This is a genomic window from Polymorphobacter megasporae, from assembly GCF_018982885.2.
Lineage (GTDB): Bacteria > Pseudomonadota > Alphaproteobacteria > Sphingomonadales > Sphingomonadaceae > Polymorphobacter_B > Polymorphobacter_B megasporae.
Window position 1 is genome coordinate 230,686 of record NZ_CP081849.1, and the last position, 56,966, is coordinate 287,651.

Below are 56,966 nucleotides of genomic sequence, written 5' to 3' on the forward strand. Positions count from 1 at the left end.
AGCACGCAGCGAGCCACCTCCACTTCGACCTTCGCCTCGAGTTCGAAGGCACTTTTCGGTCATGGGCTGTGCCGAAGGCACCGTCGCTCGACCCGTCCGACAAGCGCATGGCGATGGAGGTCGAAGATCATCCGCTCGACTATGGCGACTTCGAGGGCACCATCCCGAAGGGCCAGTATGGTGGCGGCACGGTGATGCTGTGGGATCGCGGCTATTGGGCCCCCGAGAAGGGGTTCGAGAACATCGCCGCGGCGCTGGCCAAGGGCGAGCTCAAGTTCGTCATGGAGGGCGAGCGGATGCACGGCTCGTGGGTCATCGTCCGGCTCAAGGGCGACGGCCGCGGCAGGCCGAAGAATGCGTGGCTGCTGATCAAGCACCGTGACGAGGGGGCGGTCGAGGGCAACGTCACCGGTCCGAGCGACGACGACCGCTCGGTGGCGTCGAAGCGCACAATGGCCGACATCGCCGCCGGTAAGGGCCGTTCGGCGAAGCCGTTCATGACCGCCGGCGGTGCCGACGCCGGTGCGGTGTGGCAGAGCAACCGCTCGACCGCGACGGCGGGACCGAAGGCGGCCGCCGAAACGAAGACCAAGTCCCCCGCGGAGCCCGGCAAGTCGGCCAACGCCGTCGTGGCTGAAGTCGTGCCGGCGTTCATCGAGCCGCAGCTGACGACGATGGTCGAGAAGCCCCCGGCCGGCTCGGGTTGGGCGCACGAGATCAAGTTCGACGGCTACCGCATGCAACTGCGGACCGTCGGCGGCAAGGCGACGCTGCTTAGCCGCAAGGGGCTCGACTGGTCGGCGAAATTCCCCGAGATCGTCGCTGCCGGTGCCAAGCTCGGCGACGGGATCGTCGACGGCGAGGTCGTCGCGCTCGACCACACCGGCGCGCCCAGCTTCGCCGGGCTGCAGGCGGCGATTTCCGACGGGAAGACGGAAAATCTCGTATTCTTCGCATTCGACCGGATGTTCGATGGCCACGAGGACCTCCGCCCGCTGCCGCTGCTCGCGCGGAAGGAGCGACTTGCCGCCAGCCTCGACGGACACGCGGCGAACCTGCGCTACGTCGATCACTTCGTCACCGCGGGCGACGCCGTGCTGCTGTCGGCGTGTCGCATGGATCTCGAGGGGATCGTCTCGAAGAAGGTCGACGCGCCCTACGTCTCCGGTCGCAGCGAGAGCTGGGCGAAATCGAAGTGCCGCCAAGGCCACGAGGTTGTGCTCGGGGGCTGGACGACCAACGGCGACGCGTTCCGCTCGCTGATCGCGGGTGTCCATCGCGACGGCGAACTGGTCCACGTCGGCCGCATCGGCACCGGGTTCGGCCGCGACGTCGTCGCCGCGATCATGCCGAAGCTCAAGGCATTGGCCAGCGACATCAGTCCGTTCAAGGGCAAGGGCGCACCTCGCAAGACCGCCGACATCCATTGGCTGCGGCCCGAACTCGTGGCTGAGATCCAATACGCCGGGTTCACCGGCGATGGGTCGCTGCGCCAGGCGTCGTTCAAAGGGCTGCGCGACGATAAGCCGGCGGCCGAGGTCGAAGCCGAGGCACCGGCCCCGCCGACGACCGAACTCCACACTCCGGCACCGACGGCAGTGGTGACGACGACCGTCCGGTCGGCGACGGTGATGCCGCGTGGATCCGCCGTCGTCATGGGCCAGACGATCTCGCATGCCGACAAGGCGCTCTGGCCCGACGCGAACGACGGCCAACCCGTGAGCAAGGTCGAGCTCGCCCGCTACTACGAGGCGGTCGGCGAATGGATGCTGCCCCACCTCAAGGGCCGACCGTGCTCGATGATCCGCATGCCCGATGGGATCGACGGCAAGCAGAACTTCTTCCAGCGTCACACGTCGAAGGGCCAGTCGTCCCTGATCACCGAGGTGGAGGTCCGGGGCGACCGCCAGCCCTACATCCGGTTCGACACCGTCGAGGCGCTCGTCGCAGCGGCCCAGACCGGGGCCTTGGAACTCCACCCGTGGAATTGCGAGCCCTTCCTGCCCGAGCAGCCGGGCCGCTTCGTGTTCGACCTCGATCCGGCGCCCGATGTGCCATTCGACGCCGTCATTACCGCCGCGAAGGAGGTCCGCGACCGCTTGTCGGCGCTCGGTTTGGTCGGCTTCTGCAAGACAACGGGCGGCAAGGGGCTCCACATCGTCACCCCGCTCGACGGCAAAGGCGTCGACTGGCCGACGGCCAAGGCGTTCGCCCGCGACGTCTGCAAGGCCATGGCCGCCGACGCTCCCGACCGCTATCTGATCAACATGGCGAAGAAGGAGCGCACCGGGCGCATCTTCCTCGACTACCTCCGCAACGACCGCATGGCGACAGCGGTGGCGCCACTGTCCCCGCGCGGACGGCCCGGCGCGCCGGTGTCGATGCCGATCAGCTGGTCACAGGTGAAAAAGGGGCTCGATCCTGCGAAATACACGGTGCGCACCGTGCCGGCGGTGATCAGGAAATCCTCGGCCTGGGCTGACTATTGCAGGAACGAGCGCCCTCTCCGCGAGGCGATCACAAAGCTGGGCAAGGTCTGAAGGCGGCTGCGAGAGAGTCAACGACGACGTCGCGCTGGCAATATCCAGGCGTGCTCGCTGTTGCCATCAGCGACGTTCGATCAGGCTATCCTGAAGACTTCAACCGACGTAATCCTCTCGGATCGAATGCGCGATTTGGCAGGGGAGCGAAATGCCGGTTTATCTGAAACTTGGTTCGTTGCAGGGGGCCGTCACTGCGGGCCCGTATAAGGGTTGGATCGAGATCGACTCCTATAGTTGGGGCTTCTCGGTCGCCGTGCAGACGACGGCAGGTGCGGCAGGCAACCGCGCGTCGTCAGGCAAGGTGACGCCGGGCGACGTCCACCTGGTGAAGCGTCAGGATGACACGACGACACAGTTCATGCTGCAGGCGCTCGAAGGGAAAAATACGCCGGAGGCGCAGCTCGCCGTTACCATCCAGGCGTCGGACGGCGCTCAGGCGAAATACATCGAATATGTCATGAAGAACGTGATCTGCACGTCCTTCACGACTTCGGGTCAGAGTTCCGGTGGTGAGCCGATGGAGAACATCGCGCTGAACTTCAGTCAGGTCAGCTTCAATCAGTTCCTGCGCGATGATACGAATGCGGAACGTGCGGTCCGCGGTGGATACGACTTCACGACCGCCAAGAAGATCTGACCTTAAGCTCGCCGGGGTCGCGCATGCCGTCGATCCCGGCAAGCGCCGTGGAAGCCGACTGAAGAGATTACCGTGGTCGGTGAATGCGTGTCCGATCGGCGCCGAAGTCACATGCGCACGACGACAGCACCGGCGACCGTCTTCGCCGATAGCGTGCGCACACAAGGTCGGATCGCAGTTCGTCTGCGAGGAGTGTGATGGTGCCCTTTACGTGTGGCGACACGTTGGTTCGCTCAGATCGCAGCGGGTCGGATTGCGGCTGACGAACGTCACGGAGATGCACCTATGACCGTCACCTTCCAGCGGCGCCTCATCGTCGATGCGTCATCGTTGAAACCAGCAGATCGCAGCGGTTGGGAAGCCGCGGTTATGTATAATCTGGGGGAGATCGCGCGGTCGAACACCGGGCTGTGCGTCCTGCACGAGTTGCATTGCCACGCCCGGTTCGTCCGGGTCGTGCCCTATCCGTCGACGGACAAGAATGCAGGGGCGCTCCCGACGAGCTTCGCGAACGCCGAATATCCAGCTCATCCGGTAAGGTATGGAGACGGCAGCAAGGCCGTGCCGGCTCAAGTCTCGACCGGACTCGGGTCAGATGTGATCCTTCAATACACGCCCTGGCGCTTCACGTCGCGGCAGCACCATGCGGCGACGCTTCTGCACGAGCTGCAGCATGCCTCCGAGGACGTCGCCGGCAAGTTGTTCGCGAATCCGCTGGGCTGGTCTTTCGACACGGTGGCCGAATTCGACGCGATCCTCGTTGAGAACATGTATCGGTCGGAAAAGGGGTATCCGATACGGCGGTCGCACCGAAACCTCACCGACGTCCTGAAGACCGACCGGATGGTGCCCGACGCCGGCTATGTCCGCCTTCTGCGCTCGTTCCGCGACAGGATGCCGCGTCTGGTCCAGCAACTCGGCGATGTCGATGTTCCCTTCAATCCCTTCCGCAAGGGGGCGGCAGGGTATGCCGGCGTTCAAGGTGACGTCCCGGGGTCGACACGCTGGGCGTAAAACGAATTCGGCGTCGTCGCGCGGGGCCCGGTTCTGGCCCACATAATTTTGTTGCACGGCCAATGTGTCCCATGTCTCTCAAATTGAGAACCGGTCACATGGGCAACTCTGGAGCCTCCGGTGCCGGGCACGATCACGACGGACCCCCGACTATAATCGTCGCAGCCGATCCCGGCCTTGCGGGCATCGACGCCTATCCCTAGACGCGTCAAATCGGCCAGCTGGCCGGGATGCAAGGGGTCGACGATGCTCTACCGCATGCACGAGGCAACCTTCGAGATCGCCGACGAGCTTCACGATCAGACCGTCGGGCTGTTCACGCTGACGCCGTCCGGGCCGAGCCCGTTCAACATCGTCATTACGCGGATGACGGTGGCGGCAGGAACTTCGCTGAAGGATCACGTCGGGCACGAACTCGACACCCTCGCGCAGACCTTGAAGGATTACGAACTGCTGTGGCGGCGCGAATACGAGATCGACGGTCGACCGGCCGAGATCACCGGCGCACGCCTCGCCGGAGGTGAGGGGTTTTTGGACCAGCGGCAGGTGTTCACGCTCATCGGCCAGCAGTCGTTGACCATCACGGCCAGCGCCAATGGCGCCTTTACCGCCGAGCAGCTGCTAATTCTTGACCGCCTCGTCGAGACGTTCCGGTTCGCCGGTTAGGTCTCGGCATTGCCTAAAGCCGCCCGCCTCGGCGACCGCATCAGCCATACCAACGCCTATTCCGGGCTGATCATGGGCGCGCTGGCCGGCGCGGCGATCGCGGCGGTATGCGCGACCGGCGGCCTCGCCGCGGTGGCCATAGCCGCCGCCGGCGGGGCCGGACTTGGCGGCGTCCTCGGTGAATTCGTCGGGGGCTTCTCGACCTACGATGCCGGCTCGATCGTTAAGGCAAGCGAGGATGCGGACACCAATCACGTCGGTGCCGCGCGGGCGACCGACGACGTCGCCTGCGACGATCACGGAAACCAGAAGATCGCCGAGGGAAGCAAGCTCGTCCACATCGACGGCCTACCGGCTGCCCGCATCGGCGACCGGACCACCTGCGGCGCGGAGATCTCGACCGCGTCTGACGACACCAACATCGGCGGACCGAAGGAGCAGCTCCTCGCCATCGACCCGGAAGTTCCGCTCGCCGCCGAACTGATCGTCGGCGCACTCGGTCTGATCGGCGGCGTCGGCGCCATTGCCATGGCGGCGAAGGGGCTCAAGCTGCTGATGGCCGCGCGCCTGGCGGCTGGGCTCGCTGGTGGAGCCGGCTTCGGATACGAAGGCAACAAGGTGGGGGGTAGGCTCTTCGGAGAAGGCTCGCGCGGTCAGCGCCAGTTCGCCCTTGGCAGCGGTCTTCTCGGCGGCGCTCTGTCATCAGGCGCCGCCGGGGGCCGGCTTGACCCCTTCAACTACCGCGTCAAGGTCGATCCCAACGCGCTCGGCATGAACGGAGGCAACGCCCATCTCCAATACATGGGCGATTACGCCCGACCGTCGGGCTTCCGCACTGGCGTAAGGGACGAGGTCTGGAATAGCGCGAAGACGACAGATGGGACCGTCATCGATCCGGTGAGCAGCAAGCCCATGGATCCAGACGATCCTTGGGACATGGGTCACAAGCCCGGCTACGAGTTCCGCAAGCATCAGGTCTCGGCCGCCGATCGGGGCATCTCGCGTCAGCAGTTCCTCGACGAATACAACAACCCCGACCACTATCGGCCGGAACTGCCGTCCTCCAACCGCGGCCACAGCGGCGAGGACGACACCGACACCTACCTTGGAGATTGAGCGATGGAAGTCCCGATCAGTCACAAGACGCTCGCCAGATACCTGAAATCGGCATTGGGCGGCGACGGCGTGAAGGTCGTCACCTACTGGGACGAGGCGGAGAAGTCGTCGATCGCGATACTATCCGCATCGGATAGCCCGACAACCGGAGTGACGACCCATGCCACGATCGGCCTGTCCGACGTCGACATCGAGACTTCGGTCGGAGATGCGCCTCTGCGGGTCGAGCTGTTGATTGCGGCGCGGGACGAGTTCACCGATACGGCGAATATTCTCTCCACATGCGCCTTCAATGTCATGAACTCCGGCGCGCCTTTGCTGCCGGACTCCGTGCACATCGATGCAGTCGGCATGTATTTGAAGAACACGGCGATGCGGCACGTGATGCTATACGATCCCTTCCTTTGGAATTTGGAGACGCAGCGTCTGCCGGATCGGACCGTTGCGTGGCTGCTCGCGTTGCCGATATCTGAAAGTGAAAGGATATACGGCGCGACCCGAGGCGCGTCGGCTCTCGCCGAACTGTTTCAGCAGATGCAGATCGACGTCTTCGACCTCGAACGCGCCGCCGCAGTGTGAGCTGCAGGTTCAGCCGATCCTTAAAGTCGGTTAGGATTCGATAATGTTCTGCACAAAATCACAAAGCAGCCGGTAATCTAACAGCTGCGAGTTTGCTACGTCGCGAACAGATTGTCGAATGTAGGGAACCCACTGCACGCTAGAGACGACCGAGCTTTGCCAGCCGCAGATTGCGAAGGGCCCGCCTAATCCGCTTCTACGATCCGACACCGTGCGGCCCGTGACGCGGACCCTGTCGACGGACGAAGGCGACAGCGCACTTAGGTCGGTGCCTTGCATAACCAGGTTGAACGCTGGCAGTCGAGAGCCAAGAGCGAGATCGTTACCAATGCACCATTACGACATGCCTGGTCCGCCCTCGAGCGCCGAAGACAGTAGCCATCGATTGCTTCATTCGGCCGTCGTCATGCCGAGCACTGGCGCGGTGATGAGAATCCCGCCCCCACTCCGACCTCCCGTCCGCATGGCTGCCTTCCGCCGCAACTGAACCGAAAATGATGGGGCGGAGAAAGTAGTCGAAGGCGATCGCGTCCATTCCGCCCGAAGGCAGCACTGCCCTCACGGCAGCGCGCAAACCGCCAGGAGGTAGATGAACAAAGGTCCGCTTACCGCGAATGCTTGCGCAAAAGCTGCCAGGCGGCAAACGGCCCCTTCTCCGCAAAAAGCGGCCCTTGAATTACATCCGTTAAAGGGCGCGATCAAGTTGCCCTCAGCGGCCGGCATTGGGTCTTTGCTGCAAAGAAGCCGCTCAATGAACGCTCTATCGGAGCGCCAATGGCAATTGACACGGGCACCTCCGCTGCGCCTATGTTAATCGCTGCGGGGGCGGCGGGATTCGGAAGGGGGAGGCGCATGAAGAGTGTCATTGGGCTCGTAGTGGGGCTAGCTATTGCTACTCAGGCAACCGCCACGGAGCTTATCTTGTACCCGGTGCAGATTGGCAGCGAGACGGTCCGCTACCGCACAGGTATCCCGACGCTCAATCTCGAAACAGCGAGCGGGTCCGTGACCGTGACGCCCCTTCCGCTTGATCATAATCACGCTACCTTCGGCGTCGCGGTCTACAACAAGGCCGACAATTCCGTTAATTTCGGCGTGGAGAATGTCACGGCAACGATCGCCGGCAAGCCTATACCGGTACTCAGTCGCGAGGAACTGCAACGGCGAGCGAAGAACCGTGCCGCCTGGTCGATGGTCGGCATTGCGCTGCTTTCAGGCGTTGCAGCAGCGGCCGTCTCGACCGCACACACGACCAGCCAGTCGTACGGCAACATTCGGACCCCGCATGGCACCTATTTCTGGTCATCAAGCTACCGAGATAACTCGCTGGGTGCCGTCGCCGCGGGTGCTACCGTCGCGGCAGGTACGGCAGGCATCGTTGGCGTTCAGAACCGCCTCGATTATACGCTCGGGACACTGGCAACCGATATTCTTCAGACCACGACCATCGACCCCGACAACAGCTACGGTGGCATCGTCGTTATCGAAAAGCCGAGCGGCATTGCAGCCCCGTACGATGTGACGGTGAGCATGCATCTCAACGGTGTCGAGTATCCGTTCACCTTCCGGCTGACCGAACAAGGAAAGAACAAGCCCGCACCGTTCACGGAAGCGGCTTTCGGGAATCATCCGCGCTTATCTCACTCGACACCTGCGCCTGTGCCGCCGACTATTGCACCGGCGACGAGCTCGCTGCCGTCTCAGTCGGTTCCGGCGTCCAGCTTACCACCGCCTGCGGCTTCGAGCTCGTAGGGGAAGCACTTACGGCCAATGATCCGCGTCCACTTTGCCGCTGCCCCTTTGCTCATCGGGTGGCGATAGTGAATGTTGATCAGCCGATTGTCGCCCGATTCAGTGATGTCGAAAAATAGCGTCGGGTGACCGAAGAATATCGAGTTCGGGTATTTGATTGTCTCGATCGAGATGCCCGAGCTGCCGAGCGGCTCGTCCTTCACCAAATTGCCGGCCATCTTCTTTTCGATGCAGGATACGAGAAGATCGCGCGACTGCGCGGACGGAATGGCAAGTCCGGTATCATGCGGCATGGGAGCCTCGGCCGTCAGCATAAGGCCGGCAACGAGCGCTAGTGCAAGTGATCTGGTCATGACTTCCCCCGAACCGGGACCCCACCGGCGGTTCCGTTCTCGCTGATGCCAGGGGGCGACGTCAACCGGCTGATTCACTTTCATCGCAGTGGCCGGTTCTGGCATAAGAGACCGGCCACTGGCGAGGTTGCGCGATGCAGCACTCAACGGACGCTGAAAAAACGTCTAATTTCCGGATGCGCGAACGGCACCGTGGACCTCCGCATGAATGGTTTTCGCGACTGTAGCTCCCGCTTAACAAAGGTCCGCTTACCGCGAATGGTTGCCCGAAAGCCGCCAGGCGGCAACCGGCCCCAAGCCAGCCCCAGGACCGGAGCCGTCGCAGCGGCGACCAAAGGGGTGGTTGGCCAACATTCAGGAGACGGGCAGAATCCCAAAAAAATCACCACCTATGCCCGCCGCCATGCAAGGCCCAAGACTGCGAGCGTCGTCCGATCCCTGATCCTGATACGTCGCTTGGCAGTAGTCTCGCACTCGTTGGAACGCCGTCGAATCTCGTTGATGCGCCATTGCAAACGGGAAGGTCAAAGATTGCTCCGACCGATACAAGCGCACCAGCCGGAAAGAGTTTGCATACTCAAAAAGCGACCAGTCCTGCTGCGCTTCGCACCCTCTGTCTGACGCTTTTTTGGCTCGACAAAAAAGATAGGCACTGTCTCGCATCTGCTGAAGGCTAGCGGCACCCAACGCCGGGTCCAGTTTCCACTTCGCTGTAGAGCCAAGCCGAGAGTTCGCTTGAGCTTGCACAAGCTGCTCCGTACTCGTTTGACCTGGGCTGCAGCCGGCCAGCGAGACAGTGGCGACGATTATCCAGAAGCCATTCATTCGAGCACCTTCGCATCGAAGAGGGACGTCCGCAATTAGAGCGTGAGCCGCCGCCGGATCCTCGGTTTGGGCAATGGCAGCTATCCCGCTTTCACCGCCCGGAAGCGGACTGTCTGGATACGGCCCCCGAGGCCGCGCCAGGGATGGAGTCGCGGCAGCGGCGACCAAGGGGTGGTGAACGGCCAGACCGGCAGCTTTCAAAAAGTCGGAGGCGATAGCTGTCATTCCTGAAGGTTGTTTTTGATCGAGAAAGCGGTAGGCTTCTCGAAACTCGCCTCCATCGACATTTTAGTAAGAATCAGCGGCTCACCACAAGTCCACAACACGCCAGCCTTTCAGGCTCACGAGAACGGACGGGTAGCGTCGCGAGAGCGGTACGATGACGTTCTGGCCCAGATCGAGGCGACAATCTCCTGAACCGGCCGGCGTGATGCTGCGGACGTGGCGTGTGTTGGCCAACCAAGATCGATGCGTGCGGACGAGGCCTGCCGAAGATACACGGTGCGCACCGTGCCGGCGGTGATCCGGAAATCCTCGGCCTGGGCTGACTACTGCAGGAACGAGCGCCCTGTCCGCGAGGCGATCACAAAGCTGGGCAAGGTCTGAAGGCGGCTGCGAGGGCAGGTCCGGCCGGCACCGCTTGACAGGATTCCAGTGCTGCACGAACGGCCCGATTGCCGGGAACTGGTCGCACAGCAGCTGGAATCCATAGTCGCTGCCGTGCCGGAGAAGCGGGCGAAAACCCGTACCTCGAGCGCGGGGAAAGCGTAGCGAAGTATCTGCCACCGCCCTTCCTCTACGCCGACGCGAAAGCTGGTCTTGCGAAGATGCACCTATAGCGTCAGCCGATCGCCCTCGATAGCGTCGTCAGCCATTGGTGAAGTCTTCTTAGCGTCAGGTCGACGACCAGGTGGTGGGGGTGTCCGGGCTTGGTGAATGCACCATTGGTGCGTTCGCGCGGGCAGCGGCTGGTCGGCACCAGGCAGGATGAGGTTTGCCTTGGCTGCATTGGTCGGATCGAGACCGTAAGCGCGCTTGCTCACTGCCCATTGCAGCACCTTGAACACCGTCGCCGAGGGCGCAAATTCCTTCTTCTTGGCGTGGTGCTCGTAATGGACGGTCACGTCTACTTCAACCAGCCGCTTCTCGCAGCGGCATGAAACCGGCGGACGCCCCCCTTAGCATCGCGCCGCTATTTAGATAAAGCGAGCCACCTCTGACTGCGGTGATTAATTTTCGCGTTTCTGGCCGTCTGTGATAGATATTCGCAGTCGGTGAATGGTCTTTGCAAAGCGGCCTAGACCGAGTGAATGATTTTCGCGGAGAGCCCCATGGGTGAATGGCCCTCACAGTCAGTGAATGATTTTCACGATCTCCCGCTTGCGGAGGCTGGTACGCCTGCGGGCTATGCCGCGTTGATCTCGCGCTATGACCTCGCCGTTCCCTTGCCCGCGCGGTTGACCGCGATTGCGCAGCGCCATCATCCGGTCTCGACGGACCGCTGGTTGATGCAGACCCCACGCCATGCGCCCGGCAACGACCTCGCTGAGCAACTCACACATGCGCTGCGGTATGAGGGCGTCGATCTTGCCGTGCTCTCGGCGCTGTTCGGAGTGATCGACCCTGCGGATATCGCAGCGATCGTGGCGGCGGCGCCGACCGGTGCTTATGCCCGCCGGATCTGGTTTCTCTATGAATGGCAGACCGGTCTTCGCCTCCATGTTCCCGACGCCGGCAAGATCAGACTGGTCCCGGCAATCAACGCAGTGCAGCAGCTTGCACTGGCTGAAGGCGAGCCATCGCCGCGCCACCGCGTGCTTAACAACCTGCCAGGTACACCCGCCTTTTGCCCGATGGTTCGCCGTACACCGACCATCGACGCATATGTGGCACGCGCCTTCGACGTTCGCGTACGAGAGACGGTCGGCCGCATCCGCCGCGATCTGCTGGCCCGCGCTGCCGCCTTTCTGCTGCTGAACGATTCTAAGTCGTCCTTTGCCATCGAGGGCGAGCGTCCGTCAGGCGATCGGGCAACGCGATGGGGCCAGGCAATCGCCCAGGCCGGCACGCGATCCTTAAGCATTGCGGAATTTGACAGGTTGCAACGCATCGTCATTGGCGATCCCCGGTTCGTCCGGCTGGGTTTACGCGATGAAGGCGGGTTCGTCGGCGTCCATGATCGCGATACCAACATGCCGGTCCCCGATCATATCAGCGCCAGGCCGCAGGATCTCGAGTCCCTGCTCGGTGGCCTGATCGAGTATGTCGAGCGGACGGCGCGTGGGCGGTCGGATCCGGTCGCCGCTGCTGCCTGCGCCGCGTTCGGATTTGTCTATATCCATCCTTATGTCGACGGAAACGGCCGCCTTCACCGCTGGCTCATCCACCACGCGCTCGCGCTTGCCGCGTTCAACCCGCCGGGGCTGATCTTCCCGATAAGTGTTGCGATTTACCGGCGGATCGATGAGTATCGCCGAGTGTTGCAGAGTTATTCGGCCCCCCTGCTGCCGCTCATCCGATGGCAGCCCACCGCCGATGGCAATGTCCAGGTCCTCAACGATACCGCCGACTATTATCGCTATTTCGATGCGACCGCGCATGTCGAATTCCTCTACGCCTGTGTCGAGCAGACGATCGAGCGAGATATGCCGGAAGAGATCCGGTTCCTCGAAGCCTTTGATCGGTTCAGCGACCGCATCCAGCAGATCGTCGATATGCCGGCCGCGCAGGTCGAACTCCTGCGTGGTTTTCTCGCGCAGAACGATGGTCTCTTGTCGCAGCGGGGCCGGACGAAGGAATTTGCGGCGCTCGCCGATGAAGAAGTTGCTCAGATCGAGGTCATCTACGCGGAGATGTTCGCCGCCGAGGGATAAACGCTGGCGGTTTTTCGCAAAGGAATGCGCGCGGCCGCCAACAGGCCTCGGTATCAGCCGGACGATGCAGGTCGCACTTAAGAATATTTGCTCGCTGCCCAATTGAATAATGAGATTGGTCAGCTGGCGCGAACGTTGCGCCTCAAGGTGAGCGCTCCATTGCTGTCCGTCTGTTGCCGACACGCCCATTTGAGAGGGTGAGCCACGTCTTTCACCAGCAGCTCCGCCCGCAAATGCAGACCTTCCCACGCAATGCCCAGGGGAAGGCGCAGCATCGCCTGACGGATACCGGCAGGCGTTGGATAGCCGGCGTCGACACAGCCACGCGCGAGAACCTGGCCCCCGGCATCCGAGATGCTAAGCTGAACGGTACCCGGAGGTGCCGCAACGCCGTCATTGGCGAGGCCGACGACGAGCCCGTTCGTACCGCCGTCACCAAACGCCCAGATGAAGGCAGGATAGACACGGTACCCAATCCGTCGCGCAGCACGATCAACCGGCGCAGGGTCGCGGTCGTAGAAACTGAGAATATGCTCGACCGCTTCGTCGTGCCAGTTCCAGACCGACCAATAATTGGCGCCGACGGCAAGGACATGGTCGATGATCCGTTCGTTCAGCGTGACACCCTCGTCGATGTCGAGCACATCCACGTCTCCGCGCGTCATGCCGACCTCGCTCACCGCCGCACACCATGGCGGACGATTGCTGAGGGCTTCGATCTGCGTATTCTCGATGAAGATCGTGTCGGACCGGATTCAGTTGCGGCTGCGAACGGTGCGATCGAGCATCGCCGCATTACCCACCCGGTTAAAGTCGGGCTGGGTGTTGGTCACGAGCGGCGTGCGGGTCCAGTGCGCCAGTTGCACCGCGAGCATCCGTAGCCACGTCTGCTCGGCGACGGCGTCACTTGGAAAGAGGTTGCCTTCGAACGGCCAACTGTGCCCATCGCCCCAGAAGCCGTACATCATCGTGTCCATATACTCGACGTCGGGGCGACCGTTGAGCTTGGCCGCGAGCAGCGCATTAAGGTCTTCGAACGCGGACTGATACGCCGGATGATCATAACGCGGCATGGCGTGCAGTGAGCGCGAGCGGCGCGTAGGCACGCTCATCGGGCGAGGCCGTGTCGCCTGGCTCGCCGTCGGCATCATCGGTGGTGCCGGGTGCGCGACCGGCGCGGGCGAGAAGGAAGGTCGCAGCTTCTTCGGCGCGGGCCGCTGCGGTCATGAGCGCGCGCTCGTCGGCGCGCAGGATGCGCAGCCAATGGTCGATATAGCTGGCGTGATTGTCGAGGTGGGTGACCGGCAGGCCGAGGTCGGCGCCGAGCAGGGCCGAGCCGAGCTCGGCGACGAGCTCCTCGGCAGCGTAGGCATCGCTGCCGAACCGGTTGGCGAGGTCGCGGTCGAGGCGGCTTGGGTGCCCCGTCCAGTGCGTCAGCTCGTGCGCTGCCGTCGCGCCGTAATCGGCGTAGGTGTCGAACGCCGCGGACTGTGGCAGGTGGATCGTGTCGAAGCTCGGATAGTAGCATGCCTCGTTGCCGCCGTGGACGATTGCGGCGCCAGTGCCGGCGATGAATGCGTCGATCTCGGCGCGATGGGCCTCCTCCTGCGAACTGCCAAGTTCGACCGCGATGGACGCAGATGACGAAAATCGGTCGGGAAGCCCGTCGACCTGCGCGAGTAGGGTAGGCCGGCAACGTCTCATTGAGAACATTGCTCGGCCCCCCTCCGAACCGGACGTGCACCTTTCAGCGCATCCGGCTCTCCACGACTGCGTGCTATCCGCCGTTGGCGGTCGGTTGGTTGTCCGGCGTGGACGGCGTTGTGACAAGGCACGCAGAGAACCGCGCGCTTGCGCTGTCGTGCTGCTCGCATGGAGCGAGACAACCCGGCATGCGCCATCTCAGCGATCCGGCGGACGTGATGGACTTCGCAGGGAAGATCTTCACGACCGCAACGCTCGCACTGACGCGCGTTGAGCCGTTCGACTAACTCCGTTCTGCTGAACACGAACTGGGTGGACCGGGGTATGTCTATCCCTCCCCACGTTCGGACGTGCTGCCGAAGGTCCTTCAACTGCCACAGCTTGATCGCTCGGGCTTCGTCTCCCACCTCGAAGCGTATGAAGAAGTCTGTCCCACGCCGCATTCTCGCGAAGACACTGCGAACCGATGTCCGATGCTTCGAAGCGATGGTTTTGACGCAAGAGAACAGGGCGAAGTAGCCGCCTTTATTCAGCTTGCGCTTCACATCGTCGGCAAGGGCATAATAGTTCGCAAAGCCGCGCCATTGTGCATTGTAGGCGAGAACGATCTCCACATCGCTCGCGAAGCGCAGTTCAGGTCGGCCACGGGGTTGGAAGGCTTCATAATCCCCCCAACCCTTGTCGTTGACGAACCGGACAACCCGATCTCTTGGAACTCGGAGCCGCAACCGATCCGCCAAGCCGCGCCGCAATGTCGGACGACCACTGAAGATCGCCTTATGCGGGTTACGGTTGGTGCTGGTGCAGACCTGATATCCAAGGAACCGCGCCCCGTCCGTCGCTTTTCGGATTCCGCTTTTCTCAGCAGAGATTTCCAGCTTTAGAGTATCGGCCAGGAAAACCCTGACCTCGTCCATGAGCTGGCGAGCTTCCGCCTTGCTGCCGGTCACCCCGATGAGAAAGTCATCGGCGTAGCGACAGTATCGCAGTCTCCGATAGTTTGGGTCAAGGGCGTCGGATGCCGGAACGGTCGCCCGTTCTGCTTTAAGCCGACCTATCTCCTCCAACATGGAGTCGATCTTCTGGGGGTCAGCATGCCCTTTGGCACGCTTAGCATCCAGTTGCTTCCGAAGGTAGCAAGTTCGTAGGCCTATACGCCTGCTGTCTTTCGACCGCGCGCGTTTGTCCCCCTTGGTAAAGCTGGCGATCCGCTCCTGCACGAACAAATCGAGTTCGTGCAGGTAGATATTAGCCAGCATCGGGGAGACGACCCCACCCTGCGGTGTGCCACTGTAGGTCCGATGATAGACCCAGTCCTCGATATAGCCTGCCTTCAACAAGCCGCGGACGAGACGCACAAAGCGCCGATCCGCAATCCGTCTTTCCAGCAAACCGATCAGAACATCATGATCGATGTTGTCAAAAAATCCGACAACATCAACGTCGATCAGCCACTTCACCCCCGTCCATTGGGCGCGGATTGACTCCAACGCCGTATGGCACGAACGCCTCGTTCTAAATCCATGAGAGTGCTGTGAGAACAGCGGTTCATAGATTTCTTCAAGCAGCGTCCGCACCACTTCCTGGACGAGCTTGTCCTCCGTGGTCGGCACGCCAAGCGGCCGTTTCTTGCCGTTGGCTTTCGGAATGTAAACCCGACGTACCGGCTTTGGTCGATAGCTTCCATCCGCCAGCCGGTCGATGATCGACGAGACCTTCTCCGGCGAAAAGCCGTCGAACGTCTCTCCGTCAACACCCGGCGTCATCGCCCCCTTATTAGGCGCGATCTTTTGATAAGCATGCTCCCATAGGAGCGGGCTTTTCATCAAGCGGAAGAGACCATTAACCTGCCGACCCGACCTGATTATGGTCGGGAGTGACCGGACGGCCCTCTCAATGGTATCTGGCAGCATTAGCACACCTCCTTGTGAGGACGTCTGATCGCAGTCGCTGCCGCCCTTCCCCCGAGCGTTGAGGCGTTTCGCGCCGGTTGCCCTGCGCTTATGGCCGCGCCCGTCCCCCACCAATTGTGGGGGCTGTCCCGGTCGTTACACCGGGCTTTCGAGTACTATGGCGGCTCCGTCGCCGTGCAGGTCTGCAAGCCATCCTGTTTAGGCGATCCCGTAATTACGGAAGTTGGAGTTCCGACGTGGTTAGGTGCCCCGTTCGTTCACTTACCCCTCCCTACAGAGGGTGCGCCGGAGAGGCTGGCAGGCTTACGGTAAAACCGTTCGCTCGGGAGGAACTCAACGCCCTTTCCTCCATCTCTCCGATGTGCCGCGTCAACCATTCTGCGACACCGCTCCGTTATTTGCCGCTGCAAACTGGGGTTCAGGCAGTATAGCTTTCACCTTACACGTCTTGCCCTGATCCATGACGCCGCAAATGGTTTTGGCGCTTCCGGACCTTTTCTGAACATGCTACTTTTCCCCGCCCCTTTCGGGGTTACAGCCATTGCTGGCCGAGGTTAGTCCAGTGGACATGATCTATAACCAGCAAGATCATCTACTCATGGTAGAGCTCCTCTTTACTTCCGCCGTTACGGCGCACCATTGAACACGTTGTAGGATTTCATAATGCGACGGGTGCGGTCTTCGTCACCGTCGTTCGTGTCAGCGACGCTGGCGGTGTCGCGGGCGAGATAGGTCTTATAGAACACCGCGATCGTGCTGCGCTCGCCCTTGCGGACCTGGCCGCCGAGTTCGGCTGCCTGACGGTACGTCATCCACGTCGGGCTGACATAGCCGTTGGTGTCGGCGACGACCCACAGCCACAGCGCGTTGATGCCGCGGTACGGTTGTCCGCACGCGCGCATCGGTCGGCCGCTATGGCCGCGTGACAGTGCCCATGTGCGCCGCCACGGGCTCACCCCGGCTTCGAGCCGAGCGATAATTGCGTCGGTGATCAGCTTTGCTGGACTACTTGTCTCGGCGCGGGTGCGAGCGACACGGGTGGGGGCTGGCTTCATCGGGGGTCTCCATGCCCCGTCGAAGAAGTCGCGGGGTCAACCCCGGGCCGCCCCCTCCCCTCTCGGCGATGTATTCAGGCCATCAGCTCGGCGATGATCGCCTCCGTACGGTCAACGGGCGTGAACAGGCGCGTTTTGTACGAGACGATCTCGGTGAAGCAGCCGAGCGACTTGTACCAGTCGAGCCGGGCCGCAACGTAATCCTTGATCTCGATCCTTAACAAGAAGTTGACCAGCACCGACGCGAGCGTCAGCGGGGTGCCGGCGCGCTGCACCTTCGTGCCGCGACGAGCCAGTGCGGCGACGAGGGCGGTGCCGTTGAAGTCGAGATCGATCATGATGCCAAGCGTGCTCGGAAGCTTGCCGAGGTCGGCCTCGGCGACGTCGCGGCAATCATCTGAACGGTCATGAGAGTCTCTCCGGTCGAGCACGCGCCGCCATGGCCGGCTCAATCCGGCGCAGCCCCCTCCCCTCTCCCGGCCATCAGCACGTCCGCCCAGTCATTGTGCGCCGAAGGTGGCCAGATAACATCGATTGTCCGTCCATCGCTGTGTTGGCCATCAAGTGCGAGTTGCGCGGCGCGCGCGCCGCCGGCGTCGTTGTCGGCGAGGATGACGAGGCGTTCAACACGCGGCGGGATTGTAACCAAGCCAAAGCGCTCGTTGCCGAGCACCGCCCACACCGGGATGCAGTGGATTTTGCTGGCAGCCAGGGCGGTCTCAATGCCCTCGGCGAGGCCGAGCACGCGAGTGGCCACACCGATGCGCACCGCACCGGCACCGGGCACCGCGAGCAGTCGTTTGGGGTTATCGAAAGCGGCCTTGGATCCAGTTCCGCTGTTGAGGAACGTCCGGTGGACGGCAACGAGCCCGCTATCATCTCGAACGGCGGCGACCATCGCCGGGTGAAAGGCGGCGTCCGCGCCGCTCCCGAGCTGAACGCGGGGGTGAAAGCGGATTTGGGCGCTCCGCGAGACGAGGCCGCGCGACTCAAGATAGATTGCGGCGGGTGATCCTGATAGGGTGCGGGCGCCGATCCACAATCGCTCGGCAAGCGGCTGCAGATTGTAGGGCTCGACGCGCTGCCGCTCGTGGCTCGTCTTGACACCACCGCTGTCGAGCGCTCGTAGCTCCTTCAGGACATCGATCGCGTTGCAGCCGGCGAAGCAGTGGACGAGCAGCGTGGTGTCGCCGAGTCTGACCGACAGGCTCGGACTACTGTCGTCGTGTGCCGGGCAGCGGCACATGCCGCCGCGCGCCGTCCATTTTCCGCCGAGCTGGTCGACGATTGAACGAGCTTGTTGTTCAAGCTCAACATGGGAGACGGTCGCACGGTTCACGACCAGACTCCGGCGCGGGCAAGCTCGAGCGTGAATCGTGACAGCCATTCTGCTGCCGCATATTCGCTCGTCCACGGTTCCCAGGCGACATAGGTTCCGCGATCGATCCCATAAATGAGCGGATCTCGGCCAAGCGGCTCGTCTGCAATGTTCAAGGTGGTGCTGATCTGTTCGGGCGACCAGCGAACCACGTGAAGCGCCTCGCTCGCTGCTGCGCGGCGATCGGCCAACTTGTGAAGGCGGCGCTCCTCGGTCGTCAACGCGGGTAATTTGTAGCGTTCAGCGATCCTGGCTGTCAGCCGAGCGCAGAGTTGAGCGAACGGCGCGCCGAGGAACTGCTTGAGTGGGTACACGCAGTCCCATCCGATCAGCCCCTCCTCTGCATCGTGGACCAATTCGTAAAGCGCGAGCTCGGGCGATAGCGGGCCGTCAAGCTCCCGAATTGCAAGTACGGTGAGACAGTGCTGAGCGACCGACAGTGGGTTCTTCCACGCCGAATGACCACCCCACCGGTATGTTCGCGATAGACCGACCGCGAGGTCATTGTTCGACCAGCTCATCGGCGACGGATCGACGAGGTCGATTACGTTTCCGCTTGGCAGCAGCACATAGGGCCGCACGATCGGCTCCTGATCATTGTCAATCATCCAATATTCCTTGTCGTTCGCAGGGTCGCTAAAAACAGGCCCCCTCCCCTCTAATTTCTGACAGTTGACCGGCAACTGGGCGAATTTTGCTATTCTGACCCTTGACGAATGCAAGACGTGAGAAGATTCTTGAGCAATGCAGGTGAGGCATCTTGCCGTCTTAGGACTGCTGGCGGGGACGGCGCACGCTGGCACCGTCAGCTCGGTAACTTTTGACGGCACCGCGCCGACTGAGATTGCGCGCGCGAATGGAGTTGAGTCGCGATCGACCGGCGACTTTGTCGTCTATCAACACGGTTCATGGGCGGTGCCAGCGTCAGCGGACGTTTCTGCTCGCGCAGAAGGGCGCAGCGACGCCAGCGACGCATCGGCCACGTTGAGTTGCGCGAAACGGCCAGCTGCGCCGCATCGTGGGCTTGCGGCAGCGACGATTGCCGGTCGCTTAGCGTACTGGCCGCTGGTCCGCGACGCCGAGTGCCGCCACGCGCTGCCCGCCGGGCTGCTCGACGCTTTGGTAATGCAGGAATCGCGTTACCGACCGTCCGAGGTCAGCGCCGCCGGTGCCGGCGGACTGACGCAGCTGATGCCGCAAACCGCAAATGACCTCGGCGTTATCGACCGCTTCGATCCGGCCGCGAATATCGAAGGCGGTGCGCGTTATTTGCGATCGATGATCGACCGCTACCAATCCGTGCCGCTCGCCCTTGCCGCGTACAATGCCGGACGCGGTGCGGTCGATCGCTGGCGCGGTATCCCGCTCAACCATGAGACGCCGAGCTATGTCGAGAAGATACTCGGCTACTTCAATGAGGTTACACCGGCCCCGCAGCTAAACTTGCCGGCGCTCGTATCGCATGCCGTGTCGATGTCATTTGAGCTACACACGCAATATTGAGATCGTCGTTAGTCTGACCAGGCCCCAATGCGTTTGCGCATGCTACAAGAAACTTTCGGGGAAAAGTCTATCCGGTATTACGAATACCACTCTCTAAGGTACGCTGTCGGTCGACAGAGACAGCGTGCACGCGTGACCTGCTTTACCAGTCGAAGCTAAATACTGCGGATCCGGCGTCAGGATGTCCTTTTTTGGCCCTGCAGCAACTGTCGGCAAAACTCAGCGAATTCGGCCTCTGGTGCCAGGTCGAGCCAGTATCGCAGTCGAGTTAGGTCTCGCTTTTCGGACAGGCAATCGCTCGTCTTCGCATTGCCTAGGTAGATTGATAATCCGCCTCAGAGCATCGAAAACTATACCGGTCCGCGTCGCTCGGCATAACTGACGCAGAACATCCGAAAGGATTTCTCCAGACGCGGGCCTGACAGCATCGGCAGCTTCTCGCCAACTTGGTTGCGATACGCACCTGCGATCGAGTCGACGTCGTAACCACCGCCATGTTCGCGTGCGATCTGACGAAACAGACGCTCCGCGTCGCCGCCAAAGGACAACGAGCCGCTCGGAAATGCCGCGGGCAGTACTGGCGGTTGAGGAACAGCAATTGGGGTCAGGATGATATCCGCCTTGCCGCTCTCATAAGTCACTTCTTGTGGAGGTTTGACGAGGTGCAGGTGCGGCCCGACAAGACGTTTCTCGACCGGTGGCGGTGAACTCCACATTTTGATGACCGGTCCATTGAGATCGATATGCGCGTTTGGATATACGCCTGATACGAGATCCCAACTTTGCCGGATCGTGCTGCGAAATTTGCGCGGCGATTCGGTCGCGTTCCCGAGGTGGCACGCGAGTTGTTGCCAGGACAAGAGCTGGGGGCGATCGCCACTGATGCGTTGAAGACGATAGGCAAAGTAGGTGTAGAGATCGAGCGCGGTTGGATTGTTCTTCAACTCTCGGATTGCTGCCTCATTGAGCGGGACAGCGTGTTCGCGCAGATGTTCGAAGAACGCATCGGCGAGACGGATTTCCTTGATGAACTGTCCGTCCTTCCCCCTCAAGCCAGCATACTCATTCGCCAGCTTAACCTCCTTGACCGCAAAGGCCGCGTCGTCCGAGGCATTGTCGTCCCAGCGGATCATCCACTCACAGGCCAACAAGCGCTCTAACTGGCCCCGAAGCAGACTGGCGGTACCCCGTGAGCCGTGCGTCGCCTTTTCATAGCCGAGTCGGCGCAACCATTCGGCGAAGCTACCGCCAAGATAGACGTCGCGCGATCCGGTACGAACTGCTTCTGACATGATGTAAATAAGGATCACGCGAGGGTAAGACCCGAATGGCACCCCGAGGCTTTGCAGCGTCATCTCGCCGTCAATGCGGCGCAAGACAGGCTTTGGTGTGATCGCAAGCGTATATCGACCGTCCTGGCGAATGATTGGCGCCATCTCGTCTTTTGGACGACGTGCGGGCAGCGACATGGCACACAGCGCCGAATGCAGATAGGCGGGTACGAGATCGGCGTCGTTGACGGCGCGCATCGCATCGAAAATCAACGTATGGCCGGCTCGCTGTGCCTCGAGACGAAGCGCTGGCGGATCCGTTACCGTGAGTTGCCGAGCATAACGCTGTCCGATCGGCAGTTCAAATTGCATGGCCCCACCTTGGCTGTTCGCCGCGAATAGGACCACACAACGTTACAAAAGGCGGTTTGGCAAGCCTCTTGGCGATTTTGAGGGCAGAAGGGGTCTAGAACTACCAAATGTCGGGCTGATGTCGGTACGCTCGATCGAGTGGCTTTCGAGGTTTGCGATTCGGTTTCTTCATCGACCTGACCCCTGCCCTATCGGAATCCTATCGGAAAAGACTCTATAGGAGTGTGTACCGACATCAGCCAGTTACCCTAGATCGAGTGCACCGACATCAGCCCTCGAAGCCTGTGGATAGAACCAACATCAGCCTTGGCACCCCGTCGTCTAAAGCGAGCGTACCAAGATCAGCCCTTCGCGGCGGGTTGGTGGCGACGTCAGCCGTTCTTGGCCAGGCGTACTAACATCGGCCATGAGATTGGCGAAATAGACTCAGTTCCGCGTGACTTGGCACTTTTATGGCGCTAGGGCTTTTCAAACTGCCAAACGGGGACCTTATGCCTGACGCCTTTTCGAGCTTTGGGGGGCATGACGACATCACTGACCTCTACGATGCTGCGCAGAATGTCCTCGGGCAGCTGCGGGCCAGCGGACTCGATGCTGCGACCGGAACGAAGCAAGCTCCCCGCTTCGCGATTTCGAAAGCAGCTGAGATGGTCGGTCGCGGCGCGTCGGCGATCCGCGAAGCGGAGAAAGACGGGCGGTTACCGGCGCGCGAGCGAACTTCGACCAATCGTCGTGTCGGCTATACGCTTGCGGACATCAATCATATGCGCGGCGTTTTCGGGACGCGGGTATCGCGCGAGCGAACTGACCCGCTTTCGATTGTAGCTGTGCAGAATTTCAAGGGCGGCGTTGGTAAGTCCACCATCGCCGTGCACCTGGCCCAATATCTGGCAATGCGCGGCTATCGCGTTCTGCTGATGGATTGCGATAGTCAGGCCTCATCGACGATGTTGTTCGGCATTGTGCCCGACACCGATCTCGGCGACGAGGACACCCTTTACGGCTATCTGCACGACGACGGCATCGTTGGTCTCAGGCCGTTGCTGCGACGCACGCATTTCGATAATCTCTGGCTGCTGCCGGCGAACCTAAAGCTTTACAACGCCGAATACGAGATCGCGGCAGAGATCGCTCGGCGCGGTCGCGACGGGTTCGCTTTCATCGACAAGATTGGCGAGGCGATCGAGACTGTTGCCGATGACTTCGACATTGTCATTCTCGATCCGCCGCCGGCACTGGGCATGATCTCGCTCGCAGTGCTTACCGCCGCCAACGCGATGATCATTCCCATGCCTCCAAGCATGATCGACTTCTCGTCGACTGCGTCCTTTCTCAGCATGCTGGCAACCACTATGAAACAGCTCGAGGAACTGCGGGGGAAGCGCCCGATTTACAACTTCGTCAGGTTGGTTGCGAGCAAGGCCGACGACGGTAAATCGATGCACCGCGAGATCATGAAAATGGCGCAGCGGCTTTTTGGGGCCGCCATGCTGCGGGCCAGCCTGAAGGATTCTGCCGAGATCGACAACGCGAGTTCGCGCCTTAGCACTGTCTACGAGCTCGAGCGTCCGATCACGAGCCATGAGGTTCACGCTCGCTGCATCGGCCACCTTAATGCGGTCAATCGCGAGATCGAAATCGAGATCAGAAGGACGTGGCCGAGCCATGAGGCGGCCTTGCGCCGCGAGGGGGCGCTATGAGCGTTGTCGATCGACAATATTCGGGTAAGCCTCTGACGTCGCAAGCAAAACCGACGCGACAAGTGCTTCGATCTGAGTATCTGACGGTTTCGACAGCTCATGATGGTCTACAGCTGGAAAAGTCGCCTTCTGCAGCGTGCGAAGATGTCGGTATCCAACCAAAAGCTGTGTTATTACAGATACATACGTCTAAATTGTCGATCGACAATTTATCGGCGCTAGTGGACGGGCGGACGGGGCAGGGAGCACAGTATGGGAAATAAGGGATTCGGGGACCGTCTCGCCGATTCGTATGTCGAGTCGGCGCGCGATCGGCCGGCGCGCGGGGCGCTTCCGACCGATAGCGTCGTCGCAAGCCGCTCGTCGGCGTTTACCGAGCTCGCGACGGGCAAGGTTGTCAACGATCGTACCTTGTGGGTCGATCCCGCTCGCTGTCGACTGTGGGAGCATCACAATCGAGATCAGGCGCTACTCGACGAGGTAAGTTGCGCCGACCTGATCGACAGCTTTAAAGCCGAGGGGAAACAGCGGCTTCCAGCGATCGTCAGGCGGGTTAAGGGCGATCCTGACGTCGATTTCGAAATCATCGCAGGCGCGCGTCGGCACTGGACGGTCATGTGGCTGCGATCGCATAATTATCCAAATTTCGAATTTCTCGTCACGGTTTTGGCACTGACCGACGAGGAGGCCTTCCGGCTGGCAGACGTCGAGAATCGTGCTCGTCAAGACCTAAGCGATCTCGAGCGGGCAAGGGACTACGCCAAGGCGCTCACGTTATTTTATGGCAACAAACAAGCAGATATGGCGACCCGCCTAAACCTGCAGACGGCGTGGCTCTCACGGTTGCTCGATCTCGCAGCCTTGCCACCTGAGATTATCGCCTGCTTTGCGGATCCGCGCGAGCTGAAGGTCGAGCACGCGAAGGTCTTGGGGCCACTGTTGCGGCAGCCGCTGGCGGCGCGTAAATTGCTGGCAGAAGCACGTGACCTTGCCGATGCTCAGGCCGGGTCGCTTGCTGCAGGGCAGCCGACTATACGGCCTGCCGATATCGTTCGGCAGCTGCAGCGCGCGACACTCTCCAGATCCGTCCGCCCCGCAGCGGTGATTGTCGATGAGTGGCAAAGCAAGTCCGGTCGTCCAATGATGCGAGCGACGCGCGGGCAGACGCGAACGACGGTCGTTCTGCCAACGCGCAGCGGGGCGACGCGCGCAGATCTCGTTGCAGCTTTTGCTGAACTACTTGATCGTCTCAAGGTTGGGGAAGGCTGATCTCGGTACGCATCGCTTTGGGCGGCCGGATGCATTTGGCGATGTCGCTGGTGCGCAGCACAAGGTGAAATATCAAAGAGCTGCAGCGAAACGGCGGCAATTCGAGTAGACCGCGTGTCGATCGACCGGTTAGCCCTCTTGGCGTCCGGGTCACATACATGCACGATTCCGCCGCGAGACTAGCGGACCACGATAGTCAGTGAGCCTGACTCGATGCAATCCCGGCAGACTAGTAATGGGGTCACCGCGGTCGCTGAGTGGCTGCGCAGAAGGGCTGTGGGCTCATGATCGCGCCGCGAAGCCCGTACCAACATCAGCCCAAAATGAGCTCGACCTTTCTAGGCTACTGGGTCGGTTCGACAATGACTCCTAGCGCCGCGAGCATGGCGTCGATCTCGGCCATCTCGTCGTCGAATCGCGCGAGTGCGCGTGCGTCTGGCTCTGGTGGACGCGGCGGCCGCCCGGCAGGCTGAGCCGCAAATCCAAATTTAACCGCGAGGTCGGGGGCGAGATATGCACGCCATGCCTGGCGTCCGCTGATCTCGACGACGAGGCCCTGATGGGCTGCCCGCGTTAACAACTTGCCCGCCCCGGAGATGGTCAGCCCGAGCGTACGCGACACATAAAGCGGGCTCAGCAGCGGCCGGCGCTGGAGCAGCACTACCAGCGACACCAACTTGCCGGGACGCCGCGCCGCGCCGAGGGTCGCGGCTGCCCGCGTTCGGTCTCCCTCGACGGCATTGAGCCGCTCGAGCCCGTCCTCGGCGGCTTTCGTCAGCGCTTTCAGGTATCGCGGGACGATCGCTCGACGATCGCGCGGCGCGTATCGCAGGGCCTTGTCTGCGGCGACGAGGCAGGGGAGGGGGGTCCGGGTCACGCCGAGGGCCTTGAGCAGCGACGGTATGCCGAGCCACGGGGCCGCGCTGCGATCGGCGCGCGCGTGGATCGCGGTCAGTTCGAGCGCACGCAGCAGAGCAGGGCGATCGCTCCACTCTGGCGGCAAGTTGAGCGTCACCGGGATCAGCTCGCGCCAGTGTCGTCCGTCGGGCCTGGCCAGCGCCGCCTGCCAAGCTGCGAGCGCGGCGTGTTCATCGGCGGCGAAGGCGGGTGGCCTCCGCCCGGGCACTGCGACCCCGCAGGCAAGAGCAAAAATGTCGATTTCGTCGATCTCTGCGCCCTGGCCGCGCCGAGCCTCCGTGAACCCGATCCACGACGCCCGCTCGACCCACGACCACCGTGTCGATGCGCCGGATACACGAGCGTCAAGGCGGCCGATTGCGAGCGCTGTCGCTTCGAGCAGCCCGGCCAAGAGCGGTGTCCAATCGGGCGCGGAAAGGTCGGGAAGGGGATACGTCACGCACCCTTAGTAGCGCCAAAAGGACCTTCCAGTCTACTGTACTAGTGTTTGTAGTCCTGATAATGAAGCGTTATCGCGACCCTAGCATTTTAGATGTTTTGAGCGTAATCGGCGGCGATGGCCGCTCCCGCCCTCACGACCCTGCCGCCGACGGCCTCGCTCGGCATCATCGTCGATGAAATCACTGCGCTTGCGCCCCAGCGTCAGCTACTCGACCCGACACTCGTTGCTGCCGCGGCGCGCGCGTGGTCGGCGAACACGGTGCGGGCGTTCCTGTCGGATCTGCGGCTGTGGGACAGCTGGTGCCGGCGCTCGGGGGTTCAGACTGGCAGCGCCACGGCCGGCACCGTTGCGGCCTATGTCCGTGCGCTGTCGGGGCAGGACCTCGGGAGTGACGCGGCGCGCGCCACCGGCGAGCGCGCCGCGGCCACGATCGGGCGGTACCTCGTCCATATCGGCTGGGCGTACCGGATGGCGGGGCGCGACGATCCAACTGCAGCGCCACTGGTGCGGTTCGAGCATAAGGCAGCGCGCAAGATCCTCGGTGTGCGGCAACGCCAAGCGCGCGCGATCCGGTTCAAGGGCGACGTCACCGACCTCGACGGGCCGCCGGCGGGGGTGTGCCTCGCGACGCTGCTGAAGGCGTGCCGCAAGGACATGCTCGGCGCGCGCGACCAGGCGCTGCTGCTGCTCGCCTATGACACCGGCTGCCGGCGCTCGGAACTGGTCGCGATCGAGGTCGACCACATCGATGGGCCCGATGGCGAGGGGGCAGGGACGCTGTTGATCCCGCGGAGCAAGACAGATCGGGAGGGGGAGGGGGCGCTCGCCTATCTGTCGCCGGCGGCGATGAAGGCGATCAAACGCTGGCGCGAGATGGGGCATATCGACCGCGGGGCGCTGTTTCGTCGGGTCGAGACCTATTTCGACGGTAGGGTGCGAACCGTAGGGGAGGGGGCGCTCCACCCCGGGACGATCGCGATCATCTACAAGCGGCTGGTCCGCGCGGCGTTCGACAAGAAGTTGCTTGGGAGCATGAGCGAGGCCGAGCTCGAGCGCTGGGTCAAAGCGGTGTCGAGCCATTCGATCCGGGTCGGGGTCGCGCAGGACAATTTTGCGGCAGGGGAGGGGTTGCCGGCAATCATGCAGGCGTACCGCTGGCGCGACGCCAAGACGGTGATGCGCTACGGGGCGAAGTTGGCGGCGAAAAGCGGGGCGAGCGCGCGGCTGGCGAAGCGGTTCTCGGCCGAGTAGACGCTCTTCTGGACCAACGCGCCGCCAAACTGTCCGACACACTGCAATGTCATTTTTAAGCGGGGGGCGACATGGCCGCGATGTTCAGTTTTAGACATGTCGAACGGATTTGCTCGCGGCCAAATCGAGTACCCGACCCCACCCATCAGGCGATATCCGACTCCAACGACGCGATCCTCTTGTCAGAGGATGTTGCTAAGTGCGGGGGGAGCGGGTTTTCTTTGCGCCGCCGGCCCGTGCGGTAGATGCGCGCTTCGCGGTGGAGTTCATCCGCCCGAGCCCAATCTTCAATGCCAAGTTGCGACGCTTTTCGGCATAAGCGGGCGCGACCATCGGGTAATCTGCGGGCAGGTTCCACTTGGCGCGGTACGCGTCTGGCGTCATCCCGAAGGCATTCATCAGATGTCGTTTGAGCATTTTCAGCTTTCTGCCGTCCTCAAGACAGACAAGATAGTCGGGCTTGATCGACGCGCGGATCGAAACTGCCGGTGCCTGCTGGACGGGTTGCGGTTCGACCTGAGTGCCGAGGCGAGCGAGCGCCGCATAGACGTTCGCGATCATCCCTGAAAGGTCGGAAAGCGCGACGGAATTATTGGCGACATGCGCACTGACGATGCTGGCGGTCAAAGGAAGCAGTTCATTCTTTGAATCAAGATTAATCATGCGAAACTCCTTATTTTAGGCCGACTGCTTTTGAGATAGGGCTAGCACACTATCCTTAGATCAAAGGGCGTCGAATATCCAGTTTTATGGTCTGCGACTTCTACCAATAATGTGGATTGGTAAACCAAAATATACTTCCTGCTGGCTTTACAACCATTTCCAGGACAGACTATCTGTTTTGGCAGTAATTTGGGAGCGGATCGGACACACCCAACTTAACGTGATCGAAGTTAAGCCCAGTTCAGTCTCCGGTCGACAGCGGGCGTCGGTACACCGCGGCAAGAATTGCGCCCGCCCCTTTGCAATATTGATGGGATGGACGCCCTTGCCCGTGATAGACAATATCGCGGTATAATTTATGGTCGCATCCTAAACCTCAAGAGTGAATCGGTCGCGCTTAAGCTGTTCAAGCAGGCGCGCCCGATTGCAGCAATGCTGATCGCGAAAGACTAGACGATCTCCCGACACTTTCAGAGATCATTTAGCGATCGAGTTACGGGTTCGATTGATAAAGCTGCCCTTGGCCTGTCGCCGCCGATACGTCCGAAACTTTGGGTTCCGGACGTATCGAACGCAAGAGCCCAAGTCGCTCGCCCGCGCGTCCAACGCCCAGCGCGTGTCAGGCGGTGTTCGGACCTCCTAAGCCGGCTGTGCGTCGAACGACGGCGCGAGCTTGGCGCGGGGGGATCGCGGCTTCTTTGCCGGAACGGCCTCGACCGCTGGTGCGGGCGGAGCAGGCGGGGCCTTGCGACCGAGCCCGATCTTTATCGCCAGGCTGCGACGCTGCTCGGCATACGCCGGCGCGACCATCGGATAGTCTGCGGGCAGGTTCCACTTGGCGCGATAGGCGTCCGGCGTCATCCCATAGCTGGTCAGCAGGTGCCGCTTGAGCATCTTGAGCTTTTTGCCGTCCTCGAGACAGACAATGTAGTCGGGCTTGATGGAAGAACGGATCGAAACCACCGGTTCCTGCCGGATCTTCTCCGGCTCGACCTGTGTTCCGAGGCGAGCCAGCGCTGCATAGACGTTGCCGATCAGCCCCGAGAGGTCAGAAAGCGCAACCGTGTTATTGGCGACATGAGAGCTGACGATGTCGGCCGTCAGGGTCAAAAGTTCATTATTAGACGCAAGATCGTTCACACAAAGTTCCTTGTTTGAGGCCGGTTACATGCATCAGCTGACCGGTGCGCCGTATTTAGTTTGCCAGACGTCACAATTCCAGTTGTATGACGGATAGCTTCGACCCGCATTGTGGGTTTATGTCACGGCAGTCTCGCGAGCGTCGGATGGACCAGGAAAATTAACCCCGCCAAAGAAGGCTGAACTTTTTTAGATGATTGGCACGAGTTGTTCAAAGCTCGCCAAGATGATTAAGCTGGAGGATCACGTGACCTGTCTCGACGTGTCGGCCGAGAGTTTGCCCGATAAGGTATCAGACACGCGCGATAGGGTTATCCGGCTCGAAGGCTTTATTGAAGGCGCATCGGGCAGCCGGACGGCCTCCCCGGAGCGGCAACGAGTGCTCAAACCAAGGCACTGATCCATTATCGTCCCCTCCCGGCAGCCATCTGTCGGAGCGAGCCGCAATGTTGGTCGGTTGACGGAGCCGTCATTTGAAGTCTAGCGGTCTGCCGAGTACCGGCTTGTGAACCTTAGACTGACTGTTGGAGATGAGAATGCCTCTGAAGGATTATCTCGGCGTGATCGACAATGCACTCAAGCAGGTGTTCGACCGTAAGGCAGTTGATCCAACAAAGGCACGCCGACCACTTCTCCGCGGCATCGACCGCACGATGGCGCAGTTCAAAACCGGCTCGTCGGGCACGCCGACCGGCTGGTACCGCGTCAAGAATGGCGTCGTCGCATTGACGGTGAAAGTTGCCAGCGACACCTTCGAGGTTAACGGCGAGGCGACCAACCACCTGCCGGCCGACCGGTTCGAGGAGTTCCTCTTGAGCATGCGCGCGGCTGTCGAGGCAGGCGCGTTCGACAAAGAGTTAGCCGATAACGGCGCCGGCAATGCCGAGGTGCAAATCCCAAAGCGCGCTCCGGGATCGATCTCGCCCGAGGCCGCGAAGCTGCGTGGGGTCAAGGCAGCTGCCACTCGTAAGGCGAACCGCGAAAACAAGAACAAAGCTGCCTAACGAGGGGCGGGGGTCGGCTGACGGCTGCTTTGCGCCCATCTCCGGCCGATCGAGACCGCAGCCGATCTGCCCGAAAGCGGTCGTTTGTTCAGATTGCCCGTCGCGGCGGCTTCGCGCCCATTTCCGGACGAGCGAGATCGCTGCCGACCAGTCCAAAAGCGGTCGTTCGTTCAGATTGAGCATCGCGCCGACTTCGCGCCCCATAGCGGTCGACGAAGCAATGGTAAGCTCAGCCCGAAAGCGGACTATCACTTACTGACATTCGGGCCGTCCTAATACCTGCTCATGAAACCGCGTACGAAAGGCCCCTATCACTAGCTGCTAGGGAGCTGGACGCATTCCGGCTTGCCAATCCGTATAGCCGGACGAGCTGACGCTGGTCGCTTGTCGCTGGCCGCTAAAACATTTTCATGTGCTGACGCTGGAAGCAGAAATTCCTATATGCGTGTCGGGCACAGCGGGGATTTTGAATGGCGGAAAGAAAGGCGATACCTGCTGGAACGCGACTGCGCCTATTTTCGGACGCGGCGGGCTTCTGCCAGAAACCCGACTGCATGGAAGCCCTGTTTCCAGCGGAGATGGGGGGCGATAAGCACATCGCCGAGATGGCGCATGTTATCCCGCACGGCGATGCGGGCCCGCGCCATGAAGACCGACCGGCGGACGACTTCGATCCCGATGCCTTCGACAACCTGATCCTGCTGTGTCCGACCTGCCATACGAAGATCGACAAGGACCCCGAGGCTTATCCGCGCAATATCCTGATTGATTGGAAGGCCAATCATCTCGGGCGGCTGGCGCACAGGCAAGGCATCCGGGCTTACGACGAGCGCGAGCAGGCGCGAGCTGCGGTTGCCGGTATTATGGCTGAGAACCGGGCCATCTGGGAGAAGTTTGCGCCGGAGGAAGGCTCGGGCTTCGAGTATGACCCGGAATCGGGCACCGCTGCGGCATGGGATCAGCGCATGAGAAGCGTAATCCTGCCCAACCACGATCGCACCTTGGCGATCATTGAGGCCAATCTCGCCCTCGCCACGGAGGAGGAACGCCGCACGTTCGCTGAGTATCAGGAGCATGTTCGCGGCTTGTCTGAGCGGCATATATGTGGCGTCTCGGGTCGCGCCATCCGCTTTCCGGGAGCGATGGAGGGCATGTTCGCATGAACTGGCAGGTCAAATATGCGCTCGCCAATTTTGCGAAAGGAGGTCGGTCGCGGGCGGAGCATCTTGGCGGTGACGTCATCCGGATCGTAACCGAGGATCGACCCGACGTCGTCGCGGCCATCACTGCCGCCGCAACGGTCGATCAGGCAACGGCCGTTGGCTATCGGGACAGTGTCGAGGGACTCGATTTCTTATGCGGTTACCGCGCGGAGTGCGTCTGGGAGGGCAAGGCGATACGGTATCTCGAAGAGAACCGGGTGGGCTGGGGCAATTTCGGTACATTGGGTTCGGCGGTGCTCGACGGCGACGCCAACACCGCACAGCACAAGATCTACAAATTCGCGGATCGGCTTCTTCGGCAATATGGCCCTGTGGCGACCGTCGATCGGGAGTTCGACCGAATTCATCGGGTTACGCTGCGGAACGGGGAGGTGCTGCGCATTGGGATGATCGCCGACTACGAGCCGACGGCTGATGAGGTTCGGACGTTGTGGGATCGTTTTGGGCCGGTCGACATCATCTGGAACACTAACCCGAATGGCACGCCGCAGCCCGAAGCGAACGAAGCCGGAAGAGAGCTGGGGTGCGAGGTGATGCTATGGAACGCATTGAGGGAGCGTCTGGCGCGGGCATGATGTCGGCCAACGAGGTTGCTATTCACCTCCTGGCGTCTTGCCCCTCGTTGGAGCATTTCGCGGCTTATATGTTCGGTTCGGCCGTGACGGGGGTCGGGGCGGATATCGACATTCTTATCGTCGGTCCCGGCGGCTCGCTGTTGTCTGCGGTCAAAACTGAGCTCCGTTCCGCTGGGCAAGCTTTGCCACTGCACGTCCTGTGTATGTTGCCGTCAGAAGCGCTCCACACGCAGTTTGTAGCGAGGGAAAAGTGCGTGCCGCTCTCTCAACTTGCGCTGGCGGACAGTTGAACAGAAAGTCGTCTAAATATTAGCGATCCAGGCTTGGGGGAAAGATGAAGATAGCGCTGCTCGACGCGGGGAAGACGCGATCTGTGCTGAAACGCCTGATCAAAGACTATGATGACATTCAGATCGCGGTGGCTTGGGGCTATAATGGGAAGCTCGCTGATCTCCTGATGGAGAACAGCAGAAAATTCCGTTCTGTCACATTTGGACTCAACGGTTTTGCGACTTCGCCCGATCTGGTGGAACGCTTAATCGGCACCAAAAATGCCTTCATCGCCAAGGCGGACAACGGCATCTTCCATCCCAAGCTCTATCTGTTTCTGGCCGGCGTTAAGGCGGAGGCAATTGTCGGAAGCGCCAATTTCACGAAAGGCGGGCTCGATCGCAACCATGAGGCGTGCGTCCACATTAAGGGACCGGCCGAGGGCGACATTTTCAAGCAGATCCAGCGCGAGCTGTCCGGCTATGACGTGCTCAAGCAGCGCGTCACTCAGACGCTGGCGGACAGTTACCGGCGGCAATACGACGCGGCACGAAAGCAGCGTGGCCAGCGCGACCCGATCCTTCCAGACGACAAGAATGGCGGGAAGGGCCTGACCTCTCCCCTGGCGATGATGAGCTGGCAAGAGTTCGCGGCGACGGCGAAGCTCGACCCGCATCATAACTTCAAGCGCCGGATGAAGCTGCTTCGAGAAATCCAGCGCCTTTTTGCGAGCGTGGAGCGGTTCTCGGATCTCACGGTGACAGAGTGGAAGGGGATCGCGGGCACCCTCGGTAAATCCGAGAGGATCGCCGCGGGTCTCGACATCCATGACTGGGGGTGGTTCGGATCGATGGGCGGCAATGGCGATTTTGCGGGCCTGATCTCAAGGCAGGACCGCCAGCTCAGCGACGCGGTAGACTGCATCCCCCGCAAGGACCCAGTCACTCGCGAGGATTTCGAGGAATATTGCCGGCGTTTCCGCAAGGCATTTACGGATGCCGACGCCCATCATGTTGGAGAGTTTCCGACGGCGACGCGGCTGCTTACCATGAAGCGTCCCGACACGTTTGTTTGCGCGAACGGGAAGAATAAAGGCAACTTGGCCGAGGCGCTGAACTTTGCCCCGACGACGCTTTCGCTGGCGAATTATTGGGATCGGATCATCGTGCCGATCCAGTCGTCGCCTTGGTACAACGCACCTCATCCCAGCGGGGCCGATGGCGAGTTGTGGGACTATCGCGTCGCGATGCTCGACACCCTCTACTATGATGAAGACGCCTGACCTGGTCTTCGATGAGAGCCGGCTGCGCTAGGATCACAAAAGCTGCCACTTGCTCGGACACCGTCGCTCAACGCGAAATCCCAAGGGTGTCATTCCTCGGTCGCCGATCCTCGTTGCGGGCTCGGGCGCAACGGTGCTTTCAGTTTGTTGACGGCGATTCCGTTGGCATCGGGAAGAAGCCATAACGACCGGAAGAGCTCTGTTTCGAGAACAGTTGGATCGACAGCTCGGTTACTAGCGAGGGATCGGGGTCTTCGTTCTCGAAAACAATGACCTGTGAAAGATCGGCGCGGCCTGCGAGGTCGGCGTAGAAGGCCTGCTTCACGGCGATCTTATCATCTGGGGCTAGATCGTCCTCGTGGTCGGCCTCACGGAAGGTAACGAGTGGCGAGTCGAGCACGACGAAACCGGCCGGGCTGCGGCCCAGGTTCCTGATCGCCTGCTGAAGTCCGATCGTGAAGGCCGCATGCGTGAGCGCGCGCAGGCCCTTGCCTTGGTCGCCGCGCCGCCGACCGCCGAGAACTAAGTCCTGTTTGGCCTCGTCGAAGAAGACCGGCTTTTCGTGAGGGAAGTGCCACGCATCGAGCAGCTCCTCCACCGCGACGCTGATGGCTTGGACGCTGGCGGCGGGAAGGCCCGGACGCTCGTCGTTCGTGCGGCCGGCGCTGCTGAGAGCGTCCTGAGCCTGCGATCGACGCACCGTCAGCGTGGCTATGCGGTCGACCAGCCCGAGCGCTCGACGCACGTCGGCCCGCGTTGAATACAGTTCATCGACCTGACGGCGGGCGGCGGAAAGCGAGGGAGCCAGTGTTTCGCGCACGAGCGCGTCTGCGGCGTCGAACCGGAGCCGGGCTTCGCGGGCGCCGGCACCGAGCGCCTGACGTTCCCGGTCGAGGTCGGCGACCGCTTCGGCGAGTTCGTGCTGCAGCTGGCGGATCTTGGCAATCTCGACGTCGCACCCGGCTCGCAGGTCGTCGATGTCGGCGTCGTGCGGCACCCCCTCGTGCCGGTGGTCGCCGGCGGGGGCGCCGCAGAGCGGACAGCGGCCCTGGGGCAGCGAAACGAAGTATCCCCCTGCCTCTGAGATGGCCTCGAGCCGCTGTAGGTCCGAGGTATAGCTCAGGTCTAGAAGCACGAACCTTTCCTTCAGCCCCGCGATTTCTGCCGCGCGCGTCTGGATCTGCTCCGCGGTCCGCCAGGCGTCACGACGTTGCTGCTCCTGTGCCTCGAACGCAGTCCGCTCGCTGGACATCGCACGCTCGCTGGCGGCGATCGAGTTCTCGAGCCGGTTGAGCTGGCTATTCAGTTCCTCGGCCGATGCCTCGGTCAGCTCCTTCAGGTCTGCGTCGTAGTCGGCGATCATCTCATCGATCACGACGAGCTGACCCTCGATCTCCGCCCGCGCGATCGCCCGCTTTTTGACGGCGACCAGCGCGCTGTCATCGACGCCGGTGAGCAGCAGCTTGAATAGGCTGAGCTGCGCCGTTCGCTGGGTGGAATCGCCCGACACGATCGGCGAGTCCTTCTTGATGATCGCCTCCTCGTCCACGATCAGAAGCGACGCGAGGTTTCGGAAACTCAGGTTCTGGAGCTCATTGTTGACGTTCTTTCGCAGCCTCTTCTGGTCGAGGCCCACCAGACGCAGCAGGAACGTGCTGATATTATCGGGATCGGTGGCGCTGTGGCGGCCGCCGAGCGTCACGGCCGCCGCATTGCCGTCGCCGCTATCGGGCCCGCCTTCTCTCGCCTTGTCGGTGCCGCCGTCCTCCTGGCCGTTGCCACCATCAACGTCGCCATCTTGGATACGGTCACCGCCGTAATTCTCCGCGCGATCATCGCGGTCCCCGACATCGTCGCCGTCGTTTACGGGATCACCGTCGCCCAGCTCGCGCATCCTGAAGTCACCGCCCGCCAGCGCGCGCGTCAACTCGAACCGGCCGCCGGACCGGGCCTCGATAGTCAGGTGCGCGCGGTCGTATCCGACGCTCTCGGGGATCTGGCGAGGGGGCGTCTGCCCGCCGAGCATGAAGTCGATGGCCTCGACGAGATAGGACTTCCCGGTATCCGAGGGCCCCGACACGACGTTCAGCCCCGGCTCGAAGGTCATCAACGCGTCGGCCTTGCCCGGACCGGTCACCCGCAGGCCGCGCAACTCGAACCCGCTCACAGGACGAGCTCCGGCGGCAGCTGGACGGCCTGGAACTCGCGCGTCCAACGCTCGAAGCGGGCGTCGAAGAAGCTCTTGAGCTCGTCGTCGTCGAGCGCCCCGAACTTCCCCATCGCCCATGAGGCGCGCTCGCGCAGCGCGCAGCTGTAGGCGGAGCCCAGGCATTCGAGGAACGGGCCGGCTGCTTCCGCTGCCAGATACGATATGCCGCTGCCGCTGGCGCTGCGCTCGATGAGGTCCCGGCTGATGAATAGGAGCAGGCCGCGCTCGATCAGCCCGCGCCGCACCAGGAGCTCGCCATTGCGGAGGGGCGTGCTTGGGTGGAGACTAGCGGGTCCATCGGCGTCGCTCGAGTGGACGACGAGGTAGTCGAAGTAGAGCAGCCGCTGCAGGTCGAACCGATCGGGACAGGCCTCAGCGAGTATCGCGAGCGACCGCAGGCCCGTCTCAAGCGCGCTGTTGAAGGGCGAGGGGTGGGGTGCCGCTTCAGGCATCACCTTGCACCCACGTCAGCCGGTCCTCGTTGGCGAGCTGATGCACGACGCCCTTCCGGTCGTTGGGATCCACGCGGCCGAGCAGGGCCGAACTTGTCAGATTGAGGTTAGTGGCGTGTGCCGTCGTCGCGTTCACACGTGTCAGCCCGCACGGGTGGTCAGCTTCGGCCGTATCGATCACGCCATGAAGGATCTGGCCCTGCAGGTTCTCGAAGGCACCATCGGGTAGCGTGTCGCGCGAGAAGCTGCGCAGCGCCTCGGCGCAGTAGAAACTCTCACGTGCCCGCTGCAGATGGCGCTTGTGCAAGTCGGTGAGCGACGCGGGCGACGCATAGGCTGCGCCCTGATTATCGCCATAGGCATCGAGCAGCTGCGCGACGTAGCGGGTCTCGCCGGCCGCGATAGTCGTAGGTGGCACAGGCGACGCGGGCCGCGCCGGCAGACCGAGACCGAAGCGGACGGCGAAATATGGCGTCTTGCGATGCTGCTCGATCAGCCGAGGTGTCGGCAGGTGGCCGATGCGCGCAAAGTCAAAAGCCTTCACGTGGTCCAGCAGCTCGCCTTCCAGTGGCACTCTCTTCGTCGCGGTGATCTGCGCGACGCACTTCGCTGCCCAGTTCGCGATCAGCCCCTCGCGCAGGTTCTCGGGCTTTTTGATCATATTCAGGAGCTTGGTGCCGACGCCGCGCGGTGCGACGAACCTGTATGCGCGGGGCACGCTGTAGTTGCCGATGAAGGTGTAGTAGCACAGCTTCCCGAGCTCGATCCATATGTCGCCAGGGGCAAGCGGGTGGTCGTAGTGCTTGCACTGGTAGTTGTCCCAGTCGCTGTTGGGGCCGGACGGATCGACGGTGGCGATGACGTCGCATCCCTTATCGCCTGCACCGCCCGCCCGTTCCACTAGTCCGTAGCCGGGCAGGCTCGACGCCCATTCGTCGACGACGGCTTCCCACTGGTCGGCGGAGAACAGCTTGATCCGCTCGATCGGTGGGATCAACGGACCGGAACGGATTTCGAGCGGGTCGGCGCCTCCGATCTCGGTGGAGACTGTTATGACGTGACCGGTCGGCTTCATCCCCTGACTTCATCCCCCGCGACGGTCGGGTTCGCACGCCACGCTGGCGTCGGCCCGATCTTCCTGAAAACTCGCGCTATTGCCGATAGAGCATTGGCATGCGGAATAGAAGCGCGGTGGCGTTGCCCGACCGCCGGGTAAGTTAATGCAATGGGTCAGATCAACGAATGTCCGCTTGCCGAGATTGGCCAGTCATAAGCTGCCTGTCCGCAACCGGCCCCAACTCAGTAAAATATTCTACCAGCTTCAGAAGTGCACCGTCGCAGATAGACGAAGCTGGCGCGGTTCGATCGGCTTGAGATGCCGGTCGTTGATTCCTTCGATCGGCTCGCCGGCCAGGCGCGACGCGTAGTAATATTCGATTTCGTAATCGTGTGCATCGAGCGCGTTGATGAGGTCGACAGCAAGCTCGACCCGCCCAAAATCATAGCCGACCCTTGCATTTACCACCGTCAGCGGGCGGGCGCGGACACTGTTGTCCTCAATGATCGGATAGGGGCCGAAGTGGCGAAGCCGGATCGCTGCTGACGCGTGCTGATACTTGGCGACGACACCCGCCGAAATGACGTTTTCGAGCGCGTTGACGATGTGATCTGCTCCCGGCGGCAGGTCAGTTTCACGCGCATACGACCGTGTATATTGACCATCGACGGTCAGCCAATCGACCGGCTTGTAGAAAGCGCTTAACTCGTAGCCCCGACGCTTCGACGGTCCCACCGGCGACGTTTCACCACCATCGCCCTGGTATTGCAGCTCGGATTTCAGGTTAAGCCACCAGTACGTCGCGGTCAGCGTCATTCCGCTAAAGGGCCGCGTCCGTGCGCCAATTTCGTACCCGCGCGCCTTTACCAAGGGGGTGACCGGAGTTTGCGGACTGCCATCCTTCGGACTGACCGTGATCGTTGTGCCGCGTCCGTCGTTTGAATGAAAACCCTCGCCGTAGTTGGCATACACCTCAATCTGCTTGACCGGGGTCCACGCAATTGCCGCCTTGGGACTGACTATGCCGGCGGTGGCGTGACCCGAATTGGCGGAGATGCTCGACCGAACCTGGAAAGCATATTCATCGCCACGCAACCCAAGAATTACACGAACATTGGGTAATGGGTGGATCGTCGCCTCGGCGAACGCCCCGACCGACTCCTCGTCAACCCGGTCCTGCCGAACTGTCGAGGTGATCTGACCAAATTCCGTATGGTACAATCCGACCGGCGCTATCAGGTCATTTCGGGTGTCGGCCCCGATCGTCAGCTCGATAGGCATACCGAGGTCAAAAGCGAACCGCTTGTCGACCTTGCCGCCGAGCACAAAACGGCTATCGCGCTGCTCAAACTCGTCGCCGTGGACCGGATCGTCGAGGAAATAGGTAAAGTTCGAGATCAGCTTGAACTTATAGTAATGAACGTAGGCGAGGGCACTGATCGGTGTCGTTCCATCCTGGATCCAGTTGACGCTTGCGCCAATCCGCGTGGTCTTACCGCCGAGGTACGGGTCGAGGTAGCCGAGCCGCCCAATCAGACCGGAGTCGATTGCACGCGCAGGAACCTGTTCGGCTGAGCGAAAGTCGACGTGATAGGCGTCGAGGCTGGCGCGCAGTGTCCCACCGCCAACCGGCCCGGTCCACTTGGTTAGGATGTTGAATGCCTTGAGATTGCCGGGAATCTCATACGGACCGTTGTCGTAACGAAACTCCCCACCCAGGAAGAGATCGCCGACGCCGAGTTTGCGCGAACCACCGGCAAGCAAGCGTAGATAGTCGCCGTCGATGCTGCCAGTGCCGGTGACGAACGGCGTCGCGGTATCGATCGTCTTGAATTTGGCAGAGCCGGCGGTGAGAAAGTCGCCGACGTCGGCGCGGTACGGTCCCTTCGCGTAATCGATCGAATCGACGAATTCGGGAATGATGAAATTGATATCGGTGAAGCCCTGCCCGTGGGCATGGGTCCGCATGTTGACCGGCACACCATCGATGAACTGGGCAAAATCGGTGCCGTGATCGAGATTGAAGCCGCGCAGGAAATACTGGTTGGCCTTGCCGCCGCCCGAATGCTGTGTCGCGATGAAGCCGGGAATGACCTCGAGTAGTTCCCCAATGCGCTGGATCGGCCGGTTCTCAAGATCGATCTTGCCGATCGTCCCTTCCGAAGATGAGTCAGCAATGCCGATTAGGTTTGCTGCGCGCCCGGTGACAATGATTTCCGGGCTCGGCATCGCGGCGGCATCGACCGGCGCGGCAGCGTCGGCAACCTCGGCACGGGTGGCGGTGGCAATCAGTGTAGTCCCGAGCAGCATCGCGCGAAGCCAGACCATCGTCACCCTTTTGTTAGGAAGCAGACGAGTGATCTGCTTACGGCTAATACGATGCTCCCTCCGCAGAGGTTGCATTCGTTGCGCGCGACGACGGAAGATAATTCCCGTATCCTTGCCACTGAAAGATACAGCTAATGGATGACCGATGCAGCGCGTGACCGTTTCGCTCGACGAGGACGAGACCGCGGCGTTCGACGCGATCGTCGTCGAACAGGGCTATGCCAGTCGATCCGAGGCGATCCGGGATCTCGTTCGGCGCGCGGTCGATGCAAGGCGGCTGACCTCTACGATCGACGGTGCATGCGTTGCCAACCTGAGCTACGTCTATGACCATCACCTGCCGACGCTTGTCCGCCGCCTGACAGAACTCCAACATGCGAACCACGACCTCGTCGTTGCGACAACGCATGTTCACCTCGACCACGATAATTGCCTGGAATCGACGATGCTCAAGGGACCGGTAGCCGCGGTGCGCGCGCTGGCTGACGGCATCGAGGCAACGGGCGGCGTCCGCTATACGACGCTCAACTTGATCAGCGCGCCGGGCAGCACCAGCAGTGGGCATAAACATAGCCCCGGCCACACGCAGCCCTTACTGCCAAACGATCGATAATGTAGCCCGGGGGCAAGGTCGATGCCCGGCGTCGCTAAAACACGGTGAAATTAGCTTCAAAAATCGCTTGGCAGCATCAACTCCAACCGGTAGCAATGCGACGGTATATCATTGCACTGGAGCTGAGATGCCGCGTTCATCTGCTGTCCTGAAGACTATTCTGCTGGCTGCCGCCTCCGTACCTTCAGTGGCGGCCCGGTCAGCCGATGTCGCAGCTGCGCCATCGGCCAGCGCTCCTGCTGACGAAATTGTCGTAACGGCAAGACGGCTCGACGCAGCGCGCGACGCAATTCTGCCGAGCCTCGGCGCTAGCAAATACACCTTCGACCGGCAGGCGATCGCAGTCTTGCCACAGGGTCAGGATCAGAGCCTCGTCAACCTGCTGCTGCAGGCTCCCGGCGTCGTTCAGGACAGCTACGGCCAGATCCACGTCCGCAACGAGCATGCCAACGTCCAGTACCGGGTCAACGGTGTCATCGTGCCGGAAAGTATCACCGGGTTCGGTCAAACAATCGACGTCCGGTTGGCGGATTCGATCTCGTTGCTGACGGGCACGCTGCCGGCTCAGTATGGCTACCGCACCTCAGGCGTGGTCAACATTACCACACAGACCGGGGCCTTCGCTAATAGCGGTGATGTCGGCTTCTACGGCGGCAGTCGCGGGACAATCGAGCCGAGCGCCTCGATCAAGGGATCGAGCGGCGGCCTCAACTATTTCGCCAGCGGCAGCTATCTGCGGAACGACCTCGGCATCGAAAATCCGACCTCCTCGCGCGATGCGATCCACGACCGGACCGACCAGTTCCGCGGCTTCGCGTATGTCTCCGACATCCTGTCGGAGACGAGCCGGATCAGTGCGTTCGGCGGAGCCTTCTCCGGCCGGTTTCAAATTCCGAATAATCCCGGGCAGATGGCCGGCTTTACCGTCAACGGCGTGTCGGACTTCAACTCGGCGCTACTCAATCAGAACCAGCATGAGAACACCTATTATGGCGTGCTGGCGTACCAATATTCGGCCGATGCGCTATCGGTCCAGGTCGCTCCCTTTGTGCGCTATTCCCGGACGACCTTCACGCCCGATCCGCAGAACGGCGACATCATCTTTAACGGCTTCTCGGACCGGTCGCGGCTTTCGAGCCTCGCCTACGGCGTCCAGACTGACGCCAGCTACAAGTTATCCGACCACCATACCCTGCGCGGCGGCTTCTTTTTCCAAAACGAGCGGACGCGGTCGAGTGTGACGTCGCTGGTCCTTCCGACCGGTGCGCCGAATGCAGCCGGGGGCTTCGATCCGTGCACCTCGGACAATTTCGACCAGTGCGTGCCAACGAGCGACGCTCCCTTTTCGCAGACTGTCGCCGGGACTAAGACCGGGCAGCTCTACGGCGTCTACCTTCAGGACGAGTGGTCGATCACGCCCGAGCTGACGCTCAATTTCGGCGCACGCTTCGATGCGGTCCACGCTTACACTACCGAGAACCAGCTAAGCCCGCGGATCAACCTAGTTTATCAGCCCAGCAAGGCGACCACGTTCCACGCCGGGTATGCCCGCGACTTCACGCCGCCGCCCCAGGAGCTGATCGGTACATCGACCGTCGCTGTTTTCAACAGTACGACCAAGCAATCGGTCGTGCCGTTCGCCGATCCGGTAAAAGCCGAACGCGAGCATTATTTCGACGCCGGTGTTCTCCACACTATCCTGCCCGGGCTGAGCGTCGGCCTAGACGGCTATTACAAGATCAAGCGCAACCTGCTCGACGAGGGCCAGTTTGGCGAGGCGGTTGTCCTGTCGCCGTTCAACTACGCTCAAGGCTATGCGTGGGGCGTCGAGGTGACGACCAACTACCATGCCGGGCCGCTTACGATCTATGGCAACGCTACGCGCGGGCAGGAACAGGGGCGTAATATCGTCTCGAGCCAGTTCTTTTTCGCGCCCGACGAGCTTGCGTACATCGCCAACCACCGCATCTTCACTGACCATAACCAGTTCTGGTCAGCGTCGGCGGGAGCGAGCTATGTTTTCGACGACGGCATCGGCAAGCTGACGCCGACGATCGATGCGATCTACGGCAACGGACTGCGTGCTGGCGATCCCAATGGCATCATTCCCAACGGCGGCAAGCAGCCATCGTACACCGTGGTCAATCTCGGTATCGAGCAGAGCCTCGATGGGCCTGGCTTCCTGAAGGGTCTCTCGGTCCGGTTCGACGTGATCAACGTCGGTGACAAGAGCTACGCCATCCGCGACGGCTCAGGTGTGGGGGTAGGGGCACCGCAGTTTGGACAGCGTCGCGCCTTCTTTGGCGGTATCCGCAAGTCGTTCTGATGAAGCTCGTCGACTTCCTCGCTCACGGCGATCGGCTCTCCAACGACGATTTGCATCGTGTTGCGCCGCGTCGGGGATGGTTGTTGACGCGCTGGCTCGATCGCGGTGCAGTCGGGCTGTCGATGCTTTGCCTGGTTCACTGCCTCGCTTTTCCCGTGGTGGTACTGGCCCTACCCACGATGGGCGAAATCCTGCCGCGACAATGGTGGGTCCACCCGGTGATCTTTGCGCTGGCGGTGCCGATGGCGACGATCGCGCTCGTTCGTGGCTGGTCGGATCATCGCGACCGCCGGCCTGTCCTGCTCGGGGGTCTCGGCCTGGCCCTCCTGGGCCTAGGTCTCCTTGCCGCCGAAGCGAGTGCCGCAGAAGTCCTCCTGACAGTGGCTGGGGGCATGATCGTCGCCGCCGCGCACCTGCTCAACTGGCGGCTGGGGCGGCATGGTCATGCAGGCACCTAACCCCGGCCACCTTGTTATCCGCCCGGGGACTGTTCATATTCGGCGAATGGGAACAGCCACCGCACACAAGCATCGGCTGCCGGCCGGGCCTGCCTTGGTGACGGCTGCGCGAAGCGCGTTTGAGCGAGCCGGGGACCAATGGACCGATTTGCGAGCCACGGTTTTCGATGTCCTTATCAACTTTGAAAAGCCCGCCAGCGCCTACGAGATCACCGATGCCGTATCGAAAGCTACGGCTCGGCGGGTAACGGCCAACACGGTTTACCGCATCCTGGACCTCTTTGTCGCCAGCAACATCGCGGCGCGGGTCGAAAGCAGTAACGCTTATATTGCCACCGCCCATCCCGACTGTCGCCACGATTGCATTTTCCTCGTCTGCGATCGGTGTGGTAAAACTAGTCATATCGATGATGACCGCATTGCCGGCGACATGCGTGCGGCGGCAAGTGCGACTGGGTTTATGCCTTTGCGGCCGGTGCTCGAGGTTAGGGGTTTGTGCGCTGACTGCGCGTGATCTGAGCTGCCCCAACAGATCAATAAAATAAGATCGACGAACGGCAGCTTACCTGCATTTGGTGTCTGAAAGCTGCCAGTCCGTTACCGGCCCCATTGCATACCATGCATACCATGCTACCCCGCCGCTTACGGTTCGGCTATCAAGTAGGGTGCGATCGGGGCACGAGCATGCGCGACCAGAACCGTCCAGCAGTGCTTGCCCATCAACGGTTCGATGCCGATCGAAGCGCTTTCGTCTGCCTCGACCTTGCATCGCGGTTCCAACGCATTCACGAAACCAATCTGTGGGGTGCCTTAACCAGCGTGTCGGGCCTCGGCTCCGAAGCCACAGCGACTGCCAAATTGCAGGCCGATTTGCCCGCGCTCCTGAAAAGCCTCGGGGTGGCATCGCTGCTCGATGCGCCGTGCGGGGACGCTAGCTGGATCATTACGGCCGGCATCGACGTCGACTATATCGGCGTCGACATTGTGCCCGCGCTGATCGGAGCCGCGCGCGTTCGCACTTGGCCTGATCCTGCCAAGATCCGCTTCATGGTCGCCGACATCACCGCCGACAATCTGCCGTGCGCCGACGCCGTGCTCTGCCGCGATTGTCTGGTGCATCTGTCATTCGAGAACATCTGGCGTGCGGTGGAGACTTTCCGGCGCTCGGGGGCCACTTGGCTGATTACCACCACCTTTTCGGACTGGTCCACAAACGTCGATATCGAGGATGGCGACTGGCGAGCGCTTAATTTCATGCGTCCGCCGTTTACCTGGCCGATGCCGCATTTCCTTCTCGATGAAGGGTGCGATGAAGCCAGCGGCGGGTATCGCGATAAGAGCCTTGGGGTCTGGCGGCTGCGGGATATCCGACTCCATGCGGCAGCTATCGAGACACGGGAAGGGAGGGCGCCATGACTGGGTTTCAGGACTCTTTGACTGATCGTCCCGTCCTTCACACCGATCGCCTGTTACTACGTCGCCCTGAAGAACAGGACATGCAGGCGATCGTCGACATTGCAGGCGATTGGGAGGTCGCGAGGCGTCTAGCGCGGATGCCGCACCCCTACACGATCAGCAATGCGCAGTTTTTCATTGATGTCGTGGTGCCGTCGGAACTGGTCTGGTCGATCGTCTGGCGCTCCTCAGAACGAGTTGTTGGCATCATCGGTCTCACGCCAAAAGAGGGCAGCCCTCCCACTGCTGAGCTTGGCTATTATGTTGCTCAGACCGAGTGGGGGAAGGGCATTGCCACCGAAGCCGGGGCGCAGGTCGTGGCCTTTGGCACTGACTTATTTGGTCGGCAGCAACTTACCTCGGGCTATTTCGTCGACAATCCGGCGTCAGGCCGCGTACTCGATAAGCTGGGCTTCAAGCCGGTGGGAACCGCCGATCGGCCATGCCTGACGGAAGGCAATTTTAAACCCTCGATTGAGATGCGGCTCATTTAAGCGAGCCACCATGCTTTTGTTAACGATCCAAACCAACGTTTGAACTCTGGCAGCCGAGGCATGGTGCGGCGGCTCGGCACCGACGATAGCTCTATTCGTCACGCGGTATAGGCTGCGTGACGAATAGAGCGAAGAAGATGTGGTTTTAAGCGGCGACGCTGACCGTGCCGGCGCGGCGGCGCATGACGCCGCCGACGACGCCGAAGCCGGCGAGCATCATTGCCCAACTGGCGGGCTCGGGAACCCCTCCGACAGTTGGCACGCCAGCGAATACCCGCAGTTCAGCTAGGCCGTACTCGTTGGCACTACAGCACGGCGTATTCACCGAAGCGACGCTCGTCGGAAGAAACTGGAGGTAGCGAAATGTGCTGCTGCTCAACGATGTGAACGATTGAGCGGCAATCGGGTCGGTGACCGGCGCGGCTGTTAGCGTCCCCGACGCGACGGTCGTCGTAGGTCCCGTTAATGTAAATCCATTGCCCCCATCCAGCCCGACGGAATTACCTGCGACGATCGAGAAATTACCTGTGCCGCGATCCCCATAGAAAGCGTTGTGCGTGTTGAACAGGTCGAAGCTGGCGATCGTATATTTCGCCCCCAAATCGACAGTAATGTAGGCATTCTGCGGCCCATTTTCGGCATTAATCCAATAGTGGTAAACACCAGGTGTCGTATCGTAGACCGATCCTGTCTGCTGATCGAAAATATTGGCGGCAATCTGCAAGTTACCGTAGCTGCCGGTGTTGCCAATAACCGAGCCTGGGGAAAGGATAATCTGCGCTGCCGTCGCTGGCAGCGCAAACGCAGTCAGCGCCGCAGCGCCGCACAACAACCAATTCAGTTTCATTGTTTTCCCCTTTTGTCCGCGACCGTTGCTGTAGGTTCGTTAATATGCCCTTCAGTTTTTGGTCGAAATCACGCAGGATGATACCTCTCCGTCTTGAGGGGTGCCATGTTTCAGCAACACACAGGACGGATGCCCGCCGAGCTGGCAGCGGCCACTTCACTGGCTGACTTGGCCGCGCGTTTTCAGATCGCCGTTGAGGTCTGCGGCATGACCGCTTCAGCGAGCGGCATGGTGTCTGGTCCTCGTGTCCTTGGGCCGAACCAGTTCCATTTCACCAACTGGCCGGCGGCATGGCTTGCCCTGTATCAGGCGCGGGGCTTCGCGAAGTTCGATCCCTTGCCACGATGGGCGATTATCTCGGGGGAGGCGGTTGCGTGGAGCGAGATAATGGCTCGGTTGGAACCGAGCGACCCAGGCTTCCAGGTCTACGCGGCAGCCGGGGTGCATGGCTTTTTCGAGGGGTTCGCAACGCCGGTGCGCGGGCGAACCGGCGCGCTTGGGCTGGTCGCCGTCGCCGGGGGCCGCCGCGCTGAGTTTAATGCCGACGAACGCGCTTATCTCCAGTCGATCTCGATTGCGGCCCTTCATCGTGGCGAGGAGCTGCTCGGTGTTCCCAAGCCGTTGGTCGGTACCTTCACCCCACGCGAGCACGAGTGCGTCGCGCTGCTCCGCCAGGGCTTTACCGACCCTGAAATTGGCCGGGTGATCGGCATCTCACCCACAACGGTCAAATTTCATCTAGACAACGCACGGCGCAAAACCGGCACAAGAAACCGGGTCGAACTCGCCGTCGGCGCGCATGCATTCCCCGTACAGGGCTTGGTGGATGCGGCGCTTAAGTAACACGTTGTCTAGCTCAGGCCAGCTGCGCGAATTGTGAGTTATATATATGATAATGTCCTTTATCAGACATTGTAGGCGCGCTAATGTGGGCCGATGACCTACCGTGTTCGCATCGCCCCAGTCCCCACCGTCATCGACGACAACGAGGCGCCAGTCGTCGGCGCGCGGGTGCTGGAGATCATCTTCCCCGGCGACACCATCGATACCGCTGCGGGTCGGATCAACATCATCGTCGGGGCGGGCACCGCTAAGATCATGGTCGCCGGCAAGATTTTGCGGAGCATCCCGTTATGCTGATGCGGCTGACGATCTTGGGGCTGGCGGGGATGGCCGCGATCGCGCCAGCATTGGCCGACTCAGGCGGCTTACGGCTCGCTGCCGCTGGTGACCGTTCTCGGCCGTCTCCAGCAGCAGCCGCGTGTCCTTTCCTAGTCGATAGTCCGACGACGATCGCGGCCAAGAGTGATTCGCCGGCGGAAGCGATACAAGTGATCGGCGAGATGGCGGACAAGGGCGAGCCGTTTCAGGTGTCCGATGCTCTGCCAGCCGGGCCACATCCTCCGTGGTCACGGTTCGTGTCCGCACAGGGGCAAGGCTGTGATCTGACAATTGACTACGAGCACGGAGGCATCGGCCATTTCCGGGCAAAAAAGCGTCTGCATTTTGACGGCCTGAATTGGACCCTAGTCAACCGATGAGCCATGCCGTGTTCAGCCACTGGCTGCGACGACGGCAAGAGCGTGCTGTGCCAAACGATGCGTTTGGGCAAAGTCTGATCGACGACATCCGGTTTTTGGTGCGTTTTCAGCGCTGCCGGTCAACTCCGGTCACCTGGATGCCAGCAACAGCCTGCGAGAAAAAACGCTGGGACGCGCATTCAGTGATCGGCCGGTTTGGTGACCCGTACGCCGTCGCGGTGGTCAACGGTGAGGAGTGGGTGGTCCGCGAGCGGATCTGGCATGGGTGGCCCGATCCTGCGCGCTTTGTATTCTTTGCCGTGTCCGACGAGCGCATTCGGGTTGCGGTAGATTTCAATGCCTGGCCGCAGGTCTGGGTAGCGCCGGCGGGACCCGGCATCGGGATCGAAATGCAAGCTTTGGAGAACGAAGAGTGAGCCAGCTTGCCTCCCTGCCGTCGCCAAGTCTCGTGCTGCCGGCGCTGATCATGACAGGCGGTGAGCGCACGCGGGTCCGCTTCCTCGAATTCTTTGCAGTGACGATCCGCAATCCCAACACGCGCCGCGCCTACGTCCAGGCGACTAATGAATTTTTGGGCTGGTGTGAGGGCAGGGGAGTTGCCTCGATCGCCGCGGTGAAACCGCTTCACGTCGCCGGCTACGTCGAGGAGCTTGGCCGCGTGCGCAGCGCGCCGACGGTCAAACTGCGTTTGGCAGCGGTACGTTACCTGTTCGACTGGCTGGTGATCGGTCAGATCGTGCCGGCCAATCCGGCTGCGTCGGTGCGGGGGCCGAGCCACAGCGTCCGCCGCGGCAAGACTCCGGTGCTGGCCCCGGCCGAGGCCCGCCAGCTACTCGATGCGATCGACGTGTCTACTCCCTCCGGCCTGCGTGACCGGGCGCTGATCGGGCTAATGACCTACAGCTTTGCGAGGGTAGGGGCCGCGTTGGCGATGCGAGTCGAGGACGTCTACATCCAGAACCGGCGGTTATGGGTGCGGCTGCACGAGAAGAGTGGCAAGCGCCACGACTTGCCGTGCCATCATAACCTTGAGGCGTATTTAGAATCCTATATCGATGGCTGCAGTCTACGCGACGATCGCAAGGGGCCGCTGTTTCGGACACTGGGGCGGGGAACGCGGCAGCTGAGCGCGACGCCGCTACCGCAGGCCAATGCGTTTGCCATGGTTCGCCGGCGGGCGGCAGCTGCCGGTATCGCGACGGCGATCGGCAACCACTCGTTCCGCGCGACCGGGATCACCGCCTACCTCAAAAACGGCGGCACGCTGGAAAAGGCGGCGGCGATGGCCAACCATGCCTCTACCCGGACCACCCAGCTCTACGACCGGCGGACCGACGAGATGAGCCTTGATGAGGTCGAACGCGTGCTGATCTGACGGGCGGACAGAAGCAGCCGTCACCCGATCTTGGCCATCTGCCTTGATCTTTGCAGGGCGGATCAATTAGGGCGCGTGTCAATGGAGCGCATTGGTTGATTTCTCGCTTTCCGGATATCACAGAAAGGTCGGCAGATCGTTCGGTGCTGCCGTGGCGCTTTGTTGTCGGCGTTCTTCTCCACATCGTCGTGCCGGTCTACGCTGTCGTCCTTGCTGCCGCGTTGGTGCCCGGCCTCGGCACGCCGGCGTGGCACCCGGTTGCAGCCGCAGCGCACATAAGCATGTGGTTCGTGCCGCTCTATACGCTCGCAACCGTTGTGACGGGTGTCGGCGCTGCTTGGCTCATGCACGCGGGATCGCACCTCCGGCCGATCTTGCTTCCGCGCAGCGGATATCGACCGGTGCCGGCCTCTACGCCGAAATGTGTTCGGGATGCCATTTAGGCCCAGGCGTTGAGAAGTCCGAAATGAGCCAAGGACTTTACCCGCAAGCCCCCGAGCTGGCGACGGTGCAAGACCTCACCCCCGCCCAGCAATTCTGGATCATCAAGCACGGCGTCAAGCTGAGCGCGATGCCGGCATGGGGTAGCACCCATCCCGACCCGCTGATCTGGGATATGGTCGCGTTCGTCCGAAAACTCCCGGGTATGACGCCTGCACAATACAAGGCGACCGTCGCCAGCGCACCCGAAGATCACGATGCGATGATGAGAGATATGGCGCACAAATAGGGAGACCGGGAAATGGATAAACAGGGGCGGCGGAATGGGCCACGGCCGGTTCGCCGCAATGATCGCGACCCCCGGGAACGTATTCGCAGACGGAAAGCTACACCCGGCGCCGTTCCGATAAGCCAGTCCATGCAATGATGTTCGCGACGTTTCCAGCTTGGCTTCACACGCTCGCGATCCTCTCGCTAGCGGTAGGCGCAGTGTGTGCGATCACGATCGCGCTCGATGAGACGGGGCGTCCACAGAAAATGTGGATCATGAATCTGGTATGGCCGCTAACCGCGCTGTTTGGTAGCCTCCTGTGGACAGCAGGCTACTATATCTGGGGACGCGCGAAGACCAAAAACCAAGATGACGAGGCGAAACCGCCTTTCCCGGTGATGGTGGCCAAAGGGTCGAGCCATTGCGGCGCGGGCTGCACGCTTGGGGACATCATCGCGGAGTGGGCAGCGTTCGCAATCCCATCGATCGCGATATGGTTTGGTTGGCACAGCATCTTTGCCGAGAAGACGTTTGCGGTCTGGATACCCGACTTCATTCTCGCTTTCGGGATCGGCATCGTCTTCCAGTATTTTACGATCGCACCAATGAGAGGCCTTGGCTTGGGTGAGGGTATCGTAGCTGCGGTGAAGGTCGATATCGCGTCAATCAGCGCGTGGCAGATCGGCATGTACGGGCTGATGGCCGCTATCCAGTTCGGATGGTATTCGAACGCTTTTGGCGGCATCGCAGCGGTGAATACCCCCGAGTTCTGGTTCGCGATGCAGCTCTCGATGTTGTCGGGGTTCTGCACTAGCTATCCCGTTAACTGGCTGTTGATCCGCGCGGGATTGAAGGAAGAAATGTAGCCAGAGTGCTGATGTCAAAACCGGTTGGTTTTAAAATCTGCGCCACGCTACCCGTCGATGCGGCTCTGCGAAGGTGAGAACCCCGCTCGACATGGTCGGCGACTGCTATTGGCATTCGGGCTCGGTGATGACCGACACGGGGTCGCTAGCCGCTATCGGAACCGCAACTATCCGAACGGCAGCTATCCTGCGTACCACGTCCGAAAGCTGCCAGGCAGTTACCGGCCCCCTCTTCACATAATGTGTCGTCGCTTCCTTCAGGGCGGGGACGGGGTGGGGAACGGACATGCAGCTATTGAGGGTTACCAGCGGCAAAGCCGCCGTTGAGACTACGGTTTAGTTCGATGCGGCGGTGGGTCCGCATTTTGAAAGTGTCGGGTCCGACACGCCGAACCTCGGAGAAGCCCAGAGATCGCCAGAAGCGTTCGCCTGCTTCGTTCGCTTCGAGGACTGCCAACCGGATTTCAGTGGCACCCCTTGCAGCGGCCCAGTCTTCGATTTTCGAATAGATCGACCGGCCCACACCTCGACCACGCTGGACAGCATCGACGATCATAAAACCAAGATACCATGCGCCATCGTGCGGATAATTGCGGAGGATCGCCGCTATTGCATAAATGCCGTCTTCCCCCTTCCAGCCTAACACGGTTTGATCGCGAGCATCTCTTTCCGGCGGCACGTCAGTGAAAAGCTCGTGAGCATCTGCCATCGTGGGCACCGCTCCGTCCTGCAAAAGGAAGTAGTCGGCGCACCGGCTATATAGGCTCGCAACGTCAGCGGCGTCGGCTCCTGTGAGTTCGATCGGCAAATGACAGGGTGATTGGGACGCCATATGCGAGATATACAATGCCTCGGGCGAAAGTCTGCCTTCAGGTTTATGATCGCTGCCCCAGGCGTCCGACATTGGGGGCGTGAGCCGCCGCCGGGTCCTCGGTCTGGGGACTGGCAGCTATCCCGCTTTCACCGCCCGGAAGCGGACTGTCTGGATTCGGCCCCATGCTGGCGGGACACTCTAGCTGCAACAGTTGATTAGGTGCGCCGATTCGTTATCAGCAGTGCACACTTGCCGCCGGGATCAGGCCTAGAAGGCGGAATTCGGCAAGGCCACGGCTCGATAGGCGCTGTGTCACCGCGCTTCCCGTGCAGCTCGCCAGAACTCGCCCATCCGGCGATCGAGCGATGGCGGGATGACCGGAAGCAGCCCTGAACCAGGGTAGACTGTAAGTTCGCCGAATAAGGGAACGCCATCGACTTCATAAAAATCAGCTCGGAGAAAATCATAGTCAGCCGCTAGCGTCTCGGCTGCTATTATGATGCGGTCGAGCGTCGCGGGCGCAATCGGGTCCGGATCAGATGTAGCCGGAGAAACGCGTCGCCATCGGCGGTCCATTACAATCCATCGGTGCGCGCTCGCGCGGTCGAGGTGGACCTGAACGAACTCGACACGCCCACCGAACACAAAGCACTTGTAGTCAATCGGCAGGATCTGATCGGAACCAATGTACGGCTCCACAATCAGCCCTCGCGGCACCTTCCCGTAGGCCCACTCGTCTAGCCACCGGCCGTAGCGCGCGCCGGACCAGCGCCGCACCATTCGCCTCGCCTTTGGCCAGTCATCAATCTTGCGAACGAAAGCTACCTGGTTGCAGCCACCCCGTGGCTTGACGACCAATGGCGTTGGCCAAGGCGTTAGATGTGGCAGGTCGTGGCCGTGCCATAGCGTCGGGATGATCCAATCGGCCCCCAGCATGGCAGCGACCAACGTCTTGACCGCCACCTTGTCGAGCAGCACCGGCAATCTGACGTCGCGATCGAAGAGCTTGCGGTGCTGCACCCATTCCGTGAACAGCTGTGGCTCGCGCAACCGCAATGCACGATTATGCCGCCAAATATACGTTAAATGAACGCGTGCAGGCGCAAAAAGTGACTCCGCTGTCATTCGCCAACAGTAGTGTTGCATAGGAAGAACGCCAGCCTCCGATCTCTCACAAATCAGAGGACGGGATCGGGTCCTAGGCCACCGCCGGTTCGCAACGCGTCGAACAGCAGCTATCCCCTTCGGGGCCTTAGAGCAGACAGGCAGCGATCGGCCCCGAACTAGCCAACATCTGATGCCAGAAAGCGAGTTGCCACTTTGGGATGACTTTGTGCGCACAAACCATCATGCGGAATTCGCGTCGCCCGTCAGCGTCTGCTGACCAACTTAACCCACGGATCGACATCGGCAGCCAGAGCCATGGGCTCGTGCTGCGATCGTGCACTAGCCAGCAACACTCGCGCCCGAGCCCAATGGCCCGCCATTGCTTGCAGCTTGGCAGCGACGAACGGTGAAACCTCACCACTGGACGCTTTTGCCTCTGCCGCCGCACTGAGATTGTCGAGCATGGCGTCGCGGCCAACCTTCGCATAGTTCGAGGTAGCATTGGCAAAGAGCTGCTGGACAACACGGTCGCCGCGAAGTTCGGCGGCGCGATGCCCTTCGCGGAGGAAGCCCTCGCTATCCCCTTCAGATAGCAGTGCATCGGCAAGATAGCCGTGGGCAGACATATGGTTTGGATCGGTGGCGACGACTTCCTGCAGCGCCTTGACGGCAGCTGCCGCGTGGCCGGCCTGAAACAGCAAGAGACCGCGGTCGGCCAAGATCGCCACCTGTTCGGGGTCCAGATTGCGGGCAATGTCGATTTCGCGGAGCGCGGCCTCGTGTTGCCCGACGACGCCCAAGGCGGTGGCGTACCAGTGGTGTGTTTGGGCATCGTTTGGCGCGACCGCGACCGCACGGCTAAACTCCGCCAGCGCGTTATCGTCCTGATGCTTCCACCAGAAATCGATGAAGGCACGCGCACGCAGAGCTGAAGGCAGCGTCGGCGACAGGCTCAGCGCCGCGTTGGTAGCGCTGTCCGCCCGTGTGAAAGCTTCACCATCGGGCACTGTGCCAAACTCGCGGATGAGTAAATAGGCGTCTGCCAGTCCGGTGTAAGCTGCCGCATTACGGGGGTCGCGAGCAATCGACTGACCGAACAAGCCAATCGACGCCTGCAACGAAGCTGGCGTTCGCTGCGCCCACAAGTGGCGACCGCGCATATAAAGATCGTTCGCCTCACTGTCGTTGCTGCCGATTGTGGGGCCGGGCGACGCCCAAACGCTTTGCAACGACGGAATCACAGTCAAACTGCCAATGGCCAAAATGGCGGTGGCGATGCCAATGGCGAGTCGCGGACGTCGGGGAAGAGATGACAATATTCTGCCGACGGCCATCGGCACCATTATTCGCGATCTTGGTGGCTGCTGTGCGGATGCGTACGACGAAGGCACGACAAGAGCGTCATCCGTCGGCGCCGTTTCACTCTCCGAGATGCCTAAGCCACAGTTCCATGCATCCAGTTCGTCGCGAAAAACAAATACTGCCGATCGTAGGCTGCCGGGCGCACGGTGGATGGGAAGTCCGCGCGACACTTCCCACCGCATGACTGTCCGTTCATCGCGGAAAAGCGCGGCCGCAATCGCTTTCCATCCCTCGATCCGCACCCGTTCAGCTGTCATGCCAGTCGGTCCCTCGGCGCAATCCTAGCGGATTGGGCCGCAAACGAAAGCAGCGCGGCGGCACGCGCCGCGCTGCCAGTATCGCCTGCGGTGCTAAGTTAGGCGGCCACCTGCGCCTTGACCCGTCGCCGCGAGGCATAGCCGACGCAGCCGAAGCCGGTGAGCAGTAGCGCCCAGGTCGTGGGCTCTGGCACGCCGCCCACGACCGGACCAGTTCCATTTGCGGTGACGGTGAACACACCGGAGTTATCGCCGAAGCAACTCGGACTACCCGAATAGCCGCAGGCGTCGGTCAGGCCCAGATAGAGCGTCTTAGCTCCCGTCGGTACATAGAAGGTCTGAGTGGCACCGGCAGCGTCGCCAGTCCGTCCATCACCAATAAAGAATGATTGCTGCAACAAGGGTGACAGCGACCCAAAACTCGTTCCGCCGACTGTGAAGTTGAGCGCCGCCGGCGTGGTCATGCCGATGCTGGAACCCTCAAACACGCCGGCAATGAAGCCCGCGGTGGGCGACGAGATCCCAGATATACTGGCACCGCCGGTATTATATTCGCCTGACAGCGACCCGATGCCGTCGGCGTCGTTCAGCGTCCCTCCGTTTACCGTTACGGTCGAACCCTTCGAAACGCTGAAGGTGATAGAGCTGAGCCCCGCGACATTGATTGACTGCGGCGCCGTACCGTCGAAGACGACCCCGTTTGCGTTGTAGAGGTCATTGTTAGCGTTGACGACGACCATGGAAGCGGCGGATGCAAGCGCGCTGCCACTCAGCATGAAACCTGCTATCAAGAAATTCTGCAACCGTAACGACATACATAGCCCTCTCTGTTAAAAGAGCGTTAGCTATGTTTGAACGCAGCCTGACCGAGAAGACGACACGTCACGACGCGAGGCGACACGAGACGACAAAATGTGATATAGCGCCGGGATTATGCCTGTTGTTGGCACCACCGGCTGGATCGAGCACCGCCGCCGCAACTCGCGATGATCCGAATATCAGCTATCCTGCAGTAAGTTCCTGTAAGCGGTCAGACCGCCATCGGCCCCCTTCGCTGCATTGGCTGGCCCACTGGACGTGGGGCTGCACCGTCTGGAGAGACCATTATCCGACGCCGCTCGTTCTGCTGCCACATTATCTGCCGTGGAGCAGCTTCTCATGACGACGCCAGCGCAACGAACGGTCATCGTCACTGGAGCGGCTGGTGGTATCGGCGCAGCGATCGCGTCGCAGCTTGCGAGGTCGGGATGGCGGGTATTCGCGACGATGCGCCGACCTGTTTTAGCGCAGCATGGGCCGGATGCTCTGGCGCTGGATGTCACCAGCGATGATAGCGTAGATGCCGCCGTCGCGGAGGTCGTGGGCCGCACCGGGCGCGTCGACGCAATCGTCAACAACGCGGGTGTCGATCTGCTCGGCGCTGTCGAGGAAACCACAACCGAGGAAGCGCTCAAGCTTTTCGAGACGAACTTTTTCGGCGTGCATCGGCTCACCCGGGCAGTGCTACCAATTATGCGTGCCCAGCTTTCGGGCCGCATCGTTACGATCGGATCGATCGCCGGATTCGTGCCAACCCCGTTCAACGCGTTCTACTGCGCCTCTAAACACGCGTTGAAGGGCTACTGCGAGGCGCTCGACTACGAGATCAGACCTTTCGGCATTCGTACGATCCTGATCGAGCCGGGATTCATCCGGACAGGTCTCCGAGCCAAGAAAAGGACGGTGGCCGACAGCATCGACGCATACAGCGAAATTCGCGGCCGCGCGGGTGCTGGGTTTGACGAGAGTGTCAGTCGTGGGATCGATCCGGCTCGTGTTGCTGAAGTGGTCCAAAAGGCGCTCGTTGCCGCTCACCCAAAGTTCCGGCAGCTGGTGGGCAATGACGCGCGGTTGCTCAACATGGTCTATCACTATTTGCCTGGCTTCCTCTTCAAAGCCGGTATGAACCGGCAGTTTGGGATTGCGGGTCGGTAAATGCGCCAAGGGCGAGCCGGTAGGGAAGCAAACGCAGCGGAGGAAAGATGACAATCGCAGGGACCGCAATCGTCGAGAAGAGGAATGGCGGCACGGCCTTGGGCGCACTGGCTATCGGGGCGGTTGCCTTCGGGGCCGCCGCGGTAGGAGCCCTTGCCGTAGGTGTCATGACTGTCCGGCGCCTACGGATTTTGGAAGCTCGTATCGAAAAGCTCTCCATCGGGACGCTTACCGTTGATCATCTTAACGTGAAGCTAGCTGACGCGACGAGCTCTTTGTAGCTCATCTCGTTTGAGCTGCCCCCGGTTTCGTGGACACCGAGATAAGGTGTTTGATGAAGCTGGAGGGTACGATGCAACGACGGAAGTTCAGCCGGGAGTTTAAGCTCGAGGCGGCGAAGCTGGTGCGGGAACGGGGTGTGACGGCGGTGCAGGCCGCCTGCGATCTCGACCTGAATGTGAACGTGCTGCGCAAGTGGGTTGTCGCGCTGGCGGCCAATCCCGGGTCAGCGTTTCCCGGGCATGGACAGCTGAAGCCAGAGAGCCAGGAGCTTGAGCGGCTGCGCCGCGAGAACGCGAAGCTGAAAGCGGAGCGCGATATCCTAAAAAAAGCGGCCGCCTACTTCGCGAGGGACTCGATATGAGGTTCGCCTTCATCGCGAAGCACCGGGGGATCTGGCCGATGTCGTGGCTTTGCGGGGCGCTCGGTGTCGCGCGCAGTGGCTTTCATGCCTGGCTGTCGCGCGCGCCGAGCGCGCGGGCGCGGATGACGAGATGCTCGACGCGAAGGTGCGGGCGAGCTTCATCGGCAGCTACCGGACATACGGTGCCCGGCGGGTGTGGCACGATCTTCTGGCCGAAGGCCTGTCATGCGGCCTGCACCGCGTCGAACGGCTGATGCGCCAACAGGCGCTGAAGGCCCGCCCGCGTCGGCGCGGGCTGCCACGGGACGACGGCGAACGGTGGGTGATCGCCGGCAATGTGCTCGATCGCCAGTTCAGCGCCGACGCGCCCAACCAGAAGTGGGTCGCCGACTTCACCTATATCTGGACCGCCGAGGGCTGGCTGTACGTCGCCGCCGTCATCGACCTGTTCTCGCAGCGCGTCGTCGGCTGGTCGATGAGCGACACGATGACGGCGCAGCTCGTCACCGACGCGCTAATCAAGGCGATCTGGCGCCGGGGCTAGCCCGATGCCCTGCTGCATCACTCCGACCAGGGCAGCCAATACACCAGCGAGCAGTTCCAGCGTCTGATGGCCGACAACGGCGTCACCTGCTCGATGAGCCGATCGGGCAATGTCTGGGACAATGTCGCGATGGAGAGCTTCTTCTCCTCACTGAAGACCTAGCGCGTCGCACGCAAAATCTACCGCACGCGGGATCACGCCAAGGCCGAGGTGTTCGACGAAATCGAGCGCTTCTACAATC

General features: G+C 61.5%; 54 protein-coding genes and 2 pseudogenes (2 of these 56 only partly in view). 32 read left to right on the forward strand and 24 right to left on the reverse strand.

From position 1 onward, the window contains the following. The 7 genes from ligD to KTC28_RS19460 all read left to right on the forward strand — a co-directional run. Nucleotides 1-2,540 carry the 3' portion of a DNA ligase D gene (ligD, locus tag KTC28_RS19430; protein ID WP_216710503.1) on the forward strand. The gene continues 118 nt to the left of window position 1, outside the view, so only the last 2,540 of its 2,658 coding nucleotides appear in the window; the start codon falls outside the window, past its left edge; the stop codon is at nt 2,538-2,540. Nucleotides 2,541-2,691: 151 nt separating this feature from the next. After that, the gene (locus KTC28_RS19435; protein ID WP_216710502.1) at nt 2,692-3,180 is read left to right on the forward strand and encodes an Hcp family type VI secretion system effector; all 489 of its coding nucleotides are present in this window, start codon (nt 2,692-2,694) and stop codon (nt 3,178-3,180) included. Between the two features lie 285 nt (nt 3,181-3,465). Next, a complete protein-coding gene (locus tag KTC28_RS19440) occupies nt 3,466-4,194 on the forward strand; it encodes a hypothetical protein (protein WP_216710501.1) in 729 nt (242 codons plus the stop codon). Between the two features lie 246 nt (nt 4,195-4,440). Then, nucleotides 4,441-4,860, forward strand: coding sequence for a DcrB-related protein (locus KTC28_RS19445; RefSeq protein ID WP_216710500.1), 420 nt, complete (start codon nt 4,441-4,443; stop codon nt 4,858-4,860). A gap of 72 nt (nt 4,861-4,932) precedes the next feature. Beyond that, nucleotides 4,933-5,976: a GH-E family nuclease gene (locus KTC28_RS23185; RefSeq protein ID WP_216710499.1), complete on the forward strand. Its 1,044-nt coding sequence runs from the start codon at nt 4,933-4,935 to the stop codon at nt 5,974-5,976. 3 nt (nt 5,977-5,979) lie between these two features. Further along, entirely contained in the window at nt 5,980-6,555 is a 576-nt protein-coding gene (locus KTC28_RS19455) for a suppressor of fused domain protein (RefSeq protein WP_216710498.1), read from the forward strand. Between the two features lie 852 nt (nt 6,556-7,407). Continuing rightward, complete coding sequence (locus KTC28_RS19460; protein WP_216710497.1) at nt 7,408-8,307, forward strand: hypothetical protein; 900 nt, start codon at nt 7,408-7,410, stop codon at nt 8,305-8,307. Here KTC28_RS19460 and KTC28_RS19465 read toward each other — a convergent pair. The 3 genes from KTC28_RS19465 to KTC28_RS19475 form a co-directional block, all read right to left on the reverse strand. Then, nucleotides 8,256-8,744, reverse strand: coding sequence for a hypothetical protein (locus KTC28_RS19465; RefSeq protein WP_223132358.1), 489 nt, complete (start codon nt 8,742-8,744; stop codon nt 8,256-8,258). The two genes, KTC28_RS19460 and KTC28_RS19465, sit on opposite strands and share 52 nt — an antisense overlap. A gap of 1,047 nt (nt 8,745-9,791) precedes the next feature. After that, nucleotides 9,792-10,271: a LytTR family DNA-binding domain-containing protein gene (locus KTC28_RS23345; protein WP_369426597.1), complete on the reverse strand. Its 480-nt coding sequence runs from the start codon at nt 10,269-10,271 to the stop codon at nt 9,792-9,794. Between the two features lie 47 nt (nt 10,272-10,318). Beyond that, nucleotides 10,319-10,609, reverse strand: coding sequence for a hypothetical protein (locus tag KTC28_RS19475; RefSeq protein ID WP_216710494.1), 291 nt, complete (start codon nt 10,607-10,609; stop codon nt 10,319-10,321). Between the two features lie 207 nt (nt 10,610-10,816). On the opposite strand from KTC28_RS19475, the gene KTC28_RS19480 reads away from it, so the two are divergent. After that, complete coding sequence (locus KTC28_RS19480; protein ID WP_255602587.1) at nt 10,817-12,358, forward strand: Fic family protein; 1,542 nt, start codon at nt 10,817-10,819, stop codon at nt 12,356-12,358. A gap of 119 nt (nt 12,359-12,477) precedes the next feature. Here KTC28_RS19480 and KTC28_RS19485 read toward each other — a convergent pair whose 3' ends face one another. The 8 genes from KTC28_RS19485 to KTC28_RS19520 form a co-directional block, all read right to left on the reverse strand. Next, nucleotides 12,478-13,038 carry a hypothetical protein gene (locus tag KTC28_RS19485; RefSeq protein ID WP_216710492.1) on the reverse strand — a complete coding sequence of 187 codons (561 nt, stop codon included), beginning with the start codon at nt 13,036-13,038 and terminating at the stop codon, nt 12,478-12,480. 75 nt (nt 13,039-13,113) lie between these two features. After that, nucleotides 13,114-13,431: a hypothetical protein gene (locus KTC28_RS19490; RefSeq protein WP_216710491.1), complete on the reverse strand. Its 318-nt coding sequence runs from the start codon at nt 13,429-13,431 to the stop codon at nt 13,114-13,116. Continuing rightward, complete coding sequence (locus KTC28_RS19495) at nt 13,418-14,062, reverse strand: zincin-like metallopeptidase domain-containing protein (protein WP_226895849.1); 645 nt, start codon at nt 14,060-14,062, stop codon at nt 13,418-13,420. Before KTC28_RS19495 ends, KTC28_RS19490 begins: the two co-directional genes overlap by 14 nt. Continuing rightward, entirely contained in the window at nt 14,059-15,888 is a 1,830-nt protein-coding gene (locus KTC28_RS19500) for a reverse transcriptase/maturase family protein (protein WP_216710489.1), read from the reverse strand. The genes KTC28_RS19495 and KTC28_RS19500 overlap by 4 nt, the downstream gene beginning before the upstream one ends. 713 nt (nt 15,889-16,601) lie before the next feature. Further along, a complete protein-coding gene (locus KTC28_RS19505; protein WP_216710488.1) occupies nt 16,602-17,030 on the reverse strand; it encodes an ArdC-like ssDNA-binding domain-containing protein in 429 nt (142 codons plus the stop codon). Between the two features lie 74 nt (nt 17,031-17,104). Beyond that, nucleotides 17,105-17,368, reverse strand: coding sequence for a hypothetical protein (locus tag KTC28_RS19510; RefSeq protein ID WP_216710487.1), 264 nt, complete (start codon nt 17,366-17,368; stop codon nt 17,105-17,107). Between the two features lie 110 nt (nt 17,369-17,478). Then, nucleotides 17,479-18,417, reverse strand: a complete 939-nt coding sequence (locus KTC28_RS19515; protein WP_216710486.1) for a DUF7146 domain-containing protein — start codon at nt 18,415-18,417, stop codon at nt 17,479-17,481. Next, the gene (locus tag KTC28_RS19520; protein WP_226895850.1) at nt 18,366-19,091 is read right to left on the reverse strand and encodes a hypothetical protein; all 726 of its coding nucleotides are present in this window, start codon (nt 19,089-19,091) and stop codon (nt 18,366-18,368) included. Before KTC28_RS19520 ends, KTC28_RS19515 begins: the two co-directional genes overlap by 52 nt. 301 nt (nt 19,092-19,392) lie before the next feature. Between KTC28_RS19520 and KTC28_RS19525 the strand changes: the two genes are divergently transcribed. Beyond that, on the forward strand, nt 19,393-19,911 hold the full coding sequence (locus tag KTC28_RS19525) for a lytic transglycosylase domain-containing protein (RefSeq protein ID WP_226895851.1): 519 nt from the start codon (nt 19,393-19,395) through the stop codon (nt 19,909-19,911). A 350-nt stretch (nt 19,912-20,261) separates the two neighbouring features. On the opposite strand, the gene KTC28_RS19530 is transcribed toward KTC28_RS19525, so the two are convergent. Beyond that, the gene (locus tag KTC28_RS19530) at nt 20,262-21,554 is read right to left on the reverse strand and encodes a replication protein RepA (RefSeq protein ID WP_216710483.1); all 1,293 of its coding nucleotides are present in this window, start codon (nt 21,552-21,554) and stop codon (nt 20,262-20,264) included. A 491-nt stretch (nt 21,555-22,045) separates the two neighbouring features. Between KTC28_RS19530 and KTC28_RS19535 the strand changes: the two genes are divergently transcribed. Together KTC28_RS19535 and KTC28_RS19540 are read left to right on the forward strand one after the other, a co-directional pair. After that, nucleotides 22,046-23,254, forward strand: coding sequence for an AAA family ATPase (locus KTC28_RS19535; protein WP_216710482.1), 1,209 nt, complete (start codon nt 22,046-22,048; stop codon nt 23,252-23,254). Nucleotides 23,255-23,506: 252 nt separating this feature from the next. Beyond that, entirely contained in the window at nt 23,507-24,523 is a 1,017-nt protein-coding gene (locus KTC28_RS19540; RefSeq protein WP_216710481.1) for a ParB/RepB/Spo0J family partition protein, read from the forward strand. Between the two features lie 343 nt (nt 24,524-24,866). Here KTC28_RS19540 and KTC28_RS19545 read toward each other — a convergent pair whose 3' ends face one another. Further along, nucleotides 24,867-25,880 (reverse strand): hypothetical protein, encoded by a 1,014-nt coding sequence (locus KTC28_RS19545; RefSeq protein WP_216710480.1) that lies wholly within the window; start codon nt 25,878-25,880, stop codon nt 24,867-24,869. 117 nt (nt 25,881-25,997) lie between these two features. Here KTC28_RS19545 and KTC28_RS19550 point away from each other — a divergent pair, with 117 nt between their 5' ends. Beyond that, nucleotides 25,998-27,134, forward strand: coding sequence for a tyrosine-type recombinase/integrase (locus tag KTC28_RS19550; protein ID WP_216710479.1), 1,137 nt, complete (start codon nt 25,998-26,000; stop codon nt 27,132-27,134). 195 nt (nt 27,135-27,329) lie between these two features. Here KTC28_RS19550 and KTC28_RS19555 read toward each other — a convergent pair whose 3' ends face one another. After that, nucleotides 27,330-27,797 (reverse strand): Ros/MucR family transcriptional regulator, encoded by a 468-nt coding sequence (locus KTC28_RS19555; RefSeq protein ID WP_216710478.1) that lies wholly within the window; start codon nt 27,795-27,797, stop codon nt 27,330-27,332. A 315-nt stretch (nt 27,798-28,112) separates the two neighbouring features. Between KTC28_RS19555 and KTC28_RS19560 the strand changes: the two genes are divergently transcribed. Then, nucleotides 28,113-28,250, forward strand: coding sequence for a hypothetical protein (locus KTC28_RS19560; RefSeq protein ID WP_223132359.1), 138 nt, complete (start codon nt 28,113-28,115; stop codon nt 28,248-28,250). A 186-nt stretch (nt 28,251-28,436) separates the two neighbouring features. On the opposite strand, the gene KTC28_RS19565 is transcribed toward KTC28_RS19560, so the two are convergent. Next, the gene (locus KTC28_RS19565; RefSeq protein ID WP_255602588.1) at nt 28,437-28,907 is read right to left on the reverse strand and encodes a Ros/MucR family transcriptional regulator; all 471 of its coding nucleotides are present in this window, start codon (nt 28,905-28,907) and stop codon (nt 28,437-28,439) included. 554 nt (nt 28,908-29,461) lie between these two features. On the opposite strand from KTC28_RS19565, the gene KTC28_RS19570 reads away from it, so the two are divergent. The 4 genes from KTC28_RS19570 (at nt 29,462) to KTC28_RS19585 (ending at nt 33,291) form a co-directional block, all read left to right on the forward strand. Beyond that, complete coding sequence (locus KTC28_RS19570; RefSeq protein WP_223132360.1) at nt 29,462-29,941, forward strand: hypothetical protein; 480 nt, start codon at nt 29,462-29,464, stop codon at nt 29,939-29,941. Nucleotides 29,942-30,411: 470 nt separating this feature from the next. After that, nucleotides 30,412-31,104, forward strand: coding sequence for an HNH endonuclease signature motif containing protein (locus tag KTC28_RS19575; protein ID WP_216710475.1), 693 nt, complete (start codon nt 30,412-30,414; stop codon nt 31,102-31,104). Next, a complete protein-coding gene (locus KTC28_RS19580) occupies nt 31,101-31,739 on the forward strand; it encodes a hypothetical protein (protein WP_216710474.1) in 639 nt (212 codons plus the stop codon). The genes KTC28_RS19575 and KTC28_RS19580 overlap by 4 nt, the downstream gene beginning before the upstream one ends. A gap of 334 nt (nt 31,740-32,073) precedes the next feature. Further along, on the forward strand, nt 32,074-33,291 hold the full coding sequence (locus KTC28_RS19585) for a phospholipase D family protein (protein WP_216710472.1): 1,218 nt from the start codon (nt 32,074-32,076) through the stop codon (nt 33,289-33,291). 139 nt (nt 33,292-33,430) lie between these two features. Here KTC28_RS19585 and KTC28_RS19590 read toward each other — a convergent pair whose 3' ends face one another. The 4 genes from KTC28_RS19590 to KTC28_RS19605 form a co-directional block, all read right to left on the reverse strand. Further along, a complete protein-coding gene (locus tag KTC28_RS19590) occupies nt 33,431-35,458 on the reverse strand; it encodes an AAA family ATPase (RefSeq protein ID WP_216710471.1) in 2,028 nt (675 codons plus the stop codon). Further along, nucleotides 35,455-35,952, reverse strand: coding sequence for an ABC-three component system middle component 2 (locus tag KTC28_RS19595; protein WP_216710470.1), 498 nt, complete (start codon nt 35,950-35,952; stop codon nt 35,455-35,457). The genes KTC28_RS19590 and KTC28_RS19595 overlap by 4 nt, the downstream gene beginning before the upstream one ends. Then, the gene (locus KTC28_RS19600; protein WP_216710469.1) at nt 35,945-37,027 is read right to left on the reverse strand and encodes an ABC-three component system protein; all 1,083 of its coding nucleotides are present in this window, start codon (nt 37,025-37,027) and stop codon (nt 35,945-35,947) included. The genes KTC28_RS19595 and KTC28_RS19600 overlap by 8 nt, the downstream gene beginning before the upstream one ends. Before the next feature lie 246 nt (nt 37,028-37,273). Next, nucleotides 37,274-39,337: a TonB-dependent receptor gene (locus tag KTC28_RS19605; RefSeq protein WP_216710468.1), complete on the reverse strand. Its 2,064-nt coding sequence runs from the start codon at nt 39,335-39,337 to the stop codon at nt 37,274-37,276. Between the two features lie 145 nt (nt 39,338-39,482). Here KTC28_RS19605 and nikR point away from each other — a divergent pair, with 145 nt between their 5' ends. The 6 genes from nikR (at nt 39,483) to KTC28_RS19635 (ending at nt 44,683) form a co-directional block, all read left to right on the forward strand. After that, nucleotides 39,483-39,950 (forward strand): nickel-responsive transcriptional regulator NikR, encoded by a 468-nt coding sequence (gene nikR, locus KTC28_RS19610; RefSeq protein ID WP_216710467.1) that lies wholly within the window; start codon nt 39,483-39,485, stop codon nt 39,948-39,950. Nucleotides 39,951-40,137: 187 nt separating this feature from the next. Beyond that, nucleotides 40,138-42,276, forward strand: coding sequence for a TonB-dependent receptor (locus KTC28_RS19615; RefSeq protein ID WP_216710466.1), 2,139 nt, complete (start codon nt 40,138-40,140; stop codon nt 42,274-42,276). Then, nucleotides 42,276-42,734: a MerC domain-containing protein gene (locus tag KTC28_RS19620; RefSeq protein ID WP_216710465.1), complete on the forward strand. Its 459-nt coding sequence runs from the start codon at nt 42,276-42,278 to the stop codon at nt 42,732-42,734. Before KTC28_RS19615 ends, KTC28_RS19620 begins: the two co-directional genes overlap by 1 nt. A 46-nt stretch (nt 42,735-42,780) precedes the next feature. Beyond that, a complete protein-coding gene (locus KTC28_RS19625) occupies nt 42,781-43,248 on the forward strand; it encodes a Fur family transcriptional regulator (RefSeq protein ID WP_216710464.1) in 468 nt (155 codons plus the stop codon). A 170-nt stretch (nt 43,249-43,418) separates the two neighbouring features. After that, the gene (locus KTC28_RS19630) at nt 43,419-44,150 is read left to right on the forward strand and encodes a class I SAM-dependent methyltransferase (protein WP_216710463.1); all 732 of its coding nucleotides are present in this window, start codon (nt 43,419-43,421) and stop codon (nt 44,148-44,150) included. A gap of 80 nt (nt 44,151-44,230) precedes the next feature. Continuing rightward, nucleotides 44,231-44,683 (forward strand): GNAT family N-acetyltransferase, encoded by a 453-nt coding sequence (locus KTC28_RS19635; RefSeq protein WP_255602592.1) that lies wholly within the window; start codon nt 44,231-44,233, stop codon nt 44,681-44,683. Between the two features lie 145 nt (nt 44,684-44,828). Here the strand turns inward: KTC28_RS19635 and KTC28_RS19640 are convergent, their stop codons facing one another. Beyond that, nucleotides 44,829-45,530 carry a PEPxxWA-CTERM sorting domain-containing protein gene (locus tag KTC28_RS19640; protein WP_216710461.1) on the reverse strand — a complete coding sequence of 234 codons (702 nt, stop codon included), beginning with the start codon at nt 45,528-45,530 and terminating at the stop codon, nt 44,829-44,831. Nucleotides 45,531-45,737: 207 nt separating this feature from the next. On the opposite strand from KTC28_RS19640, the gene KTC28_RS19645 reads away from it, so the two are divergent. The 7 genes and pseudogenes from KTC28_RS19645 to KTC28_RS19675 all read left to right on the forward strand — a co-directional run bounded on the left by KTC28_RS19645 (nt 45,738) and on the right by KTC28_RS19675 (nt 50,024). Next, nucleotides 45,738-46,373: a LuxR family transcriptional regulator gene (locus tag KTC28_RS19645; RefSeq protein ID WP_223132361.1), complete on the forward strand. Its 636-nt coding sequence runs from the start codon at nt 45,738-45,740 to the stop codon at nt 46,371-46,373. Between the two features lie 93 nt (nt 46,374-46,466). Then, nucleotides 46,467-46,670: a hypothetical protein gene (locus KTC28_RS19650; protein WP_216710459.1), complete on the forward strand. Its 204-nt coding sequence runs from the start codon at nt 46,467-46,469 to the stop codon at nt 46,668-46,670. Next, nucleotides 46,664-47,071 (forward strand): hypothetical protein, encoded by a 408-nt coding sequence (locus KTC28_RS19655; protein ID WP_216710458.1) that lies wholly within the window; start codon nt 46,664-46,666, stop codon nt 47,069-47,071. Before KTC28_RS19650 ends, KTC28_RS19655 begins: the two co-directional genes overlap by 7 nt. Next, nucleotides 47,068-47,487, forward strand: coding sequence for a hypothetical protein (locus KTC28_RS19660; RefSeq protein ID WP_216710457.1), 420 nt, complete (start codon nt 47,068-47,070; stop codon nt 47,485-47,487). Before KTC28_RS19655 ends, KTC28_RS19660 begins: the two co-directional genes overlap by 4 nt. Then, the gene (locus KTC28_RS19665) at nt 47,484-48,446 is read left to right on the forward strand and encodes a tyrosine-type recombinase/integrase (RefSeq protein WP_216710456.1); all 963 of its coding nucleotides are present in this window, start codon (nt 47,484-47,486) and stop codon (nt 48,444-48,446) included. Before KTC28_RS19660 ends, KTC28_RS19665 begins: the two co-directional genes overlap by 4 nt. Nucleotides 48,447-48,786: 340 nt before the next feature. Beyond that, nucleotides 48,787-49,176, forward strand: a pseudogene (locus KTC28_RS19670) (c-type cytochrome); the annotation flags it as partial. Nucleotides 49,177-49,310: 134 nt separating this feature from the next. Further along, nucleotides 49,311-50,024 (forward strand): DUF4396 domain-containing protein, encoded by a 714-nt coding sequence (locus tag KTC28_RS19675; protein ID WP_216711704.1) that lies wholly within the window; start codon nt 49,311-49,313, stop codon nt 50,022-50,024. Nucleotides 50,025-50,316: 292 nt separating this feature from the next. On the opposite strand, the gene KTC28_RS19680 is transcribed toward KTC28_RS19675, so the two are convergent. The 4 genes from KTC28_RS19680 to KTC28_RS19695 all read right to left on the reverse strand — a co-directional run bounded on the left by KTC28_RS19680 (nt 50,317) and on the right by KTC28_RS19695 (nt 54,379). After that, nucleotides 50,317-50,928: a GNAT family N-acetyltransferase gene (locus KTC28_RS19680; RefSeq protein WP_255602595.1), complete on the reverse strand. Its 612-nt coding sequence runs from the start codon at nt 50,926-50,928 to the stop codon at nt 50,317-50,319. 222 nt (nt 50,929-51,150) lie between these two features. Beyond that, the gene (locus KTC28_RS19685; protein WP_255602596.1) at nt 51,151-51,888 is read right to left on the reverse strand and encodes an ATP-grasp fold amidoligase family protein; all 738 of its coding nucleotides are present in this window, start codon (nt 51,886-51,888) and stop codon (nt 51,151-51,153) included. A gap of 320 nt (nt 51,889-52,208) precedes the next feature. Next, a complete protein-coding gene (locus tag KTC28_RS19690) occupies nt 52,209-53,564 on the reverse strand; it encodes a hypothetical protein (RefSeq protein WP_216711539.1) in 1,356 nt (451 codons plus the stop codon). Nucleotides 53,565-53,662: 98 nt separating this feature from the next. After that, on the reverse strand, nt 53,663-54,379 hold the full coding sequence (locus KTC28_RS19695; RefSeq protein WP_216711540.1) for a PEPxxWA-CTERM sorting domain-containing protein: 717 nt from the start codon (nt 54,377-54,379) through the stop codon (nt 53,663-53,665). A gap of 343 nt (nt 54,380-54,722) precedes the next feature. Between KTC28_RS19695 and KTC28_RS19700 the strand changes: the two genes are divergently transcribed. Together KTC28_RS19700 and KTC28_RS19705 are read left to right on the forward strand one after the other, a co-directional pair. Then, nucleotides 54,723-55,538 carry an SDR family NAD(P)-dependent oxidoreductase gene (locus KTC28_RS19700; protein WP_216711541.1) on the forward strand — a complete coding sequence of 272 codons (816 nt, stop codon included), beginning with the start codon at nt 54,723-54,725 and terminating at the stop codon, nt 55,536-55,538. A 352-nt stretch (nt 55,539-55,890) separates the two neighbouring features. Beyond that, nucleotides 55,891-56,966, forward strand: a pseudogene (locus KTC28_RS19705) (IS3 family transposase); it runs 71 nt beyond the window's last position.

Excerpts from the sequence above, each read along its gene's own strand:
- KTC28_RS19495 (WP_226895849.1), bottom strand. The coding sequence starts at position 14,062 with ATGAGACGTTGCCGGCCTACCCTACTCGCGCAGGTCGACGGGCTTCCC.
- KTC28_RS19635 (WP_255602592.1), top strand. The coding sequence starts at position 44,231 with ATGCAGGCGATCGTCGACATTGCAGGCGATTGGGAGGTCGCGAGGCGT.
- KTC28_RS19700 (WP_216711541.1), top strand. The coding sequence starts at position 54,723 with ATGACGACGCCAGCGCAACGAACGGTCATCGTCACTGGAGCGGCTGGT.
- KTC28_RS19490 (WP_216710491.1), bottom strand. The coding sequence starts at position 13,431 with ATGCCGCGTTATGATCATCCGGCGTATCAGTCCGCGTTCGAAGACCTT.
- KTC28_RS19515 (WP_216710486.1), bottom strand. The coding sequence starts at position 18,417 with ATGGCTGTCACGATTCACGCTCGAGCTTGCCCGCGCCGGAGTCTGGTC.
- KTC28_RS19595 (WP_216710470.1), bottom strand. The coding sequence starts at position 35,952 with ATGCCTGAAGCGGCACCCCACCCCTCGCCCTTCAACAGCGCGCTTGAG.
- KTC28_RS19655 (WP_216710458.1), top strand. The coding sequence starts at position 46,664 with ATGCTGATGCGGCTGACGATCTTGGGGCTGGCGGGGATGGCCGCGATC.
- KTC28_RS19465 (WP_223132358.1), bottom strand. The coding sequence starts at position 8,744 with ATGAAAGTGAATCAGCCGGTTGACGTCGCCCCCTGGCATCAGCGAGAA.
- KTC28_RS19675 (WP_216711704.1), top strand. The coding sequence starts at position 49,311 with ATGATGTTCGCGACGTTTCCAGCTTGGCTTCACACGCTCGCGATCCTC.
- KTC28_RS19580 (WP_216710474.1), top strand. The coding sequence starts at position 31,101 with ATGAACTGGCAGGTCAAATATGCGCTCGCCAATTTTGCGAAAGGAGGT.
- KTC28_RS19535 (WP_216710482.1), top strand. The coding sequence starts at position 22,046 with ATGCCTGACGCCTTTTCGAGCTTTGGGGGGCATGACGACATCACTGAC.
- KTC28_RS19620 (WP_216710465.1), top strand. The coding sequence starts at position 42,276 with ATGAAGCTCGTCGACTTCCTCGCTCACGGCGATCGGCTCTCCAACGAC.
- KTC28_RS19650 (WP_216710459.1), top strand. The coding sequence starts at position 46,467 with ATGACCTACCGTGTTCGCATCGCCCCAGTCCCCACCGTCATCGACGAC.
- KTC28_RS19625 (WP_216710464.1), top strand. The coding sequence starts at position 42,781 with ATGGGAACAGCCACCGCACACAAGCATCGGCTGCCGGCCGGGCCTGCC.
- KTC28_RS19640 (WP_216710461.1), bottom strand. The coding sequence starts at position 45,530 with ATGAAACTGAATTGGTTGTTGTGCGGCGCTGCGGCGCTGACTGCGTTT.
- KTC28_RS19695 (WP_216711540.1), bottom strand. The coding sequence starts at position 54,379 with ATGTCGTTACGGTTGCAGAATTTCTTGATAGCAGGTTTCATGCTGAGT.
- KTC28_RS19445 (WP_216710500.1), top strand. The coding sequence starts at position 4,441 with ATGCTCTACCGCATGCACGAGGCAACCTTCGAGATCGCCGACGAGCTT.
- KTC28_RS19500 (WP_216710489.1), bottom strand. The coding sequence starts at position 15,888 with ATGAAAAGCCCGCTCCTATGGGAGCATGCTTATCAAAAGATCGCGCCT.
- KTC28_RS19630 (WP_216710463.1), top strand. The coding sequence starts at position 43,419 with ATGCGCGACCAGAACCGTCCAGCAGTGCTTGCCCATCAACGGTTCGAT.
- KTC28_RS19680 (WP_255602595.1), bottom strand. The coding sequence starts at position 50,928 with ATGTCGGACGCCTGGGGCAGCGATCATAAACCTGAAGGCAGACTTTCG.
- KTC28_RS19455 (WP_216710498.1), top strand. The coding sequence starts at position 5,980 with ATGGAAGTCCCGATCAGTCACAAGACGCTCGCCAGATACCTGAAATCG.
- KTC28_RS19555 (WP_216710478.1), bottom strand. The coding sequence starts at position 27,797 with ATGATTAATCTTGATTCAAAGAATGAACTGCTTCCTTTGACCGCCAGC.
- KTC28_RS19605 (WP_216710468.1), bottom strand. The coding sequence starts at position 39,337 with ATGGTCTGGCTTCGCGCGATGCTGCTCGGGACTACACTGATTGCCACC.
- KTC28_RS19480 (WP_255602587.1), top strand. The coding sequence starts at position 10,817 with ATGGGTGAATGGCCCTCACAGTCAGTGAATGATTTTCACGATCTCCCG.
- KTC28_RS19645 (WP_223132361.1), top strand. The coding sequence starts at position 45,738 with ATGACCGCTTCAGCGAGCGGCATGGTGTCTGGTCCTCGTGTCCTTGGG.
- KTC28_RS19440 (WP_216710501.1), top strand. The coding sequence starts at position 3,466 with ATGACCGTCACCTTCCAGCGGCGCCTCATCGTCGATGCGTCATCGTTG.
- KTC28_RS19540 (WP_216710481.1), top strand. The coding sequence starts at position 23,507 with ATGGGAAATAAGGGATTCGGGGACCGTCTCGCCGATTCGTATGTCGAG.
- nikR (WP_216710467.1), top strand. The coding sequence starts at position 39,483 with ATGCAGCGCGTGACCGTTTCGCTCGACGAGGACGAGACCGCGGCGTTC.
- KTC28_RS19460 (WP_216710497.1), top strand. The coding sequence starts at position 7,408 with ATGAAGAGTGTCATTGGGCTCGTAGTGGGGCTAGCTATTGCTACTCAG.
- KTC28_RS19575 (WP_216710475.1), top strand. The coding sequence starts at position 30,412 with ATGGCGGAAAGAAAGGCGATACCTGCTGGAACGCGACTGCGCCTATTT.
- KTC28_RS19585 (WP_216710472.1), top strand. The coding sequence starts at position 32,074 with ATGAAGATAGCGCTGCTCGACGCGGGGAAGACGCGATCTGTGCTGAAA.
- KTC28_RS19510 (WP_216710487.1), bottom strand. The coding sequence starts at position 17,368 with ATGATCGATCTCGACTTCAACGGCACCGCCCTCGTCGCCGCACTGGCT.
- KTC28_RS19600 (WP_216710469.1), bottom strand. The coding sequence starts at position 37,027 with ATGAAGCCGACCGGTCACGTCATAACAGTCTCCACCGAGATCGGAGGC.
- KTC28_RS19505 (WP_216710488.1), bottom strand. The coding sequence starts at position 17,030 with ATGAAGCCAGCCCCCACCCGTGTCGCTCGCACCCGCGCCGAGACAAGT.
- KTC28_RS19660 (WP_216710457.1), top strand. The coding sequence starts at position 47,068 with ATGAGCCATGCCGTGTTCAGCCACTGGCTGCGACGACGGCAAGAGCGT.
- KTC28_RS19550 (WP_216710479.1), top strand. The coding sequence starts at position 25,998 with ATGGCCGCTCCCGCCCTCACGACCCTGCCGCCGACGGCCTCGCTCGGC.
- KTC28_RS19530 (WP_216710483.1), bottom strand. The coding sequence starts at position 21,554 with ATGCAATTTGAACTGCCGATCGGACAGCGTTATGCTCGGCAACTCACG.
- KTC28_RS23185 (WP_216710499.1), top strand. The coding sequence starts at position 4,933 with ATGGGCGCGCTGGCCGGCGCGGCGATCGCGGCGGTATGCGCGACCGGC.
- KTC28_RS19435 (WP_216710502.1), top strand. The coding sequence starts at position 2,692 with ATGCCGGTTTATCTGAAACTTGGTTCGTTGCAGGGGGCCGTCACTGCG.
- KTC28_RS19560 (WP_223132359.1), top strand. The coding sequence starts at position 28,113 with ATGGACGCCCTTGCCCGTGATAGACAATATCGCGGTATAATTTATGGT.
- KTC28_RS19690 (WP_216711539.1), bottom strand. The coding sequence starts at position 53,564 with ATGACAGCTGAACGGGTGCGGATCGAGGGATGGAAAGCGATTGCGGCC.